Annotated in this window: 51 protein-coding genes and 1 pseudogene (2 of these 52 cut by a window edge); 26 read left to right on the top strand and 26 right to left on the bottom strand. The window is 71.2% G+C overall.

From position 1 onward, the window contains the following. The 11 genes from ACFWNN_RS09160 to ACFWNN_RS09110 form a co-directional block, all read right to left on the bottom strand. On the bottom strand, positions 1–1,067 hold the 5' portion of the coding sequence (locus ACFWNN_RS09160) for an RHS repeat-associated core domain-containing protein (RefSeq protein WP_382439364.1). 3,331 nt of this gene lie to the left of the window's left edge; the window shows 1,067 of its 4,398 coding nt (coding positions 1–1,067); the start codon lies at positions 1,065–1,067; its stop codon lies beyond the left edge, outside the window. Positions 1,068–1,214: 147 nt separating this feature from the next. Next, positions 1,215–1,511: a type VII secretion target gene (locus ACFWNN_RS09155; protein WP_382439363.1), complete on the bottom strand. Its 297-nt coding sequence runs from the start codon at positions 1,509–1,511 to the stop codon at positions 1,215–1,217. Positions 1,512–1,519: 8 nt separating this feature from the next. Beyond that, on the bottom strand, positions 1,520–1,987 hold the full coding sequence (locus tag ACFWNN_RS09150; protein WP_382439362.1) for a YbaB/EbfC family nucleoid-associated protein: 468 nt from the start codon (positions 1,985–1,987) through the stop codon (positions 1,520–1,522). 246 nt (positions 1,988–2,233) lie between these two features. Continuing rightward, positions 2,234–2,896 carry a hypothetical protein gene (locus ACFWNN_RS09145; protein ID WP_382439361.1) on the bottom strand — a complete coding sequence of 221 codons (663 nt, stop codon included), beginning with the start codon at positions 2,894–2,896 and terminating at the stop codon, positions 2,234–2,236. A gap of 153 nt (positions 2,897–3,049) precedes the next feature. Next, positions 3,050–4,036, bottom strand: a complete 987-nt coding sequence (locus ACFWNN_RS09140; protein ID WP_382439360.1) for an NAD(P)-dependent alcohol dehydrogenase — start codon at positions 4,034–4,036, stop codon at positions 3,050–3,052. Beyond that, on the bottom strand, positions 4,033–4,674 hold the full coding sequence (locus ACFWNN_RS09135) for a DUF2306 domain-containing protein (protein WP_382439359.1): 642 nt from the start codon (positions 4,672–4,674) through the stop codon (positions 4,033–4,035). Before ACFWNN_RS09135 ends, ACFWNN_RS09140 begins: the two co-directional genes overlap by 4 nt. Before the next feature lie 54 nt (positions 4,675–4,728). Then, a complete protein-coding gene (locus ACFWNN_RS09130; protein ID WP_382439358.1) occupies positions 4,729–5,427 on the bottom strand; it encodes a response regulator in 699 nt (232 codons plus the stop codon). Next, on the bottom strand, positions 5,424–6,548 hold the full coding sequence (locus tag ACFWNN_RS09125) for a sensor histidine kinase (protein WP_382439357.1): 1,125 nt from the start codon (positions 6,546–6,548) through the stop codon (positions 5,424–5,426). The genes ACFWNN_RS09130 and ACFWNN_RS09125 overlap by 4 nt, the downstream gene beginning before the upstream one ends. Positions 6,549–6,571: 23 nt before the next feature. Then, a complete protein-coding gene (locus tag ACFWNN_RS09120; protein ID WP_382439356.1) occupies positions 6,572–7,438 on the bottom strand; it encodes a hypothetical protein in 867 nt (288 codons plus the stop codon). Positions 7,439–7,487: 49 nt separating this feature from the next. After that, a complete protein-coding gene (locus tag ACFWNN_RS09115) occupies positions 7,488–9,140 on the bottom strand; it encodes a choice-of-anchor B family protein (RefSeq protein ID WP_382439355.1) in 1,653 nt (550 codons plus the stop codon). Positions 9,141–9,277: 137 nt separating this feature from the next. Continuing rightward, complete coding sequence (locus tag ACFWNN_RS09110; RefSeq protein ID WP_382439354.1) at positions 9,278–10,405, bottom strand: glutamate--cysteine ligase; 1,128 nt, start codon at positions 10,403–10,405, stop codon at positions 9,278–9,280. A gap of 159 nt (positions 10,406–10,564) precedes the next feature. On the opposite strand from ACFWNN_RS09110, the gene ACFWNN_RS09105 reads away from it, so the two are divergent. Beyond that, a complete protein-coding gene (locus ACFWNN_RS09105; protein ID WP_382439353.1) occupies positions 10,565–10,945 on the top strand; it encodes an NAD-binding protein in 381 nt (126 codons plus the stop codon). Positions 10,946–10,998: 53 nt separating this feature from the next. Beyond that, on the top strand, positions 10,999–11,553 hold the full coding sequence (locus ACFWNN_RS09100) for an EF-hand domain-containing protein (protein WP_382439352.1): 555 nt from the start codon (positions 10,999–11,001) through the stop codon (positions 11,551–11,553). Positions 11,554–11,602: 49 nt separating this feature from the next. Here ACFWNN_RS09100 and ACFWNN_RS09095 read toward each other — a convergent pair whose 3' ends face one another. Both ACFWNN_RS09095 and ACFWNN_RS09090 read right to left on the bottom strand, forming a co-directional pair. Further along, a complete protein-coding gene (locus tag ACFWNN_RS09095) occupies positions 11,603–12,232 on the bottom strand; it encodes a maleylpyruvate isomerase family mycothiol-dependent enzyme (protein ID WP_382439351.1) in 630 nt (209 codons plus the stop codon). 22 nt (positions 12,233–12,254) lie between these two features. Continuing rightward, entirely contained in the window at positions 12,255–12,890 is a 636-nt protein-coding gene (locus ACFWNN_RS09090; protein WP_382439350.1) for a TetR/AcrR family transcriptional regulator, read from the bottom strand. Positions 12,891–13,013: 123 nt separating this feature from the next. Between ACFWNN_RS09090 and ACFWNN_RS09085 the strand changes: the two genes are divergently transcribed. The 5 genes from ACFWNN_RS09085 to ACFWNN_RS09065 are packed head-to-tail and all read left to right on the top strand — an operon-like array spanning position 13,014 to position 19,108. After that, the gene (locus ACFWNN_RS09085) at positions 13,014–14,132 is read left to right on the top strand and encodes a VOC family protein (RefSeq protein WP_382439349.1); all 1,119 of its coding nucleotides are present in this window, start codon (positions 13,014–13,016) and stop codon (positions 14,130–14,132) included. Continuing rightward, positions 14,129–15,064, top strand: a complete 936-nt coding sequence (locus ACFWNN_RS09080; protein WP_382439348.1) for a fumarylacetoacetate hydrolase family protein — start codon at positions 14,129–14,131, stop codon at positions 15,062–15,064. Before ACFWNN_RS09085 ends, ACFWNN_RS09080 begins: the two co-directional genes overlap by 4 nt. Further along, positions 15,061–16,494, top strand: coding sequence for a bifunctional 3-(3-hydroxy-phenyl)propionate/3-hydroxycinnamic acid hydroxylase (locus ACFWNN_RS09075; RefSeq protein WP_382439347.1), 1,434 nt, complete (start codon positions 15,061–15,063; stop codon positions 16,492–16,494). Before ACFWNN_RS09080 ends, ACFWNN_RS09075 begins: the two co-directional genes overlap by 4 nt. After that, a complete protein-coding gene (locus ACFWNN_RS09070) occupies positions 16,485–17,846 on the top strand; it encodes a sulfatase (protein WP_382439346.1) in 1,362 nt (453 codons plus the stop codon). Before ACFWNN_RS09075 ends, ACFWNN_RS09070 begins: the two co-directional genes overlap by 10 nt. Continuing rightward, a complete protein-coding gene (locus ACFWNN_RS09065; protein ID WP_382439345.1) occupies positions 17,843–19,108 on the top strand; it encodes a DUF1254 domain-containing protein in 1,266 nt (421 codons plus the stop codon). Before ACFWNN_RS09070 ends, ACFWNN_RS09065 begins: the two co-directional genes overlap by 4 nt. Before the next feature lie 2 nt (positions 19,109–19,110). Here ACFWNN_RS09065 and ACFWNN_RS09060 read toward each other — a convergent pair whose 3' ends face one another. The 5 genes from ACFWNN_RS09060 to ACFWNN_RS09040 are packed head-to-tail and all read right to left on the bottom strand — an operon-like array spanning position 19,111 to position 23,865. Beyond that, complete coding sequence (locus ACFWNN_RS09060) at positions 19,111–20,613, bottom strand: multicopper oxidase family protein (RefSeq protein ID WP_382439344.1); 1,503 nt, start codon at positions 20,611–20,613, stop codon at positions 19,111–19,113. After that, positions 20,610–21,188, bottom strand: coding sequence for an ABC transporter permease (locus ACFWNN_RS09055; RefSeq protein WP_382439343.1), 579 nt, complete (start codon positions 21,186–21,188; stop codon positions 20,610–20,612). Before ACFWNN_RS09055 ends, ACFWNN_RS09060 begins: the two co-directional genes overlap by 4 nt. Then, positions 21,185–22,231: a medium chain dehydrogenase/reductase family protein gene (locus ACFWNN_RS09050; protein WP_382439342.1), complete on the bottom strand. Its 1,047-nt coding sequence runs from the start codon at positions 22,229–22,231 to the stop codon at positions 21,185–21,187. The genes ACFWNN_RS09055 and ACFWNN_RS09050 overlap by 4 nt, the downstream gene beginning before the upstream one ends. Before the next feature lie 33 nt (positions 22,232–22,264). After that, positions 22,265–22,678 (bottom strand): Dabb family protein, encoded by a 414-nt coding sequence (locus ACFWNN_RS09045; RefSeq protein WP_382439341.1) that lies wholly within the window; start codon positions 22,676–22,678, stop codon positions 22,265–22,267. Further along, a complete protein-coding gene (locus tag ACFWNN_RS09040; protein ID WP_382439340.1) occupies positions 22,675–23,865 on the bottom strand; it encodes an MFS transporter in 1,191 nt (396 codons plus the stop codon). Before ACFWNN_RS09040 ends, ACFWNN_RS09045 begins: the two co-directional genes overlap by 4 nt. A gap of 236 nt (positions 23,866–24,101) precedes the next feature. Here ACFWNN_RS09040 and ACFWNN_RS09035 point away from each other — a divergent pair, with 236 nt between their 5' ends. From ACFWNN_RS09035 to ACFWNN_RS09010, 6 genes are all read left to right on the top strand, one after another. Beyond that, on the top strand, positions 24,102–25,211 hold the full coding sequence (locus ACFWNN_RS09035) for a sensor histidine kinase (RefSeq protein ID WP_382439339.1): 1,110 nt from the start codon (positions 24,102–24,104) through the stop codon (positions 25,209–25,211). Further along, on the top strand, positions 25,208–25,861 hold the full coding sequence (locus tag ACFWNN_RS09030) for a response regulator (protein ID WP_382439338.1): 654 nt from the start codon (positions 25,208–25,210) through the stop codon (positions 25,859–25,861). Before ACFWNN_RS09035 ends, ACFWNN_RS09030 begins: the two co-directional genes overlap by 4 nt. Positions 25,862–26,023: 162 nt before the next feature. Further along, complete coding sequence (locus ACFWNN_RS09025) at positions 26,024–26,962, top strand: hypothetical protein (protein ID WP_382439337.1); 939 nt, start codon at positions 26,024–26,026, stop codon at positions 26,960–26,962. After that, a complete protein-coding gene (locus tag ACFWNN_RS09020; RefSeq protein WP_382439336.1) occupies positions 26,959–28,035 on the top strand; it encodes a hypothetical protein in 1,077 nt (358 codons plus the stop codon). Before ACFWNN_RS09025 ends, ACFWNN_RS09020 begins: the two co-directional genes overlap by 4 nt. Positions 28,036–28,039: 4 nt before the next feature. Then, complete coding sequence (locus ACFWNN_RS09015) at positions 28,040–28,393, top strand: hypothetical protein (protein WP_382439335.1); 354 nt, start codon at positions 28,040–28,042, stop codon at positions 28,391–28,393. Next, the gene (locus ACFWNN_RS09010) at positions 28,394–29,050 is read left to right on the top strand and encodes a caspase domain-containing protein (protein ID WP_382439334.1); all 657 of its coding nucleotides are present in this window, start codon (positions 28,394–28,396) and stop codon (positions 29,048–29,050) included. 5 nt (positions 29,051–29,055) lie between these two features. Here the strand turns inward: ACFWNN_RS09010 and ACFWNN_RS09005 are convergent, their stop codons facing one another. Both ACFWNN_RS09005 and ACFWNN_RS09000 read right to left on the bottom strand, forming a co-directional pair. Beyond that, the gene (locus tag ACFWNN_RS09005) at positions 29,056–29,739 is read right to left on the bottom strand and encodes an SAM-dependent methyltransferase (protein ID WP_382439333.1); all 684 of its coding nucleotides are present in this window, start codon (positions 29,737–29,739) and stop codon (positions 29,056–29,058) included. A gap of 107 nt (positions 29,740–29,846) precedes the next feature. Beyond that, positions 29,847–31,448, bottom strand: a complete 1,602-nt coding sequence (locus ACFWNN_RS09000; RefSeq protein ID WP_382439332.1) for an FAD-dependent monooxygenase — start codon at positions 31,446–31,448, stop codon at positions 29,847–29,849. A gap of 202 nt (positions 31,449–31,650) precedes the next feature. Here ACFWNN_RS09000 and ACFWNN_RS08995 point away from each other — a divergent pair, with 202 nt between their 5' ends. From ACFWNN_RS08995 to ACFWNN_RS08965, 7 genes are read left to right on the top strand one after another with little or no spacing between them, the layout of a single operon-like run. After that, positions 31,651–32,346, top strand: coding sequence for a class I SAM-dependent methyltransferase (locus ACFWNN_RS08995; protein ID WP_382439331.1), 696 nt, complete (start codon positions 31,651–31,653; stop codon positions 32,344–32,346). Next, positions 32,343–35,390, top strand: coding sequence for a ferritin-like domain-containing protein (locus ACFWNN_RS08990; RefSeq protein ID WP_382439330.1), 3,048 nt, complete (start codon positions 32,343–32,345; stop codon positions 35,388–35,390). The genes ACFWNN_RS08995 and ACFWNN_RS08990 overlap by 4 nt, the downstream gene beginning before the upstream one ends. Beyond that, the gene (locus ACFWNN_RS08985) at positions 35,390–36,631 is read left to right on the top strand and encodes an FAD-dependent oxidoreductase (RefSeq protein WP_382439329.1); all 1,242 of its coding nucleotides are present in this window, start codon (positions 35,390–35,392) and stop codon (positions 36,629–36,631) included. Before ACFWNN_RS08990 ends, ACFWNN_RS08985 begins: the two co-directional genes overlap by 1 nt. Next, a complete protein-coding gene (locus ACFWNN_RS08980; RefSeq protein ID WP_382439328.1) occupies positions 36,628–37,638 on the top strand; it encodes a methyltransferase in 1,011 nt (336 codons plus the stop codon). Before ACFWNN_RS08985 ends, ACFWNN_RS08980 begins: the two co-directional genes overlap by 4 nt. A 25-nt stretch (positions 37,639–37,663) precedes the next feature. Then, positions 37,664–39,211 carry a tryptophan halogenase family protein gene (locus ACFWNN_RS08975; RefSeq protein ID WP_382439327.1) on the top strand — a complete coding sequence of 516 codons (1,548 nt, stop codon included), beginning with the start codon at positions 37,664–37,666 and terminating at the stop codon, positions 39,209–39,211. Then, positions 39,208–40,446 (top strand): cation:proton antiporter, encoded by a 1,239-nt coding sequence (locus ACFWNN_RS08970; protein ID WP_382439326.1) that lies wholly within the window; start codon positions 39,208–39,210, stop codon positions 40,444–40,446. Before ACFWNN_RS08975 ends, ACFWNN_RS08970 begins: the two co-directional genes overlap by 4 nt. Beyond that, a complete protein-coding gene (locus ACFWNN_RS08965; RefSeq protein WP_382439325.1) occupies positions 40,446–40,925 on the top strand; it encodes a flavin reductase family protein in 480 nt (159 codons plus the stop codon). The genes ACFWNN_RS08970 and ACFWNN_RS08965 overlap by 1 nt, the downstream gene beginning before the upstream one ends. A 126-nt stretch (positions 40,926–41,051) precedes the next feature. Here the strand turns inward: ACFWNN_RS08965 and ACFWNN_RS08960 are convergent, their stop codons facing one another. Further along, complete coding sequence (locus tag ACFWNN_RS08960; protein ID WP_382439324.1) at positions 41,052–41,840, bottom strand: alpha/beta hydrolase; 789 nt, start codon at positions 41,838–41,840, stop codon at positions 41,052–41,054. A 191-nt stretch (positions 41,841–42,031) separates the two neighbouring features. Here ACFWNN_RS08960 and ACFWNN_RS08955 point away from each other — a divergent pair, with 191 nt between their 5' ends. Genes ACFWNN_RS08955 through ACFWNN_RS08945 form a run of 3 tightly spaced genes read left to right on the top strand, consistent with a single transcriptional unit; the run spans position 42,032 to position 46,304 of the window. Continuing rightward, entirely contained in the window at positions 42,032–43,537 is a 1,506-nt protein-coding gene (locus tag ACFWNN_RS08955) for a flavin monoamine oxidase family protein (RefSeq protein WP_382439323.1), read from the top strand. A 17-nt stretch (positions 43,538–43,554) separates the two neighbouring features. Beyond that, a complete protein-coding gene (locus ACFWNN_RS08950) occupies positions 43,555–45,132 on the top strand; it encodes an FAD-dependent monooxygenase (RefSeq protein ID WP_382439322.1) in 1,578 nt (525 codons plus the stop codon). Further along, positions 45,129–46,304 carry a cytochrome P450 gene (locus ACFWNN_RS08945; RefSeq protein ID WP_382439321.1) on the top strand — a complete coding sequence of 392 codons (1,176 nt, stop codon included), beginning with the start codon at positions 45,129–45,131 and terminating at the stop codon, positions 46,302–46,304. The genes ACFWNN_RS08950 and ACFWNN_RS08945 overlap by 4 nt, the downstream gene beginning before the upstream one ends. Here the strand turns inward: ACFWNN_RS08945 and ACFWNN_RS08940 are convergent. Beyond that, a complete protein-coding gene (locus ACFWNN_RS08940) occupies positions 46,301–49,063 on the bottom strand; it encodes a LuxR C-terminal-related transcriptional regulator (RefSeq protein ID WP_382439320.1) in 2,763 nt (920 codons plus the stop codon). The genes ACFWNN_RS08945 and ACFWNN_RS08940 overlap by 4 nt on opposite strands. Before the next feature lie 568 nt (positions 49,064–49,631). On the opposite strand from ACFWNN_RS08940, the gene ACFWNN_RS08935 reads away from it, so the two are divergent. Together ACFWNN_RS08935 and ACFWNN_RS08930 are read left to right on the top strand one after the other, a co-directional pair. Continuing rightward, positions 49,632–50,468, top strand: a complete 837-nt coding sequence (locus tag ACFWNN_RS08935) for an SDR family oxidoreductase (RefSeq protein WP_382439319.1) — start codon at positions 49,632–49,634, stop codon at positions 50,466–50,468. A 22-nt stretch (positions 50,469–50,490) separates the two neighbouring features. After that, positions 50,491–51,393 carry a helix-turn-helix transcriptional regulator gene (locus tag ACFWNN_RS08930; RefSeq protein ID WP_382439318.1) on the top strand — a complete coding sequence of 301 codons (903 nt, stop codon included), beginning with the start codon at positions 50,491–50,493 and terminating at the stop codon, positions 51,391–51,393. A gap of 11 nt (positions 51,394–51,404) precedes the next feature. On the opposite strand, the pseudogene ACFWNN_RS08925 reads toward ACFWNN_RS08930, so the two are convergent. From ACFWNN_RS08925 to ACFWNN_RS08910, 4 genes and pseudogenes are all read right to left on the bottom strand, one after another. Beyond that, a pseudogene (locus tag ACFWNN_RS08925) lies at positions 51,405–52,121 on the bottom strand (alpha/beta hydrolase); the annotation flags it as partial. A gap of 10 nt (positions 52,122–52,131) precedes the next feature. Then, on the bottom strand, positions 52,132–53,370 hold the full coding sequence (locus ACFWNN_RS08920) for a DUF1501 domain-containing protein (RefSeq protein ID WP_382439317.1): 1,239 nt from the start codon (positions 53,368–53,370) through the stop codon (positions 52,132–52,134). A gap of 4 nt (positions 53,371–53,374) precedes the next feature. Then, complete coding sequence (locus ACFWNN_RS08915) at positions 53,375–54,649, bottom strand: DUF1800 family protein (RefSeq protein WP_382439316.1); 1,275 nt, start codon at positions 54,647–54,649, stop codon at positions 53,375–53,377. A 64-nt stretch (positions 54,650–54,713) separates the two neighbouring features. Then, positions 54,714–55,745 (bottom strand): AraC family transcriptional regulator, encoded by a 1,032-nt coding sequence (locus ACFWNN_RS08910; RefSeq protein ID WP_382439315.1) that lies wholly within the window; start codon positions 55,743–55,745, stop codon positions 54,714–54,716. 71 nt (positions 55,746–55,816) lie between these two features. On the opposite strand from ACFWNN_RS08910, the gene ACFWNN_RS08905 reads away from it, so the two are divergent. After that, positions 55,817–56,996 carry the 5' portion of a flavin-containing monooxygenase gene (locus tag ACFWNN_RS08905; RefSeq protein WP_382439314.1) on the top strand. It continues 260 nt past the right edge of the window, so the window shows 1,180 of its 1,440 coding nt (coding positions 1–1,180); it begins with the start codon at positions 55,817–55,819; the stop codon falls past the right edge of the window.

Below are 56,996 nucleotides of genomic sequence, written 5' to 3'. Positions count from 1 at the left end.
CGTTTGAGGATCAGCGGCAGCATGCCGGGCAGTTCCAGGTCGAACTGCGTCATGAACATCTGGCCGGTGGCGAGGTCGACCGGTTCGCCGGATCCCGGTGGGCAACCAGGTTCGCGGGAGTCGGTCTTGCGGTCGCCGACGCTGTCCCTGACGCCGTCGTCACCTCGTGCCGGAGGCTTCGAGTCCGGCGGACTGGACGTGCTCGACGGCGATGTCGTACTGGACGGTGATGTGGTGCTGCTGGGCGATGTGGTGCCGCTCGGTGACGTGGTGCTGCTCGGCGACGTCGTGTCCGGCGCGCTGGCAGGACTGGTGGTACCGGACGGACTCGTTGTGCCGGAAGGACTTGTCGTGCTCGAAGGACTCGTCGCGCTGGACGGGCTGGTCACGTCGGCGCCGGCCGGGCTCACACCGTCCGGCGCGTTCGGGCCGCCACCGCCGCCCCGGCCGCCCCTGCGCAGTGCGGCCAGGCCTTTCTTGATCGCCGCCCAGATCTCGTCGAGCTTCTTCAGCAACGGCTGGAGCTTGCCGATCGAGCGGACGAGCTTCTGGATGAACTCGCTGATCCGGCGCACCCACTTGGCGATCAGCGCGATCGCCTCGGGGATCACCGCCGCCGTGCCGATGCCGAGCGTGCCCGCGATCTCGGCGATCCAGCGCGGAATGCGGGAGATCAGGCTCGCGATGCACTCGGCGATCAGGTCGCGCACGATCTCCCGGACCGCGCCGACCAGCATGCCGACCACCTGCACGACGGTGCTGATCGTGTCCGCCGCACCGGCCGCGCCGGCGAGGTGTTCGGCCTCCGCCTTGGTGTTCGCGCGGTAGGCGTCCGCCGCGGGACCGGTCCACCCGGACGTGCCCGCCGCGACCTCCTTGCTGAAGTCCTGCTGCGCGGTGCCGATCGCCGCCGACACGTTCTTCCACGTGGCCGCGTAGGAGGCGATCGTGTCCGGGTCACCCGCGAGCCAGTCCAGCGCGTCCGACAACGGCTTGACGTGCTCCATCAACCACGACACGGCGTACGACAGCAGCGTGCCGACCGGGTCGGTGATCAGGCCGAGCATCTCCAGGCCCGCCCCGGCCGCCCCCGAGCCCGCCCTCGAGCCACGACCCGGAGTCGATGCCGGACCTGACGTCGTTGACGGACTCCAGGATCCCGATGCCGCTGACCGCCGTCGTGGAGTCCTGGCGTTGTGCCACAAGGGGATTGCTCATGAGCGGAACGCCTGCCGGTTGGAGTCGTCGACCGCCTCGTAGGCCTTGGCGGTCTCCCGCACCTCCGCCGCCGTGGCCTCGACCGCCGTCGCCGCCTCGGCGATGGCGTCCATGCCCATCTGCTCGATCGGGTCGACCATCGGCGGGAAGAACTGGCAGATCACCCCGTACGCCCCGGTCGGCAGACTCACCGTGCGGGCCGCGTCGACCGCGGAGGACAGCCGTTCCCTGATGCCGTCGAGCCGGGAAGCGTGCGCCCGCAACTCCTCCGGAACCAACTCAAAGCCAGACATCGCGACTCCTAGCGCAGAACCGAACCGCCGCCGTCCCAGTCGTCGTCCTCGATCTCGCCGATGCGCTTGTACTTCGGCGGCGCGGACTGCTGGTGCTGCTGCACAGGTTCGGGAAAGCGCTGTTCGTAGCCGCTCACCACGGTCTCGATGGTGGACTGCTCGTCGCCGATGGTCGCCTGCATGGCCGCCGCGACCTGAGCCGCGAGCTTGCTCTGCGCCCGTTGCGCACAAGCCATGATCTGACCGGCGACGTCCGCACCGCTGTGGTTGCGGATCTGGTCGCTGAGCTCCAGAGCCGAGATCGCGCCGGAACTGTTGACGGTCACCCTGATCATGCCGTCCGAAGTGGAATCGGTAGCGCTCACCGCGGACACGGCGGCGCCCATCTGCTGGTAGCGCTCGGCTTTCTGCTCAGCCTGCCGCGCCCACTCCTCCAGCTGCCGCTCGACCTGCTCCGGACTTCCCCCACCTACCACCGGGCACCTCCCCTGTGCCCGGCCCATCGTGGCCCGCCCGGCGTGCTCCCACGGGCGTTCGGATCAAGACCCCACGAACGGACCAGTCCGCGCCTCGATCAGCTCCTGCTGAGGCAGAACCGGCCCGTGCGGGCGAGGTACTCGGCCGTTCACGCAGGAGACCGCGTTCCTGAGTCAGAACGCGGTCTCCGCGGGTAACCGTGCGCTTCGTCCGTGGCCCCGCGCGCTGCCGCTGCTGCGGCGTGCTCAGCAGGTGACGTTGACGGTCGCGCTCGGCTGGAACGACACGTGCACGTGGTCCATGTGGTTGGCCGTGGGGCTGCCGCGGTCCTCCATCGGCGTGAACCCGCTGCCGTCGTTGTAGCGCTGGCGCCAGATCACGTAGGTGACGCCGAACGCCTTGCGGTTGGCCAGCACGTAGTCGGCCAGCTGGTTGCCGGTGGCGGTGTCGACCATGAAGTCGAGGGCCAGGCCGATCGGGTGTTCGCCGCCGCCTGCGCGGCCCGTGGCTCCGCCGATGTCGTCGACGCCGAACTTGCCCGCGATGTGGTGGCCCACCTGCGCCACGTGCGGCTTGGTGCCCTCCAGCGTGGTCGGGCAGGGCGGCGGGGGTGGTGGCGGCGGGGGCGGGGGTGGCGTGGTGGTCGTCGTGACCGGAGGCGGGGTGGTGGTCTCCGGGGCCGAGGACGAGGACGGCGGCGCGGAGCTCGAGGCCGCCAGGGAGGGCACTTCCTGGCTCACTGAGGTGGTCGGGGCGCCCAGTTGGGCGGCCGCACCGGTCGGGTCGACCGGCTGGTCGGAGCTGCGGACCACCCAGAAGGTCGCGACCAGGCCCACGGTGAGGGTGGCGGCGACCGCGATGGGCAGCTTCCGGTTGGGTGTGTCTGGCGTTCTATGTCGGCCCGGCATTCGGGAAACACCTTGCGTCGGGGACAGGGCATGCTTGCACGGCCCGCCACGTTACGAAATGAACACGAGAACGTCACAGCCGAGTGTTCTTCCTCACATCCCTGCTGGTGAGCGGCCTGCTACAGAAGGTGACCGTCCTCACGTCCGTCCAGGTCAGACGGTGATGACGACCTTCGCTCGGGCGTGGTCGGTTTCGACATGTTTGAGGGCTTCGCGTGCCTCGGCGAGCGGATAGGTGCGTTCGACGACGGGCGTGAGACCTCCTGACTCGGCCATCTGGCTCAACGCTGTGAGGAACTGGCGATCGGCGGCCGTGGTGAGCACCGAGAGGGTGTCCCGGACGAACGGCGCGCGCAGCTTCGCGCTCAGCATCAGGCGCATCGGGCCGAGGAGGCTGCCTCCGTCGAACACTCCCCCGCCGGACAGCACGATCGTGCCGCCAGGTGTGAGCGCGCGGCGCAGGGCGGCCAGCGAGTGGTTGCCGACCAGGTCGAAGATCAGGTCGTGGCGGTGGCCCGCGGTGGTGAAGTCGGTCGTGGTGTAGTCGACGACATGATCCGCGCCGAGCGACTGCACCAGGTCGACGTTCCGCGTGCTGCACACGGCCGTGACGGTGGCGCCCAACGACTTGGCGATCTGCACGGCGAACGTGCCGACGCCGCCGGACGCGCCGTTGATCAGGACGTGCTGGCCCGGCTGGAGCTTTCCGGTGTCGCGCAGGCCTTTCAGCGCGGTCTGGCCCGCCAGCGGCAGGGCGGCCGCCTGGGCGAAGGTCACAGTGGACGGTTTGGTCTCCACCAGGGACTCCGGCACCGACACGTACTCGGCGAACGCTCCGTCGGCGGTGCCCAGGTCGCCGAACACCTCGTCACCGGGGCGGAAGCGGCGCACGTCCCGGCCGACCGCCTCGACGGTGCCCGCGAAGTCACGGCCGCGGATCGTCGCTTTGGGACGGGTGAGGCCGATGCCGGTGAGCCTCGCCAGGTAGGGGTCGCCGCGCATGACGTGCCAGTCGTAGGCGTTGACGGACGCCGCGTGCACGCGCACCAGCAACTCGGTGCCCGAAGCCGTCGGGGTCTCCACGTCGCGGTACTCCAGCGTGTCCGTTGAGCCGTAACGGTTCTGCACGATCGCCTTCATCGGTGTGCTCCCTGCGGGGTGCGGACGGGCCGGCGGAGGATCCACTCCGCGACGACGAGGTTGATCACCCAGGCGGCGAGCATCAGCACCGCCTTGGCGAACTGGTCGAGCGGGCCGGTGGCGGCGATCCACGCGCTCAGCAGCACCGCCTGGGTGCCGGCGCCGAGGCCGATCGCGAACGCCCTGACCATCCAGGCGCGGTGCGCCGGCACGTCCCGGCGGCGGATCGCCCGCAGGCCCAGCACGAGGAACACCGCCCAGGCCGTGCCGAACACCAGCCGGATGCCGGTGAGCAACGCGCCCACGTCGGCGGGTTTCGGGTAGAAGACGGTCATCCACAAGCCTGACAACGCGCCCACCAGTCCACAGAGGACCAGCAGTCGGCCCGCTCCCCGGTGCCAGGCCGGTCTGCGGCGGCGCAGGCCGGGGGCGAACTGGAAGGCGCCGAGCAGGCTGTAGACGCTCACGGTGACGGCGTGCAGCACCACGGGCACGGGCGAGGCGAAGAACCGCGCGTTGTCCGGCGTGATCTCCGCGCCGCCGCCCAGTTCGGTCAGCCGGAGCACGCCACCGAGCACCGGGATGACGCTGAACAGGATGATCGCGGCCGGGACGAGCTTGTCGGACCTGGGGTTCATGCCATGAAGCGTGGCGGGCGGGGCGGGGTCAGGTCTCCAGCAGAAAGGACACGATCATCCTGGCCGTTGGTCGAGGGCGGTCGTCGTACTTTCGGCTGAGCGACGGACCCGTCTCGTCTCGTAGGCCCAGATGGCGACCTCGACCCGGTTCCGCGCGCCGATCTTCGCCATCAGGCTCGCGAGGTGCGACTTCACCGTGCTGAGCGTGATGTGCAACTCCTGGGCGACCTCGCTGTTGGTGCGGCCGGCCGCGACGGCGGCCAGGACCTGCTCCTCCCGTTCGGTCAGCGGGTCGATCGGCTGCACCACGGGACCGGCCGGACCGTTGTTCGCGAACGCGTCCAGCAGCCGGGCGGTGACGCTGGGCGCGATCAGGGCGTCCCCGACGGCCGCGGCGTGCACCGCCTGGGCGAGCAGCGCGGGCCCCGCGTCCTTGAGCAGGAACCCCTTGGCCCCCGCCCGCAACGCCGCGTAGACGTACTCGTCGAGGTCGAAGGTGGTGATCACGACGACGGCGAGCGGGTCGGTGACACCGGGCCCGGCCAGCAGCCGGGTGGCCTCGATGCCGTCGATCCCGGGCATCCTGATGTCGAACAGGCACACGTCCGGCCGCAGCCTCCGCGCGAGCTCCACGGCCTGCCTGCCGTCCGGCGCCTCGCCGACGACCTCGATGCCCGGCTGGACGTCGAGGATCATCGACAGGCCGGTGCGGACGATCTCCTGGTCGTCGGCGACGATCACGCGGACGCTCATCGCGCGGTTCCCAGTGGCAGCACGGCGGTCACCGTCCAGCCTCTCGCGTCCGGGCCCGCCTCACAGGTGCCTCCGAGCAACGTCGCCCGCTCCTTCATGCCGATGAGCCCGTGTCCTTGCGCGGCACGGGCACTGCTCGTCTCGCCGTCGTCACTGACCCGCAGGTGCACCGAGCTCGCGCCGACGGTGACCCGCACCTCGATGCGGGTGGCGTGCCGGGCGTGCCGGCGGGCGTTGGTGACCGACTCCTGGGTGAGCCGGTAGAGGGCCGTGCCCACGGACTGGGGCAGGTCGCCGACTGTCCCGTCGATCCGCACGTCCACCTCCGGGCCGGGCCTGCCCGCGTTCGCGAGCAGGGCGATGTCCTCGGCCGTCGGGCTGGGCGCGAGGTCCGCGGAGTCGTTGTGCCGCAACGCCCTCACCATCGTGCGCATCTCCACGAGCGCCCGCGACGCCTCCGACTCGATCACCGCGAGCGCCTCGGTGGCCGCCTCCGGCCGGTGCGCCGCCGTCGCCAGTCCTGCCTGGGCGCGGATCGCCATGGCCGACACGTGGTGCGCCACCGTGTCGTGCAGGTCGCGCGCCAGCCGTTCCCGTTCCAGCAGCTTCACCTGCTCGAGCTCGCGCGCCCGAGCCCTCCCCCGGTACCGCACCGCCGCCCCGACCGCGCAGGCCGTCCCCAGCACGGCGCAGCCCGCCACCGCGTCACCGGGCGCGAGGTACCCGAGCGCCGCGGACAGCCCGACCTTGCCGAGCATCACCGGAAGCCCCCACACCCACTCCCGCCCGGACCCCCACCGGAACAGCGAGAACGGGAACAGCAGCATGAACACCAGCGTGGCGAGATCGGACTCGCCGCCGAACACCAGCGACGCCACCGCGGCGATCCCGAACGCGCCCGCGACCGCGAGCAACGGCCGGCTCCTGCGCACCAGCACGAACGGCAGGAGCACCACGACGAGCACGAGCGAGCCCACCCGCCAGCTCATCTCCGGCCACAGCACCGTTTCCAGCACGGCGACCGCGAGCAGGACCGCGACCAGCGCCTGGTCCCACCACGGCCGGGCCGTCGCGCGCGCCGGCCGCGGCTCGTCCCACACCGACCGCAGAAGGGCGAACACCCCGCAATCGTACGAGAGAGCGGTCAGGTCACCGCCACGGTGAGCGCGGCGGTGTGCAGCCGTCCCCCGTGCGAGAACTCCAGGAACAACCGGTACTCGCCGCGTTCGGCGAACACCGAGCGGAACGTGAGCTCGCCGTCGATGAGCGGCGCTCCCGCCGGCTCCACGGGGTGCAGGTGGGTGGCGGAGAGCAGCATCGTGTGGAACCCGGTCATGTGCCCGTTGGCACCGAGGTGTGGTTCGAGCTTCTCCACCGGCTTGCCGTCCGGGGTGCGGATCGCGAGCCTGATCTTCCGTTCGCCCAGCAACGGGAGCGCGGCGGGCTGGTCGACGCGGGTGACGGTGTAGCCGGACTCGGTGACGGTGCTCGCGTCCGGTGCCGGCACGGGAACCAGGTCGGTGTCCCCGGCGAGGCTGAACGGGACGCCGAGCACGACCGGGTGCATCGGGTCCTTGGTGTCCAGGGGGACGAACTCGGCGAACATCCGGTACGCGCCCCCGTCCGGCAGGTCGGTGGCCGTGCGCCAGGTGTCGCCCTCCAGCACCGGGTGGACGTGGCGGAACACGTGCATGTCGTCGCGAACGACGAAGAAGTGCATCTGCTTGGTCTGGTTGTCCAGGAACCGGGTGACGGGCTTGCCGTCGCGGCCGAGGATCCGGAACGCGATCGGCACCGACGTCCCGCGGTCGGCGGGCACGACGACGCGTTCGATCCGGTAGTCACCCTCCACTTCGGACAGTCCGTCGCTGTGCGAGGCGGGGACGACCGCCCCCATGTTCTGGTGTTGCACCGGTGGCGCGCTGGTGCCGAACAACATGAAGCCACCCGCGCCCACGATGACGGCGGCGACGAGGGCGAAGATCCAGTCGGTGACGCTCAGTCTGCGCATGATCGGCTCCTGGGCGGGGTGCCCCGGCGAAGGGGCACCCCGAGGCGGGTCAGAACTGGAGGCTCCACGCGTCGACGTAGCCGGTGTCGGCCCTGGCGACGTCCTGGACCTTCAGCTGCCAGGTGCCGTCGGCGCTCTTCGCCGAGGCGTCGACGGTGTAGGTGGTGATCACGTTGTCGGCCGAGTCGCTGCCCGACGGCTTCAACCGGAACGTCGCGCCGTCCGGCGCGACGAGGTCGATCACGAGGTCACCGCGGTAGGTGTGCTTGATGTCGACGTTCACCTTCAACGCCGACGGCGCCTTGCCCGTGACACCGGAGACCGTGACCGGCGAGGTGACCGCGGCCCCGGCGTCCGGGATCTGCACGTCGGCGGTGTTCTCGAACTTCCTGCCCGCGGGCGGCGGGTCGACGGTGCCGAGGTTCGGCCTGACGACGACCAGGCCCTGCTCGATGCCGTTGACCAGGACGATGCCGCTCGCGAAGTACGGGTAGTTGCTCCACGCGCCGTTGAACTTGGCCTCGTCGGACGCCGGGTAGATGTCGAAGAACCCGGCCTCGGTCAGCTGCGCGGAGGCGACGCCGCTGACGTCGAGGATGCGCAGTCCGGCCTGGTAGTTGGCCTGGTAGGAGTACTTGCCCTTGATGTACTGGTTGTGGTCGATCGCGCTCGCTGGCGAGTTGTAGACGCCCGTGTGGACCGGGTTCGCGAGCGAGGCGAGGTCCCAGATGTAGGTCTTGGTGCGCTTGTCGGTGCCGCGCGACTCGTCGAGCTCGTCGTCGAGCAGGAAGTAGCGCTGGTCCTCGGTCAGCCAGCCCTGGTGCGAGTACTGCGCGCCGGAGTAGCCCTTGCGCGCGATCTGCACCGGGTTGGCCTTGTCGGTCACGTCGACGATGGTCAGCGTGTCCTCGTTGGAGTTGAAGCAGATCTCGCGCCCCTTGTAGGTGGCGTCCGGACCGCGGTAGACCACGCACTGGTTGTCGTGCGTGTAGCCGTCCTGCGACACGCAGCCCGCGTTCTTCGGCTGCTTCGGCGTGCGGATGTCGACCATGTGCGGGCCGCCGCTGCACGTGTTGGAGCCGATCGCGTAGGCGTACCCGGTCTCCTCGTTGATGGCGATGTTGTGCGCCGGGCCGAACTCCTTGTAGAGCGCGTCGGTCGTGAACGTCTGCGGGCTGGTGACGGTCCGCAGCCGGGTCAGGTCGAACACCTGCATGCCGTGGCCGGTGATGAAGTCCGCGACGATGAACGCGTGGTCCTTGTAGACCTTCATGTCACGCCACGAGCTGCTGCCGCCGTTGGACGGCAGGTTGCCCAGGTACTTGGGCGCGGTGGGGGTGCTGACGTCGACGAACGCGGTGCCGTTGGTGCGGCCGACGATCGCGTACTCCTTGCCGGAGGACGGGTCGGTCCAGCCCCAGATGTCGTTGCCGTTGCCGCCGCCGATCTGGGCCAGCGGCAGGACGCTGAGCAGGTCGACGTTCTTGCACGGGTAGATGTCGGCCTTGCCGTTGACGCACGGCACGCCGGCCGCGGTGTTGGTCACGGCGTGCCGTTCGGCGGGCTTGAAGTCCGCCATGAAAGTTCTGGCGGCCGCCTGTCCCTCGGGAGTCTCGGGGTCGTGCGCCGAGGCGCCCGACATCGTGAGGGCGATCGCCGATGCCGTCAGCACCGCGAGCGCCCCCAGGCGCAGGGTTTTCATGAAGTTGGGCTCCTCACGGAAATCCCGGCCGCTCAGGACGCGGTCGGGTGCAGGGTTTCCGATCAGTCACCGACGGTAGGACGGAAGTCCACTCCGCGTGTACCTTCGTTCGTCTGTTCTGCGTTCGGAACCGGAGGTCAGGACGCCGAGGGCTCCTCAGCGCCGGTGTCCTCGGCGTCGATGTCGAGCAGCGCCAGCAACGGCCCGACCTGGCCCGTCCGGAACGCCCGGCGTTGCCGGTCAGCGCCGCTCCCCTCGCGGTCGAGCAGCCGCAGACCTCGCCGCACCACGGGCAGGTCGCCGTTCGCCTCCAGCACCGGGGTGAGTCTTCGCACGAGGTCGTCCAGCTGGTCCCGCACCGGCCGCAGCTCGCCGGTCAGCACGTCGAGGGCGTTGCCCCGCAGGCCTTCGTTCGCCACTCCCCAGCACGCCTGCCGCAGCGTCTCCTGAGGAATCCGCGGCGGTTCGGAGACGTCGCCCGTCACCTGCGCGACTAGGGCTCGCACGAGTGCCGCGAGCAACGCCGCGTCGTCGGCGGTCACGGCGACGTCGGCCACGCGCACCTCGACGGTCGGCAGTTCGGTGGCGGGGCGGACGTCCCAGTAGACCATCGCCCGGTCCAGGGCGGTGCCCGCCTCGATCATCGTGGCGCAGACCTCCTCGTAGTGCTGCCACGACTCGAAGACCGGCGGTGGACCGGACACCGGCCACCGCGACCAGATCGTGGAGCGCCAGCTCGCGAACCCGCTGTCCTCGCCTCCCGAGAACGGGGAGTTCGTCGTCACCGCGGCCAGCACCGGCAGCCACGGGCGCACGTGGTTGCACACCCGCACGGCGGTCTCCCGGTCCGGGACGGCGACGTGCACGTGGCAGCCGCAGATCAGCTGTTGTTCCGCCAGCGCACCGAACTGGCGCGCGATCCGGCGGTACCGCAGGCTGTCGGTGATCTCGCCGGACGCGTCGCCCAGCGGCGGCGCGCCGACGGCGATGGCCCGGCATCCGGCCAGCCGCGCGGCCCGGGCGACCTTCTGCCGTGCCGCCACCAGCTCCTGACGGGCCTGGTCGGCGGAGTGGCACACGGGGGTGTTGATCTCGACCTGGGCGCCGGTCAGCTCGTGCTCCAGCGCCAGGCCGAACCGCTCGCGGGCGACGGTGACGACGTCGTCCGCCCGGTTGACCGGCACGCCCGTCTCCGGGTGCACAAGGAGGAACTCCTCTTCCACGCCGATCGTCGGGCTCCACAGGTCGTTCGAGGACGCCTTCACCACGTGTCACCGTCCTGTTCGACACCATCCGGGGGAACCGGCGAATACCCGTTCGTGGCAACGGGAAACGCGCCGCGGTCACCGCTCGGTGACGTCGGCGCGCGGTGCTCATCCGAATGGACGCCAATCCGCGTCACCTGGCGCATCGAATACCTGGGCGTGGCCGACTACATCCTCGTCATCGGGTACGGCGACGCCGGGCACGAAGCGGTGAACGCGGTGCTGGAGGCGCAACCCGACGCGCGGCTGACCGTGCTCGACACCGACTTCGTCGCGGTCGCCGAGGCCGCGGCCAACGGAGCCGTGGCGGTCGTCGGCGACGGCCGGGACAGGTGCGCGCTCGACGAGGCCTCGGTGGACGCCGCCGACCGCGTGTTCATCACGGTCCCGGACGACCTCGCCTCGTTCCTGGTCATGCGGGCGGTGCGGACGATGAACCCGGACGCCGTGATCGTGGTCGTCATCCGCGACCAGGAGAACCACGGGCTGTTCGACTCCTACGACGTCACGTCCGTGCACATCAAGAGGCCACCGACGTGAACTCGGCGGTCCGCGGTTGCGCGCGGGCCGTCCGGCGGCCAGGGTTCGTGGTCATGACCGAGGTTCTGCTGCACCGAATTGAGGCGACCTTCGCCCACTACGACGTCAACGGCAACGGCGTCATCGAGCTCGCGGACCTCTACGCGCTCGCCGGCAGGCTGATGCGCGGATTCGGCGAGCCCGCCGGTTCGGAGCGCGGCCGGGAGCTGATCGAGACGTCCGACAGGTTCTGGGAGACCCTGATCGAACGCTGCGACGCCGACCGCGACGGCCGGATCACCCTGGACGAGTACCGCACGGCGATGGCGACGGTCCTCGCGGACGTCGACGAGTTCGACGACGTGTTCCTGGAGGTCTCCGAGTCGTTGCTGGCGCTGGCCGACGCGAACGGCGACGGCCGGGTCGAGGCGGCCGAGTTCCAGGTCCTGCTGAAGGCGCGCGGCCTGTCCGACGCCGAGTGCGGCCTGGCGTTCACCCACCTGGACACCGACGGCGACGGCTCGATCAGCCTGCAGGAGTACGTGGACGCGGTGCACGAGTACTACACGGACCCCGCCGAGGACACCCCCGGCAGCTGGCTCTACCCGAGGTCGCTGCAACTGACCTGATACCTCGACGGCAGCTCCCGGGTCTCCACCACGCCTTCGAGGCCAACCGTCAGCACCGGCCGCGCAGCTCGTCCACCCCGTCGCCGCTCAGGTCGTCGCAGCACACCGCACGGCCGGTCATCGCCATGATCAGGGCGAGCGTCGGCCCGCGGACCTCGCTCCCCTCGCCCGTCGTGAACCCGGTGTCGGTGGCGACGAGCCGCAGCCCGCCGATGCGGCCCTTGGCGAGCACCACCACGTCCGACGAGGCGTAGTGCTCGGCGACCGGCACCAGCACCTCCGCCGGCGGCACCCGCCGGATGCCCAGCGGCCTGCGGATGTCCTCGGCGTGCACGACCTGCTCGGCCAACGCGCCCACAGGGGACCCTCGGAAGCCGAGCGGTGTGGTCGAGCGGTTGACCGCGGCCTGGAACTTCGCGAGCGTCTCGGCCGGGGAGTCGCCCAGCTGTTCGCGGAGCCGGTCCACCACCTGCCGGTCGAAGTCGAAGCGAGCCCGCAGGACGCCCAGGAACCAGCGCGGGAACGACAGCACGGCGCCCGCGGTGAGGTGGGCGAGCACCTCGCGGACGGTGAGTTCGGAGCACAGCGAGGTCGTGGCCCACCGGTCGTCGGTCAGGTCGGCGAGATCGGCGGCCAGCGCGGCCCGTTCGGCGTGCACCAGCGGCCAGGTCGAGTTCACGACGGCATTATCGCCGCACGGTTCAGGAGATCTCGGGCAGCGGCCGCGTGACGACCTCGGCCGAGTCCTCCGGGGACAGTCCGAGCATCCGGAGCACCATCTCGGCCATGCCCGCGGCGGCCGTGTCGCAGTCGACGTCCGGGCGGGCGAAGCGCAGTTCGATCAACGCGAGGAGCGTGCCGCCCAGCGCGGTCATGGCCAGCACGACGTCGACCGGCAGGAAGCGGCCGGTGGCGATGCCGTGTTCCAGGTCGCGGCGGGCGCGCGGGGCGAGGCCCGTGTCGGCGTGCAGCAGGCCGATGGAACGGCGGCGCAGCACCTGCATGAGCTCGGGATGGGTGTCGGCCATGCGGGCGGCCAGCCGGAAGCCGCCGGCCAGGAGCTCGGCCGGGTCCTCCACGCCGTCGAGGCCTCGGTCGAAGGCGGCGCCGAACTCCTCCATCGCCTCGGTGACGGCGGCGTCGAAGAGGTCCGCCTTCGACGCGAAGTGGTTGTAGAAGGAGCCGAAACCGACGTCGGCGCGTTCCGCGATCTGCTGGATGCTCGCCGCGCTCTCCTCGCCCTCCGCCAGGAGCTTGCGCGCCGCGGTGACCAGGGACTGCCTGGTCGCGGCACGGCGGCGTTCGTTGCGGGTGCCGGACTGGGCCGTGGTCGCCATGCGCGCGAGCCTAGCAGCGGAACTGACGGTCGTCACAAAACTGAGGATTTCATCAGAAACGTTGCGGGGTCACTCTGGGTGATGGCATGGTCATAACTGATGAAGTCATCAGAAGGAGGGCGGATGCGGACCGCACATCAGGACCTGCACAGCGAGTTCGGCGGGCTGCGGCACGAGCACGCCGGACGGGCGCGGAACCCGGTGATCAAGGTCGCGGACCTCACGTGGCTGGAGTTCGAGAAGCCCGACCTGGACCGGGCGGCGGTGTTCGCGCGGGACTTCGGCTTCGAGGTCGCGGCACGGGAACCGGACGCGCTGTGGTTGCGCGGCACGTTCGAAGGGCCGCCGTGCATGGTGATCCGCAGAGGACGGTCGTCGCGGTTCATCGGGCCCGCGTTCCGCGCCGCCGAGAGCGCGGATCTGCACCGGCTCGCCCGCGCCACCGGACGGGACGTGCGCGCGGCCGACGTTCCCGGCGGTGGAGAGGTGGTGGATCTCCTCGACCCGTCAGGGTTCCCGGTGCGGGTGGTGCACTGCGCGCTGGCGCTGCCGGCGTTGCCCGAGCAGGTGCCGCTGACGCTCAACTTCGGCACCGGGAAGCCGCGCACGAACGCGACCCAGCGGCCGCCGCGCGAGCCGTCGCGGATCCAGCGGCTCGGGCACGTCGTGCTGGAGACGCCGGTGTTCGGCCGCGCGCTCGACTGGTACCTGGAGACGCTCGGCATGATCGTCAGCGACTTCCTGTTCCTCGACGGGCACCGCGACCGCGGCCCGACCATGGCGTTCATCCGCTGCGACCGCGGCACCGAGGCCGCCGACCACCACACGCTCGCGATGCACCTGGGTCCCGGCACCGGGTACGTGCACTCCGCCTACCAGGTCACCGACCTCGACTCGATCGCGGCGGGCGGCGAGTACCTGGCCGAACGCGGGTACCGGCGCAGCTGGGGCATCGGCCGGCACGTGCAGGGCAGCCAGCTCTTCGACTACTGGCGCGACCCCGACCGGTTCATGCTGGAGCACTTCGCCGACGGCGACCTGTTCTCGTGCGACGTCGAACCCGGCTGGGCGCCGATGTCCGCGTCCGGCCTCGCCCAGTGGGGGCCGCCGGTCACCCGCGACTTCCTCGGCACCGACCCCTCCCCCGCGCTCGTCCGCCGGCTCGTGGCGGCGCTGCGCGACGACGACAACGAGATCGACCTCGCCCGCCTCGTGGCCCTGAAGAAAGCGATGTCCTCATGAGCACCAACGTCCTGCGCACCCACGACGGCTGGTGGGTCGCCCGCGGTGATCTCGCCGTGCCCGTCGACACGAGGGCTGAGACGACCGCCGAGCTGATCGCCGACGCCGCAGCCGTGAAAGCCGCCAGGGAGTCCACTGAGGACGGTGTGCCGATCGCGGAGCTGGAGCCGCTGTCGCCGGTCACGACGCCGTGCCGGGTGGTGGCGCAGATGGTGAACTACCGCAGCCACGCCAAGGACTCCGGGTTCACCGGGGACATCCCGCCCGCGTTCTTCCGCAAGGCGTCCGGCTCGGTCAGCGCGCCCGGCGGCGCGATCAGGCGGCCGGCGCACGTGCGGTTCCTCGACTACGAGGTCGAGCTCGGGCTGGTGCTGGGCGCACCGCTGCCGATCGGCGCGACCGTCACCGAGGAGGACCTGCCGAAGTACCTGGCGGGGCTGGTGATCACCAACGACGTGAGCGCCAGGGACGTGCAGCTGACCAAGACGCAGTTCTACGAGAGCAAGTCCTACCCGACGTTCACGCCGACCGGCCCGTTCCTCGCGCTGCTCGACGCCGAGGACTTCCCGCACCTCACGAGCCTGCGGCTGTCGTTGTCCGTCAACGGGGAGCTGCGCCAGGACCGCACGGTCACCGACATGATCGTCCGGCCCGCGCAGGCGCTGACGCTGCTCGCCCGGTTCCAGGCGCTCGACCCCGGCGACCTGCTGCTCACCGGCACGCCCGGCGGCACCGCGCTGAAGGCCCCGCCGAAGATCGCGGAGAAGATCGGCGCGCTGCTGCCCGCCGACGTGAAGTGGAGGATGTTCTTCCGCAGCCAGTCCCGCAACCCGCGCTACCTCGCCGACGGCGACGTCGTGACCGCGACCATCGCCACGCCGGACCGCCGGATCGACCTCGGCCGCCAGCACACGCCCGTGGTGGGCACGTGACGGTCGTGATCGTCGGCGCGGGCCCGGTCGGGGTCACCGCCGCGTTGCTGCTGGCTCGTCAGGGCGTGCCTTCGATCCTGTTGGAGCGGCACGACGACATCTACCCGTTGCCCCGCGCGGTCGCGGTCGACGACGAGGTGCAACGGATCCTGCAGGCCGCCGGGGTCGCCGGGGCGTTCGCGGCGATCTCCCGTCCGTCGCGCGGGTTGCGGCTCGTCGACGCACGGCACCGCGTGATCGCCGAGTTCGCCCGTTCTTCGGTTGGCGTGCACGGGTTTCCGCAGACGAGCATGTTCGACCAGCCCGCGCTGGAACGCGTGCTGCGCGACGAGCTCGCCCGCCGGCCGTTGTGCGAGCTGCGTTCGGGTGTGGAGGTCGTGGCCGTGCGGGAGGGGTCGGTCACGTACCTGAAGGACGGCGTCGCCACGACGATCGAGGCCGACGCGGTGCTGGGCTGCGACGGCGCGAACAGCCTGACGCGCCAGGCGATCGGCGCGTCCTGGCACGACTTCGGGTTCGCGGAGGAGTGGACGGTCGTCGACGTGCGCACAGACGCGGCCGTGCGCTCCTGGGACGGCGTCGACCAGGTCTGCGATCCGCGACAGCCCGCCACGTTCATGCGGATCGGCGAGGACCGCTACCGCTGGGAGTTCCGGCGTTCGGCCGGGATCGACGACTCCCAGCTGCGCGCGCTCGTGGCGCCGTGGGTGCGGCCCGCGCCGGACGAGAAGTTCGAGGTGGTCAGGAAGGCCCGCTACACGTTCCGGGCGCGGGTCGCGGACCGGTGGCGGCGCGGCCGGGTCTTCCTGCTCGGCGACGCGGCGCACCAGACGCCGCCGTTCGTCGGGCAGGGCCTGTGCGCGGGCCTGCGGGACGCGGCGAACCTCAGCTGGAAGCTCGCGCTGGTGGTGCGCGGCGCCGACGAACGCCTGCTGGACACCTACGAGGCCGAACGCTCACCGCACGTGCGCCGCGTCATCCGGATCGCGGTGGCGGCGGGCTGGGCGATGACCGGCGGGCAGGACCGCGCGGCGTCGTTGCGGCACAAGGCCACCGCCGCGCTGTGCCGAATGCCTGGCGTGCCAGGACTGCTGAACCGCGAGCGAGGGGTGGCGCGGGGTCCGTTGAGCCGGGGCACGACCTGCCCGCAACCGCGCGTGGGCGGCCGGCCTCTGGACGACCTGCTCGGCGTCTCCTTCGCCGTGGTGGCAAGGGAACCTACGCCGGGCGTGCGGGCGATCGCGGCGGCGCTGGGAGCTCCGATCGTGCAAGCGGACGAACTCGACGAGTGGCTGAGGAGAGAACGAGTGGACGCGGTGCTGATCCGTCCGGACAGGACGGTCGTGGACGTGGTGCCGGCCGGGGCGAGCGAGTTCACCGGGGTGGCCGGCTGGGCCAGGCTGGTGACCGGGAGGACGGCATGTCCCTGACCCGTCGCGCCTTCGGAGGACTGCTGGGCACCGCGGCCGCGGGCCTGTCCGTCCCGGCGGCCCAGGCCGGGCCCGCCCGCCGCCCGAACGTCCTGATCATCCTCGCCGACGACCTCGGCTGGGCCGACCTGTCCTGCTACGGCTCACCGCACGTCAAGACGCCGAACCTGGACCGCCTGGCAGCGCGGGGAGTCCGGTTCACCGACGGCTACTCGGGGTCGTCGACCTGCTCCCCCACCCGGCTGAGCCTCTACACCGGCCGCTACCCGGGACGCATCCCGGCCGGGCTCGAGGAACCGATCGAGGGGCCCGGCGCCGGACTCGACCCGAACCACCCGACGCTGGCGTCGATGCTGCGGTCCGCGGGCTACACGACCGCGATGATCGGCAAGTGGCACTGCGGTTCGCTGCCGTCGCACAGTCCGACGCGGTCCGGCTGGGACGAGTTCTTCGGCAACTTCGGCGGCTCGATGGAGTACTACTCGAAGCTCGACACGGAAGGCCGTTACGACCTGTACGAGGGCGAGACGCCGTACCAGGACCTGCGGTACTACACGCGCATCCTCACCGAACGGGCCACCGAGTTCGTCCGGCGCGAGCACGACAGGCCGTGGCTGCTCAACCTCAACTTCACCACCCCGCACTGGCCGTGGATCGCCGAGGGTGACGTGCAGGAGGCGCGCCGGCTCGAGAACCTGATCCGCACCCTGCCACCGGAGCAGAAGACGCTCGCCATGGCCCACCTCGACGGCGGGTCGGTGGCCAAGTACACGCAGATGGTCGAGGACCTCGACCGTTCGATCGGCGAGGTGCTCGACCGCCTCGGCCCCGACACGCTGGTGATCTTCTCCAGCGACAACGGCGGCGAACGCTTCTCCTACACCTGGCCGTTCGCGGGCATCAAGGGCGTGCTGCAGGAGGGCGGCATCCGCGTCCCGACCATCGTCGGCTGGCCTGCCCGCCTGCGCGGCGGCCAGGTCAGCTCCACCCCGGTGTTCACCCCGGACTGGACCGCGACCGTGCTCGAACTCGCCGGCGCACAACCCGTTCTGCCCCTCGACGGCGTGAGCCTCGCCGGACACCTGCTACGTGGCGAGGCAGCACCGCAGCGAAACCTGTTCTGGCGCACCGAAACCCAGCGCGCGCTCCGCCGAGGCAGGTGGAAGTACTACCGCGCGGAGGACACCGACCTGCCGTTCTACCGGGGCAAGGACCTGCTGTTCGACCTGGAGGCGGACCCGCGCGAACAGGCCAACCGCGCCCTGCACGAGCCGGCCCTGGTCGCCGAGCTCCGTGCCGCCTGGGAAGCCGTCGACGCGGATCTGCTGCCCTACCCGGAGGAAACCCGATGATCATCGCACTCGCCGTGGCCACCGTCGCCGGCCTGCTCGCGCCGTCCACCGCCGTCTCCGCCGAGCAGGCCGCCCTGAACGCCTACCTCTACACCTATCCGCTGGTGTCGGTGGAGGTCACCAAGCGCGGTTCAGGGTTGCCCGCCAACCAACTCGCACACATGCCGGTGGTGCCGGACGCGTCGTTCACCGACGTGGTCCGCCCGAACGTCGACACCCTCTACACCTCGATGTTCTTCGACACCTCGGCCGGACCGGTGGTCGTCACCGTGCCGGACATGCACGACCGCTACCACCTCTTCCAGCTCATGGACGCGTGGACGAACGTCGAGGGCTCCCCCGGCACCCGCACGATCGACGCCGCCGGTTACCGGTTCGCGATCGTCGGCCCGCACTGGCGCGGCACGCTCCCGCCCGACGTGCACGTCCAGCGGATGTCGACCGACACCGGCTGGATGCTCGGCCGGATCCAGCTCAACGGCCAGGAGGACCTCCCGGCCGTACGGGCGTTGCAGCAGCAGATCACCGTCGAGGCCGCCGCAACGCCACAGCCGCGCGCCACCGTGCCCGAGATCATCCACAGCCTGACCGCGCAGCAGTACTGGGACCTCTACTACTCCAGCGGATCGCATGACCAGCCACGGCCGGAGGACAAGAAGTTCCTGCGCGAGATGAAGCGCCACGGCTGGAGTCCCGGCGAGCCGGTCGACCTGGCGAAGATGCCCGACGTGTGGGAGTCGGCGTGGCCCCAGGCGTTGGCGGAGCTGGACACCGGTCTCGGCGGCACGCCGGTCAACGGCTGGACCACCCTGCTCGACGGCATCGGCGAGTACGGCACCGACTACCGGGCGCGGGCCATCGTCGCCCGCCACCTGCTGGCCGCGAACCTGCCGGAGGACGCGGTCTACCCGAGCACGAACGTCGACGCCGACGGGCAGCAGCTGGCCGGTGGGCACAGCTACGTGCTGCACCTCCCGGCCGACCGGCTGCCGCCCGTCCACGCCTTCTGGTCCCTGACCGCCTACAACGCCCAGGGCTACCTGATCGACAACCCGGATGACCGCTACGCCGTGCGCGGCGAACAGCTCGTGCCGAACGCGGACGGCTCCGTCGACATCCATCTCGGCCCGAGCGGGCACCAGAACTGGTTGCCCACGCCCGCGAGCGGTGAGTTCAGCCTCGTGCTGCGGTTGTACTGGCCGGGGCAGCAGGTGCTCGACGGGCAGTGGCACCCGCCGGCCGTCCAGCGCGTGGACGGCTGACCTCAGGGATGCCGGTGGCCCGGAGCCGTGATCCGGCCCGGTGACTGTCCCTCACCCAGCACGACGAACTGGCTCATCATGCCCTCGTCCTCGTGCAGGGTGAGGTGGCAGTGGAGCATGTAGGGCGTGTCCGGGTCGGCGTAGTCGCTGAACCTCATCGCCAGCCGGTAGCGCCGGTCGGTGCCGAGCTGGATCGTGTCCTTCCAGCCCGCCAGGTGCGGTGGTGGCCGTTGGCCGTCGATGTCGAGCACCTGGAACTGGACGTCGTGCACGTGCAGGTTGTGCATGTAGCCGTTGGTGTTGGTGACTTCCCAGACCTCGGTGCTGTCCAGGCGGACGGCGAAGTCGATCCTGGCCATGTCCATCTTGGCGCCGTTGATGGTGCGCCCGGACAGTGCGAACGACCTGGTCTCGGCGACCGGCTGGGTGTGCAGGTCCGGGGCGGTGCCCAGCTTCTCGGGCAGCCGGCCCGCGTCGGCGAGGGTGCCGGCGGCGCGGAACTGGACGAGGTCCAGCCTGTCGTCGGCGCCGTTGAGGCGGGCGCCGAGGGCGTCGTAGCCGAAGGTGGTCGGGTAGGACCGCAGTTCGGTCGTCTCGCCCGGCTGGAACTCGACGACGATCTCGGCGCGTTCGCCCGGCGACAGTTGCAGCCGCGAGGTCTGCCACGGCTCGGGGAGCAGGCCGCCGTCGGTGGCGATCAGGTGGAACGGGCGGTCGTCGGCGAAGCCGAAGTTGTAGAGGCGGGAGTTCGAGGCGTTGAGCAGGCGCAGGCGGACCTGGCGGGTGGTGATCTCGGTGCGGGGACCTCGGGTGCCGTTGACGAGGATCTCGTCGCCGAGGACGCCGCCGGTGCTCATGAACGGGGCGGAGTGGTCGAACTGGTTGTCACCGTCGAACTTCCTGTCCTGCACGATCAACGGCAGGTCGTCCACGCCGTAGTCGTCGGGCAGGCCCAGGCCGGCGGAGTTGTCGTCGTCGAGGAGGAACATCCCGGCGATGCCCCGGTAGAGGTGGTCGGCGGTCCGGCCGTGCAGGTGCGGGTGGTACCAGAGGGTCGCGGCCTGCTGGCTGATCGTCCACTGCGGACGCCAGGTGGCGCCGGGCTCGACCAGCTGGTGCGGGCCGCCGTCCATGTCCGCGGGCAGGTGCATGCCGTGCCAGTGCAGGGACGTCGCCTCGGCCAGGCCGTTGCGGACGGAGAACGCCACCTTCTCCCCTCGCTTCGCGCGCAGCGTCGGGCCGAGGAAGGTGCCGTTGACACCCCAGGTCTTCGTCGCCTGGCCATCCAGGAACCGGGTGTCGCCGGAGCGGATGTCCAGGTCGAACGTGCGGACCCCGGAAGAGTCCACAGTGGAGGGAGCCGGCGGCGGGATCACGAGTTCCTGGGCGAAGTCCACCTTTCCCGCGGTGTCGAGCCTGGCCTGGAGGTAGAACACTCCGAACGCGGCGCCGCTCACCAGCAACAGCGCCACGACGGACAGGGCGGTCCAGCGCAGGATCTTCACGCGGCGACCGCCAGGCCGAGCCGGTGCGCACCCAGGCGACGGCGTTCGAGGACGGCGGCGACCAGGTAGCCGAGACCGCCCGCGAGGGCGATCGTGGCGTAGACACCCGCGACGTCGAAGAACAGGGACGCCGCGCCGGCCAGGGCGAGGAACGAGCCGAGCTGGTAGTGCAGGGTGATGGCGCGGGCCACGCCCTCGGCGATGGTGATCAGGCCCACGAGGAGGACCGAGCCCGCCGGCCAGAGCACGTCCTGCAGATCGGGGTCACCGAGGGACACGCCGGTGATCGCGATCGCCAGCGCCGCGAAGCCCGTGCACCACGCGATGCCCAGCAGTTTCTCGGCCTGGCGACGGGACTCGCTCGCGCCCCGTTGCGCCCTCATCCCGGCCCGCACGGCCAGGCCCAGGGCCGGGATCAGGCCCGCGGCCAGCAGGGTGAGCGGGAGCCAGGCCGGCAACCCGAACACCGGGTCGGGGCCCTTGGACAGGGCGGCGGTGCCGTGGCCGACCAGGTAGGCGGCGGCGAAGGTGAGGTAGGCGGCGCGGCTGTCGACCTCGCCCGGTGGGAGGGTCACCGGTCCTCCTGCCCGACGATGACGACCTTGCCGAGGACGGTGCGCGACTCGGCCAGTGCCAGTGCCTCACCGGCCTGGGCGAGCGGGAAGCGGCCGCCGATCTGCGGTGCCAGCACGCCGTCCGCGACGAGCCGCAGCAGCTTCGTCAGGTCCTCGTGCTGACGGGCCCGGAACGCCGCCAGGTTCCGCTTTCCGGCCCACAGGTTGTAGAAGGTCGCGCCGCGCCCGTTGGGCAGGAGGTTCCAGGCGTACAGCCGCCCGAACAGCGCGATCATCGAGCCCAGCCCGTTCTCCCCCTTCTGGGACGCCGAGCCGTAGTTCACCAGCGTGCCGCCGCGCCGCAGCAACGCCCAGGACTGCTTCAGCCCTGGGCCGCCGACGTGGTCGAACACCGCGTCGACGCCGTTCGGTGCCAAGGCGCGGATTCGGTCGTACAGCGCGGGATCGCGGTAGTCGACCGGGGTCGCGCCCAGCTTCAGCACCGCGTCGTGGTGGCGGGCCGACGCGGTGCCGATGACCTTGATGCCCGCGTGCCGAGCGAGCTGCACGAGCGTCGACCCGACGCCGCCGTTGGCGCCCAGCACGACGACGGTGCCGCCCTTGGCCACCTTCGCGGTGCGGTGCAGCATCTGCCACGCCGTGACGCCGTTGACGAGCACGGTCTCCGCGGCCGCCGGGTCGACGCCCGGCGGTACCGCCACCAGGTCGGCCGCGTCGAGCACCAGGTGGCTCGCCCAGCCGCCGACCTTGGTCACCGCCGCGTACCGGCCGCCCCGCAGCGCGGAGTCCACGCCGGGACCGGTCGCGACGACCGTGCCCACGACGTCGTAGCCGGGGACGAACGGGAACGGCGGCTGGTCGTAGTACTTGCCGAGCCGCATCTGCTGCTCGGCGAACGACACCCCGGTCGCTTCCATCCGCAGCACGAGCTGGCCCCGCGCCGGGGCGGGCAGGTCGCGGACCCGCACCTGCAGGCCGTCGGGAGCGACCGCGCCGGGCAGCACGATCTCGGTCGCACGGGTGGTGGCGGCAACGCCGGTCATCACGAACCTTTCTGCGTCAGGGGAAGGAGAAGGTCAGGCCTGCGTGCCGGGGGCGCCGCTGCCGCTGTACTCGCCGAGGTCGGCCACCAGATCGGCGACGTCCGGGTTGCCCGCGTACCGGCGGCGGTGGACGTCGGCGATCTTGGCGCCCAGGTCCGGGTCGGCGTCGTCGGTGATGTCGAACGAGACGAACTTGTCGATCAGCGGCAACCCGAGGCGGTCGACCTCCAGGTGCGCCGGGTGGTTCATCATCTGCTCGTAGTCGTCGAGGGTCTCGAGGACCGACACCGCGCCGAAGTCGTACTCACCGCCGAAGTCGCGGCCGATCACGTACGACCGGACCGTCGTCATCTGGGCGGACGCGGCCCGCATGGCCGCGAGGCCCGCCGCCACCTCCTCGTCCGTCACGCCGGGCTTGAGGGAGAAGCGAATGCCGTGGTAGATCACCGAAAGGTCCTTTCAGAAGTGGTGCGGAGGGACACGCCGGCGACGAGTCCGCCGGCGAGCATGGCCACGCCCGACCAGGTGAAGGCGGTGCCGACACCGGTGAACGCGATCAGGGGCTGCACGAGCAGCGGGGAGAGGAACTGCCCCAGGAAGATCCCGGAGACGAGTCCACTGAGGACACGGCCGCGCCACGCGGGCGGCGCGGCGTCGGACAGCCGCAGCGTGAGGTTCGGGATCGCGAGGCCGACCCCGAGCCCGCCGACGAAGAGCCCGGTGGAGGTGCCCGCGACCGAGCCGGTGATGCCGATCAGCGACCAGCCGAGTCCGAGCAACGCGACGCAGAGCACGGTGACGGCGCTGGACGACAACTTCGCTCGCACCGCGGGGAAAGCGAAGCCGCCGATCGTGCTGGCCAGCGTGCTGCACGCGACCACGACACCGACGAGCACCGGCCCGTTGCCCTGCGCGGCCAACAGGAACGGCACCTGCGTCGGGGCCATGTAGAACGCCATCGTGGCGACCAGGGCCAGTGCGTAGATGCCCAGCACTCCCCCGGTGAACACCGGCCCGCGGGCCGTGGCGGACGGAGCGGCGGGCGACCGGTCCCGGACGCTGAACACCGCGGCCAGAGCGACGAGCGCCGCCGTCGTGTAGAGCCAGAACGGCACCCGCCACCCGACGGTGGCCAGCAGGCCCGCGAGCGGCAGCAGCACGACCCCGCTGAGGCTCGCGAACACCTGCTGCAACCCGAGGAACGCCGTGCGGGCGGGTCCGTCGAACCAGTCGGCGATGATCGCGTTGACCGCCGTCATCACGCCCGCCACGGCGACGCCGAGCACCGCCCTGCTCACCAGCAGCAGGACGAGGTCACCGAGGAAGTAGCCGATCGTGCCGCTGACCGCGTAGAGCACCAGGCTCGCCAGCAGCAACGAACGGCGGCCGAGCCGGTCCGCCGCCAGCCCCGCGAACGGAGCGGTGAGCGCGACCGTCAGCGACGTGATCGTCAGCGCGAGCCGGACGAGCAGCGAGGCTCCCCGCTGGCCGGCGAAGACCTGCTCCATCATCGGCAGGCTCGGCGCGATGATCGCCGGCGCCATGATGGTGAGCGTGGCGGCGGCGAGCACCGTGCCGCGACTCAGCGCACCGGGTGTCCGCCACACCGGCGCGCCAGTTGTTCCGGGCTGCACAAGAAACTCCGTGGATACCGAGGGATTCGCCGGCGGGAAATCGCCGATCTCGATCACCACAAAAGCTATTCACCCGGACGTGTCGCGTCTTCGGACGACGGTGCCGTTCCGCAGTCCGTTCCGGGGAGGAATCAGCGCCCGTCTCCTACCACGGGAGGAGACGGGCATCATGCTTTCGGCCCTCATCGCCGCGGGACGCACGACGAGGACGCCTCGCCGCCCTACCATCCGTGGTCATGCGCTTTCTGCCGCGCGGCCACGACGCGTTCATCACGAGGACCGCGCTTCTCGGCAGCGCTTTCGGCGCCCTCAACCTCTTCTACACCGAGGAGTGGGGCTGGATCCTCGCCCTGGCGATGCTGCCCGCGTTGCTCGTGCGGCTCGCCTGGCGGCGCATGCCCGGCTGGCTGCTGCTGACGTGGCTCGTGATCCCCACGCTCATCGGCGACATCGCGGTCGTCACGCACACCTCGACCATGGTGCTGATCATCGGGATGGTCGTGGTCGCGGCGGGCAGCACCCGGCGCGTCGACACGATCGCGCTCACGGTGTGCCTGTTCTCCCCGTTCGTCGTCTGGGCCCTGGACACCAACAGCTGGCACCGCGGCATCGGCGCCTGGCTGTGGTCGGGAGGCCTGCTGCTCGGCTGGGTGCTCGGGCGGCTGGCCGGTGAGCAACAGACCCTGATCGCAGAGCTCGAACGCACCAGGAGCGAGCTCGCCGACGCCGCCGTCATCGCCGACCGGCAGCGGATCGCCCGCGACCTGCACGACATGGTCGGCCACAGCTTCAGCGTCGTCCTGCTGCACCTCGCGGGCGCGCGGATGAACCTCGCCGCCAACCCGGACGAGGCGGTGAAAGCCTTGCAGCAGGCGGAGACCGTCGGCCGCGAGGGCATGGACGAGCTGCGCCAGGCCCTGGTGCTGATGCACCGCGGCACCCCGGCACCGACCGTCTCCGGGCTCGGTGATCTGGAGGACCTGATCGCCACCTACCGGGACGCCGGCCTGCACGTCGACCTCACCGTCGCCGACGGCGTCGACCAGATCGAGGCCGCGCCGCGCATCGTCCTGCACGACGTGGTCCGCGAGGCGCTCACCAACGCGGCCAAGCACGCGCTGCGGCCGGAGGCGTCGGTCCACATCGGACTCGACGACGACGCCATCGCGGTCCGGATCACCAGTCCGCACGCGCCGGGCGTCCCTCGCGGAGGAGCAGGCATGGGGCTGACCGGCCTGGAACACCGCGTCTGCGCGATCGACGGAACCTTCACGGCCTCGCCCGAACGCGGCGGATGGACGGTCCAGGCGTCGTTCCCGCGCCGGCTGGTCGAGGTGCGGGCGTGATCAGGGTGCTGCTGGTCGACGACCAGCCGATGATCCGCGCCGGGCTCTCGCTGGTGCTGCGCAGCCAGCCCGACATGCAGGTCGTCGGCGAACGGGACGACGGCACCGACATCGTCCGCGTCGTCGCCGAGTGCACGCCGGACGTCGTGTGCATGGACGTCCGCATGCCCGGGATCGACGGCGTCGAGGCCACCCGGCACCTGCGCGCGGCGAACGGCCCGCCGGTGTGCGTCCTGACCACGTTCGACGACGAGGACGTGCTGTGGTCCGCGGTCGAGGCGGGCGCGGCGGGGTTCGAGCTCAAGTCCGCCACGGCCGAGAACCTCGTCGAGGCGGTCCGCACGGTCGCGGGCGGCGGCGCGTGGATCGACGGCAGGCTGCTGCGCCCGATCCTCACCACCTACCGCCGGATCGCCCGTGCCGTGCCCCGCACGCCCGACCTGCCGTCGACCGTCACCGAACGCGAGCGCGACGTGCTGCGGCTGATCGCCCGCGGCCTGTCCAACCGGGAGATCGCCGAGCACCTCAGCCTCGCCGAGACCACCGTGAAGACCCACGTCGGCTCGTTGTTCGCGAAGCTCGGGGCCCGCGACCGCGCCGCCGCCATCGTGTTCGCCTACGACTGCGGCCTCGTTCTCCCGAACCGCTGAATCGCGCCGGCCGGAAATGCCGAAGAAGCTCATTAGTTCCGATTCCATTTCACGAGTCCACGATTAACTCGAAAGAGTGAACGTCCGCAATTCCGATAACAGCGCACTTCGCGATCGCTACTAACCCGGTGGTTGTACGCCGTTTCCCCGGAGGGACCCACCGTGTTCGAGCACCAAGCCCAGCCCTTGCCGGGCTGGCGAGGGGGCGACGGCAACGCCGCCTACCTCGACAAGAACCTGCGCCACCAGCCGATGGAGATGTACCTGGACGACACCGTCAGCTGGCGGTTCGTCCTCCAGCTCTGGCTGCGCGGCGCCATCGTGTCGTTCGTCGTCGGAGTGCTGTTCTGGTCGATCGGCTTCATCCTCATCGCCCTCGCGGTCGGCGGAAGCAGCAGTAGCAGCACCAGGTACGGCAGCAGCAGTAGCGCGGACACCGGCACCGCCGGAGCGGCGGCCTTCTTCATGGGAGCCGGGTCCCTGCTGGCCGTCGTGGTCTTCCTGGTGGTCGTGCTGCTCAGCAGGCTGCCGGAGCCGATCGCCGAGTGGCGGATCGTGCTGGCCGACCGCGCCGACTACGCGGAGTCGGCCTACCACCAGATCTCCGGCACGATGTTCCGCCGCCAGCTGCCGGTCAGGGGCGGGCCGCGGCGCATCCGCACGGGCAGCGCGCCGACGGACCTCGACCACCGGCTCTACATCACCGAGGGCGACTACCAGATCTACGTCTCGGTCTTCCGCTACGGCACGAGCCTCTACCTGGGCTGGCAGATGTGGCGGTCCCGCCGCGGCGCCACGCTGATCTGGCAGTTCCTCGTCGGCATCTTCCGCAGCATGGTCGGGCACAACGACCCGGAGATCGCCATGATGCGCGCCGACCGGGCGCGGGCCATGCGCGAGGCCGTCCACGCCGCGTGCCGCGAGGGCCTGATGGTGGCCGTCGACGAGATCCAGGTGCCCGAGCACTTCGGCTTCCCCAACGGCCTGCCGCCCGTCGAGGAAGGCCGGTTCGCCGCCGCGCCGGTGCCGGGTGGGTTCGTGGCGCCCGCGCAGGTCCAGGAGACCGGTCGGCACGGGATGCCGGAGCCGCAGACGCCGTGACGGTTCCCGGAGTTCTGCTCGAGAGCACGCCCGGCACGAGCTGGGCGTGGATCGGTGTGCGCGTGCGTCCCGCCCAGAAGATGAGCGAGACGTCGGCGTACCCGGACGTGGACGAGTCGCAGCGGCTCACCCGGACCATCACCCGCGAGCAGGCCTGGCTCACGAGCCTGTGGACGACCGACGCGCACGCCCGCTGGGAGCTCCGGTACCGCAGCGATCCCGCGACGAAGCTGCTGTCGTGCACCATTCTCGGGCGGGTGGAGGACGACGATCCACGACTGGCCGTGGAGGCGGCGGTGCGGTTGCGCGACCGGCTCACCGACTCGCCCGCTCACGTGCGCACGGACCCGCTGCTCGACGTGGGCGAGGTCAAGGGACACCTCGTGCCCGGCGCGCGCGACGGCCGCAGCACGGTCGAGGTGCGCAAGCGGCTGACCTCCTCGGCCTGCACCCGGCCGGAGACGCGGCGGCGGTTCTGCTTCGCCGTGTCGCCGTTGCGGCCACCGGAGGACCGGTCGTGGGAACCGTTGTGGCGCGAGCTGACGCTCATGCCGGAGCCGACCGTGCTCAGCGTGTACCTGGAGCCGTACCGGCCTTCGCCCGTGCTGGTGGACGACCTGCGCCGGCTCGCGGCGGAGTACGCCTACCTGGCGCGGCCCGGCGCGCCCAGTCCGGTGTGGAGCCAGCAGGTGGAACCCGACGGCCTGGCCGTGCACGCGGCCCCGCTCTACGCCCGCGCCGCCGCCGCGTATGCCTCGGGGCCGTGCTTCCGCACGCGGATCTCCGTCGCGTCCCAGGGACCTCTGGGCCACGGGTTCGCGGAGCTCGCCGCCGCCGTCACCGGCGGCGGGGTGGCCTGTCCGCCTCCTCCCTGGGAGCAGGACGCCTTCTGGCGCAACTTCGGCGGTCTCAACCGGGACTGGCTGGAGCACACCTACGGCCAGGGCGGCCCGGTCGCCGCCATGCGCGACACCGAGCGCATCCTCTGCGACCTGTCCGATGTGGACGAAGCCGCGCTGACGTTCCGCCTGCCGTACCAGGTGACGAGCCACCTGCCGTTGTTCGAGAGGTGATCCGGTGAAGGACGAGTTCCTCTTCGAGTTCGAGGGCGACGAGCCCGAGAACGACCGCAACGCCCGTGACCTCCTCGACTGGATGGACGAGGACCTGCGCGGCAGCGGCAGGCTTCGCATCAACGGTCCCGGTGAGGGCGAACTGGGCGGTGCCGCCGACGCGGTGATCGTGCCGTCCGGTTCCGTGCCGCTGGGCCGGCCGTTCCTCGACTGGCTGACCGAGCGGACCAAGTCGAGGCGGATCACCCTGCGGGTCTCCGCCACGCACAAGGGAGAACTGCTCCGGATCGACGTCGGGGACCCGGTGGCCGCGCAGGAGCTGCGGAGCACGATCGCGCGGCTGCTGGACGAGGCCTGAGTGCTCCGGGCGCGCGCCGTGCTGGTCGGCACCAGCACCTACACCAGGGGCCTGTCCCAGCTCGACTGGTCCGAGTCCAACGTGAACGACCTGCACGACGCGCTCGTCGAGGACTTCGACCCCGGCGGCGTGCACGTGCTCGTCGACCCGCCGGACGCGCAGCTCGTGCTCAACCGGCTCGAGATGTGCGTGGCGTCCAGCGCGGACCTGGTGTTGTTCTACTACACGGGACACGGCCTGCGGGACGAGGCCGACCGGCTGTGTCTCGCACTGCCGGGGTCGGTGGACAAGCCGCAGCACGCCCGGAACACGTCGCTCCCGGTGGACTCGGTGTTCGAGATCCTCCAGCGCCCCTCGCACCAGCGGCGGGTGGTGATCCTCGACTGCTGCTACTCCGGTCTGGCGATGGACGCGCCCGCCGCCGCGGACCTGCACCTGCTGACGGCCACGAGCCGCAAGCGCAAGGCCGCGTACCGGAAGGAGGACCGCCACACCGAGTTCACCGGTGAGCTGCTGCGGTTGCTGGGCGACACTCCCGGGCCTCTCGACCTCGGCACCGCCTACCGCCACCTGGACAAAGCACTGGGCGGCCGGGGTCTGCCCCGGCCGCAGCAGCGATGTGTCAACCACAGCGCGGACTTCGTGCTGCGGCCGTAGGGACTTCAGAGGCGGCGGACGCGGCCGAGCCACGCCGCGAGCTGGACCTCGCCGTGGGCGGGCAGGCCTCGCTGCACGGCCACCTCGGAGATCTGCTCGGTGATGAAACCCTCGTAGTGGGCGGGTTCGACGCTCTCGACCTCCCAGCCGTCGGTGAAGGCCTTCGGGATCACGTCGGCGCCGATGCTGGAGCTCAGGCCGGGCGCCGCGTCGGAGTGGGCGAGGATGTGCACCAGGGCGCCGGGGTTCGTCAGCGAGTGCAGCACGGCGGCGTAGTCCTTGGCCGCGTTGGAGTCGCCGTACGCGCCAAAACCGTGGAACAGTGCCACGTCGACGATCGTGTCGAAGCCGCCGGACAGGAACGGGTGCCGTTCGGGGTGCAGCATGTTGGCCACCTCGAAGCGGGCGGCCGGCACGCCTCGTTCGGTGGCGGTGCGGCGGGCGTAGGCGATCGCGCTCGGCGAGAGGTCGACGCCCAGGGCCTCGTAGCCGAGCTCGGTGAACAGGATGGTGTGCTCACCGGAGCCGCAGCCGGGTTCGAGCACCCGGCCGCGGATCAGGCCGGCGGCCTCCAGCGCGGCGATCGCGGGTTGCGGGCCGCCGATGAGCCACGGCGCGGTGCCCTCGTCGTACATGAAGTTCCAGTACTCCGGATCTTCGAAGCCGCGGGACTCGTCGGTCTGTGTCATGGCTTCAGTGTGGGGACCGGTCACGTACGTGAACACTGCTCGAAAACGAACCCACTGGGTTGTGCGGTATGGAATACAGGTCCGCGGGCCGAGGACGCTGGATGGGCTCAGGCGGTCGGCTGCACGCGGGTCAGCACGGTGTCCAGGAAGTCCGTGACGCTCGAAGACTCCGGTTCCGCCACCGCCGCGATGTGGCCGTCCGGGCGGACCAGCACCAGCAACGGGCCGTTCACCTGGTACGCGCGGTAGGCCGCTTCCTCCTCCGGCGGGATCACGTGGGTGGTGATCGCGACGGCGTAGCGGTCGTCGAGGCTCGCGGCCAGCCGGTCGGTGTCGAGCGCCTGCGCCGCGAAGAGCAGGACGTGGTAGCCCGTGCCGTGGGTCAGGTCGAGCACGCTGCTCGCGCCGTCCCGGGTGGGCCTGATCTCCGCGTACGGCGCCCTGTCCCCCGCCCGCAACGCTCCGGCGCCGGGGCCGACGGCCGCCGACCTGGGGTACCTGATCCACAGCTGCGAGAACATGTGGAAGAACATCCGGCGGATCGGGGCGAGCCGGGACACCACGCCGACCACGCGGGTCGCCACGTGCGTGCGCATCCACACCGCCACGGCGCTGTTGCCGGTCTCCAGCTTGAAGCCGAGGTCGGTGCGCTTGAGCACGGTGCGGGCGATCGGGCGGCGTTCCGACTCGTAGGTGTCGAGCAGCCACTCGGGTGCCTCGCCGTTCACGACCTGCGCGAGCTTCCAGGCGAGGTTGACCGCGTCGCCGACGCCGAGGTTGAGGCCCTGGCCGCCCGCCGGGTTGTGGATGTGCGCGGCGTCGCCGGCGAGGAAGACGTTGCCCACGCGGAACTTCGACGCGATCCGGCTGTGGAAGCGGAACATCGACGCCCAGACGATCTCCTTCAGCCGGGCGTCCACTTTGAAGTAGCTGTCGAACCACTGCTGCAGGTCGGCGGGCGCGAGCGGCGCGTAGGCCCCGTGCGAGGGGTTCTGCTGGTCCGGCGCCTGCTCCAGTTCCCGTGGCACCACACCGAAGAGCCGGCAGCGGCCCGACGCCAGCGGCAGGATTCCGACGAACCCGCCGCGGGTCAGGTTGAGCCGCATGCCCCGCACGCCGAGGTCGACGTCGAGCGTCACGTCGGCGAGCATGCCCGCCTGGTCGTAGGTCTCGCCGTCGAACGACTGGCCGACGAACCCGCGCACGACGCTGCTCGCCCCGTCGGCGCCGACGACCCGGCGCGCGGTGATCGACGCGCCTTCGGCGGTGGTCACGACGACGAGATCACCGGTGTCGGTCAGGCCGGTCACGGCGGTGTTCCACTCGACGTCGACGTGGTGTTCCTTCAACGCCTCCACGAGCACGCGCTCGGTCTCGAACTGCTCCAGCGCGAGCGCGTAGGGGAACCGCGTGCGGTCGCCCGTGCCCTCGCCCGCGAGCGGCATGTCGCCCACGTGCCGCCCGGCCTCGTGGATGGCGACGTCGGTGATCGGCAGGCCGCGCGCGACCGCCGCCTCCGCGACGCCGAGCCGGTCGAAGAGCTCCAGCGTGCGGGCGTGCACGATCGCGGCGCGCGCCTGTTCGACGGGACCGGGCTTGGCGTCCACGATCCGCACGCGCACCCCGTGCTGGGTGAGCATCAGGGCGGTGCACAGGCCGGTCGGGCCCGCGCCCACCACCAGGACGTCACAGTCGCGTTCGTCGCGCATCGGCTTCCTCATTCACGTCGGCGAGGGTGCGAACGCAGTATCGCGACGTGCGGCGATGCTCCACATCGCCCGTTCTGGAGCGTGACCGGCCGATCACCCTGCGCGAGCGCGCAGGTTCTCCGCGCCGTCCTTTCTCCGCGCTGTCCGGACGCCCGATGGTGGAGCGATCAGATGGTGGACTGCCGGAAGCCGAGGGACCTCGATGAGCACCGCACCGGAAGCGTTTTTCGACGACCTGGCCGAGCTGTACGAGCGCTTCACGGTCATCCGCGACGCCGCCACGAGCCCGGTGCGGTCGTGGCTCGTGGAGCAGTTGCCGTCCGGTTCCCGCGCGCTGGACGTCGGCTGCGGTGGCGGCAACAACTGCGGCATGCTCGCCGAGCGCTACGACGAGGTCGTCGGCGTCGACGTGTCGCAGAAGATGCTCGACATCGCTGCCACGAAACCCACCCGCGTGCCGGTGCGGTACCAGTGCCGGGACGCCGCCTCGATGACGCCTGAACGTGACGGGCAGTTCGACCTCGTGATGTCGGTGAACGCGGTGTTCCACATGGGACCCGCCGACGAGGTGCTGCCCGTGCTGCGGTCCCTGGTGGCGCCCGGCGGCCGGCTGGTGATCGTCGACGTGACCCAGCCCGACGACGCGGCGGCCCCCGCCGAGCAGAGCGCCTACGCGTTCCAGACCGGCAAGATCATCTACGACGTCTCCGGTGACGTCGAGGCCGCGTGCGACTCGGTGCGGATGATGCTGCACCCGCGCTGGCTGGCGATGAGCGCCGCCGCGATGCCGCTCACCGACACGGAGTTCCAGCTCCAGTACGAGAAGGCGCTGCCCGGCGTGCGGATCACCAAGGACCTCATCCCCACGATGAGCGCGGCCGTCTGGGAGAACGCGTGAGCATCTTCCACCTGCCCCGGCTGCACTTCGCGGGCGCCGCGATCACCCGCCTGCCCACCGGTCCGCGCGCGGGCTGGCTCGACCTGGAGACCAACCAGGCCATCGACGACGGTGGCGTGTTCGACACCGACCGTCCGGTGCAGGAGTACTACGACTTCCTGGCGGACTCGAAGGGCCACAACTTCGAGGGCAACGGCCACTTCTGGGTCGACGCGAAGGTCGTGTCCACCGAGCTCACGCCCGGCGAGGTCGCCACCGAGGACCTCGTCGTGGGACGGAACCTCGACTTCTGGGGCCACTTCTGCGACTACACCGCGGGCACGGCCAACCGGTCCCGCGTGTTCGACGTCGACCCCGCTTCGAACTGGACCACGACGTTGATGGTCGGCCAGCTCGCGCTCGGCCGGTCGGGCCGCTCGCACGACGTGCCGTACCTGGTGACCGGGGACGTGAACGGCATGTGCCCGCCGCGCTGGAACCAGTTCCACACGGTGCTGCACCAGTTCGCCGTCGACAAGGTTGAGGGTCTGCACTGGCTCGACGGCGTCGCGGACTCCCCCGTGCTCACCCGGCTGCGCGAGGTCGTCGAGACCGAGGCGGACGGCCTGGTCGTGCAGTTCGGGCTCACCGGCCAGAAGCACACCGGCGAGGGCCAGCCGGACATCTGGCAGCTGCGCGGGTCGATCGGCGCCTGGTACCGGTCCGAGCTGCGCAGCTACCCGGCCGGGCGGCTGATCACCCCGCGCACCACGAGGTCCGCGCTGCCCAACGTCTCCGTGCACGTCACCGACGAGCACGTGACCGCGAACCTCGTCACCACGACGCCCGAGGTCGACCTGGAGGTGCGCACGGCGTCCGGCACGCTGCTCGCGACCCTGCCGTCCACAACGGACTCCCGCACGTCCGGCGTGGTCGTGGCGGCACGGGTGGACGGCGCGACCGGCAACCCGGCCGAGGCGCTGGTGATCACCGACCCCGACGGGACCGTGCTGTCCCGCGAGGAGGAGACGGTCGTCGAGTCCGACGAGGCCGCGTTGTTCCTGGAGCACGAGAACACCAGGACCGGCGAGGACCACGCCGTCGAGATCCCCGTCCGCTCCTACCTTCGCGGAGTTCCCGCCCGGGTCGACCGCGTGCACGTCCGGCAGCACGTGAACCCGGCCGCGTTGCCGCTCGCTGACGACCGCGACACCGCTCAGCTCGTGGCGTTCCTGCCGACCGGACAGGCCGAGTACCAGGCGGAGCAGGTGCTCTCCACCGACGAGCACGGCCGCGGCACCATCACGCTGAAGGGCGTGCGGGGCGGCGCGACGCGGGTCGTCCTGCGCCCCGAAGGCACCCCGGAACCCACCGGCGGCACGGCCGCCGAGCGGTACGACAACGACGACGCCCAGGGCTACTGGTCGGCGGTCGGCTCGGTCGCGGTGCGGGTGCTGCCGAACCACTGGCACCTCGACGACCTGCCGGACGAGGACGTCACGTTCCGCACGCTGTACCGCGAGGCGCTCGCCTACTACGAGCTGCAGTACTCGTTCATGCGGTCGGAGGTGCTGAGCCTCGCCGACGAGTTCAAGGTCGAGCCGTACGCGCGGCTGATCTGGCACGTCTCCGCGCCCGAGCACAAGGGCAAGACGTTCTACATGCCGCCGACGCGGGACATGAGCGCGCCGCAGATCCGGATGTTGCTGCGCTACCTGCTCGCCGACGACGCGCAACGGCAGACGCCGCCGACTTTCGTGCCGCAGCAACGCAAACTCGGCACGATCACGACCAAGGACCAGCTGCTGCACGCGCTCTACCAGGCGGCGGCGATCGAGCTGGCCACCATGGTCCAGTACCTGTACGCGGCCTACAGCGTGCCGACCCACGGCGCCGGCAAGAAGCTAGTCGAACGCGGTGAGTGGACGCCTGAGCAGTTGCTCACGGCGTCCGGTGAGGGCACCGAGACGTGGAGCAACGGCATCCGCGGCAGCCTGATGTCCGTCGCCCGCGAGGAGATGATGCACTTCCTCGCCATCAACAACATCCTGATGGCGATGGGCCGGCCGTTCCACCTGCCCAAGCTCGACTTCGGGACGTTCAACAGCGACATCTGCGTGCCGCTGGAGTTCTCCCTCGAAGCCCTGAACCTCGCGAGCGTGCAACGGTTCGTGGCGCTGGAGCAGCCGCACGACCTGATCGAGGAGATCGAGGGCAACGACTCCACGGTCCTGCGCGCGGACGGCGAGCCGTACCAGTACGGGTCGCTGAGCGAGCTGTACGCGGCGATCCGCGAGGGCGTCCAGGCCGTGCCGGGCGTGTTCCTGGTGAAGAAGGGCCGCGGCGGTGGCGCCCACCACCTGTTCATGCGCGAGTCCGTCAACGCCGTGCACCCCGACTACCAGCTGGAAGTCGACGACGTGGCGAGCGCGGTGTTCGCGATCGACTTCGTCACCGAGCACGGCGAGGGCGGCCAGATCCCCTCGACGCTTCCAGAGGAAGAGTCGCACTTCGACACGTTCCTGCGGATCTCGGAGATGCTGATCGCGGAACGGGCGAAGGGCCCCAACGACCGCAGGATCCCGTGGAACCCTGCCTACCCGGTGATGCGCAACCCCACGCTGAAGCCCGGCAACCCGGCGATGGACCACGTGACGCACGAACCGGCGCGGATCGCGATGAAGGCGTTCAACCGGTCGTACTTCATGGCCATGCAGCTGATGGTGCAGCACTTCGGGTACAGCCCGGACAAGTCGTTGCGGCGCAGCCGGTTGATGAACTGGTCGCTGGACATCATGACCGGCGTGCTGCGGCCGTTGGGCGAGCTGATCGTGACGCTGCCCTCGGGACGGCCTGGGCGCACCGCGGGGCCGTCGTTCGAGCTCGACTCGACGCCCGAGTACATCTCGCGGCCCGACATCGCGGTCGAGTGGATGGCCCGCGAGTTCCACGAGGTGGCGGACCTCGCCCGCAAGTGCGTCGGCTTCGGCCTCACCCCGACCGTGGGCGACCTGCTCGCCTTCATCGGGGACTCGTTGCGCACCATGGACCTGAAAGACCTGTGATGGCCGAGAAGACGACAGTGTGCATCGCCGGCGGCGGTCCGGCCGGTGCCGTGCTGGGGCTGCTGCTCGCGCGGTCCGGGGTGGACGTCGTGGTGCTGGAGAAGCACGCCGACTTCCACCGCGACTTCCGCGGCGACACCGTGCACCCCGCGACGTTGCAGATCCTCGACGAGCTCGGGCTGATCGACCGGTTCCACGCGCTGCCCCACCAGAAGGTCAGCACGATCGGCGTCGTGCAGGACGGCAAACGCATCGACATCGCCGACTTCCGGCGGTTGAAGGTCCGCTACCCCTACATGGCGTTCGTGCCGCAGTGGGACTTCCTCGACCTCGTCACGGCGGAGGCGAAGAGGTACCCGGGGTTCCGGTTGCTGATGGAGACCGAGGCGCTGGGCGTCGTGCGGGACGAGGACGGCCGGGTCGCCGGTGTGCGCGTGCGCGGGCCCGAGGGCGAACGGCAGATCCGCTCGACGCTCTTGGTCGCCGCCGACGGACGGCACTCGGCGATCCGGAAGGACGCGGGGTTCGTGCCCACGCTGATCGGCCGGTCGCTCGACGTCATCTTCTTCACGATCTCGCGCCGGGACACCGATCCGGACGAGGGCATCTGCGTGCGGATCGGCAACGGCAAGATCTTCGGCGCGACCGACCGCCGCACCTACTGGCAGATGTCGTACGAGACGTCGACCGGTGGCATGGAGAGGGTGCGGCGTGAGGGGCTCGCCAAGTTCCGCGCGGACCTGGCCGAGCTCGTGCCGTTCCTCGCCGACCGCGCGCACGAGGTGTCCTCTGTGGACCAGCTCAGCCCGCTGGAGGCGCGGATCGACCGCCTGGAGCGGTGGCACGAGCCCGGTCTGCTGTTCATCGGCGACGCCGCGCACGCGATGTCCCCGGTCGCGGGGTTCGGGGTGAACCTCGCGGTCCAGGACGCCGTCGCCACCTCGAACCTCCTCACCGACGCGCTGTTGAAGGCTCAGGAGGGCCGGATCTTCGATGACGACCTGCTGGCACGCGTGCGGAAACGCCGCAAACGCGCGGTGGCGTTGTCGCAGGGCCTGCAACGGGCGACGCAGAAGTTCGGCATCGACGAGGCACTCGGCGGCTCCGGGCAGCCGCCCGCGCCGAAGATCTTCGAGAAGCTCGGCGTCGCCCAGTGGCTGATGAGCCGCGTCATCGGGCTCGGCTTCCGGCCCGAACACGTTCGCACCCAGGAGAGAGCGCCGGAGGGAACCGTCCGATGACCGCACCCGGAATGCCGCCGCAGGCACGGATGATGCAGATGATCACGGGATACTGGGTCACCCAGGTCGTGCACGCCGTCGCCGACCTCAAGATCGCCGACCACCTCGCCGAGTCCGCGCTGACGCTGGAGGAGATCGCGGCGCTGACGGAGGTCGACGCCGACACGATGCTGCGGCTGCTGCGCGCCTGCGCCTCGCAGGGGCTCGTGGCCTACGACAACGGCCGGTTCGTCAGCACGCCGTTGCTGGAGACCCTGCGCGAGGGCGTGCCGGGGTCGTTCCGCGACATCGCGATCGTGCACGGCTCGCCGGGGCACTGGCTGTCCTGGGGCAGGTTCCCGGACGCCGTGCGCGCCGGTGAGCCGCAGACGAAGGCCGCGCTGGGCAGCGACATCTGGACGTACTTCCAGTCGCAGCCGCAGGAGTGGGAGCGGTTCTCGAACTCCATGACCGAGCTGACCGACGGCCTGTCCCGCGAGATCGGCTCGTTGCTCGACACCACGGGCCTCGCCACGGCGGTGGACGTCGGCGGCGCGAACGGCGCGCTGCTGCACTCGGTGCTGAAGGCCAACCCCGCACTGCTGGGTGTCGTGTTCGACCTGCCGACCGTCGAGGCGACCGCGGTGGCCGAGGCCGAGAAGGCGGGGCTTGCCGACCGGTGCACGTTCATCGGTGGCTCGTTCTTCGACGCCGTGCCCGAGGGCGACCTGTTCCTGCTCAAGGCCGTCATGCACAACTGGGACGACAAGTCGTGCGTGGAGATCCTCACGCAGTGCCGCAGGGCGATGCGGCCCGGCGGACGGGTGGTCGTCGTCGAGATGCCGCTCGGCCCGGTGGGAGCACCGGGCTTCGCTCCCCTGCTCGACCTGGGGATGCTCGCCGTGAACGCCGGCCGGGAGCGCGACCTCGACCAGTACGACGCCCTGTTCCGGGCGGCCGGCCTGCGCCTCGACGGCGTCACGCCGACCTCGTCCCCGCAGAGCCTGATCCACGCCGTTGCCGCGTAACCACGAACCGGAGGTATGACCGAAGATGTTGAAGAACGTAGTGGTGGTCGGCGGCGGCACGGCCGGCTGGATGACCGCCTCCTACCTGACGGCCGCGTTCGGGGACCGGATCGACGTCACGCTCGTGGAGTCGAAGCGCGTCGGCGCGATCGGCGTCGGCGAGGCGACCTTCAGCACGGTCCGGCACTTCTTCGAGTACCTCGGTCTCGAGGAGAAGGAGTGGATGCCCGCCTGCAACGCCACCTACAAGCTCGCCATCCGGTTCGAGAACTGGCGTGAGCCGGGGCACCACTTCTACCACCCGTTCGAACGCCAGCGGGTCGTCGACGGGTTCCCGCTGACGGACTGGTGGCTGCGCGACCCGAAGTCGGACCGCTTCGACAAGGACTGCTTCCTGGTCGGCACCCTGTGCGACGACCTGAAGTCCCCGCGCCAGATGAACGGCGAGCTGTTCGAGGGCGGCCTGGGCCAGCGCAGCACGTACCGGACGACGCTGTCCGAGCAGACCACGCAGTTCCCCTACGCCTACCACTTCGACGCCACGCTGGTCGCGAACTACCTGCGCGACTACGCGGTCGCACGGGGCGTGAAGCACGTCCTCGACGACGTGCAGGACGTCGCGCTGGACGACCGCGGCTGGATCAGCCACGTCGTCACCAAGGACAACGGGAACCTCACCGGTGACCTGTTCATCGACTGCACCGGCTTCCGCAGCCTGCTGCTGGGCAAGGCGCTCGCCGAGCCGTTCCAGTCCTATCAGGACAGTCTGCCCAACGACAGCGCGGTGGCGTTGCGGGTGCCGCAGGACATGGAGAACCGCGGCCTGCGCCCGTGCACGACGGCGACCGCGCAGGACGCGGGCTGGATCTGGACGATCCCGCTGTTCGACCGCATCGGCACCGGCTACGTCTACGCCGGCGACTACATCTCGCCCGAGGAGGCCGAACGCACGCTGCGCGCGTTCGTCGGCCCGGCCGCCGAGCACGCCGACGCCAACCACATCAAGATGCGCATCGGCCGCAGCGAACGGCACTGGGTCAACAACTGCGTGGCCGTGGGGTTGTCCAGCGGGTTCGTCGAGCCGCTGGAGTCGACCGGCATCTTCTTCATCCAGCACGCCATCGAGCAGCTGGTGAAGCACTTCCCGGACGAGCGCTGGGACGACGGGCTGCGCAAGTCCTACAACAAGCTCGTCAACAACGTGATGGACGGCGTGCGCGAGTTCCTCGTCGTGCACTACTACGCCGCCAAGCGCCAGGACAACCAGTACTGGAAGGACACCAAGACCCGGCCGTTGCCCGACGGCCTGGCCGAGCGGCTGGACCGCTGGCAGACCCGGCTGCCCGACGGCGAGTCGGTCTTCCCGCACTACCACGGGTTCGAGGCCTACTCCTACGTCTGCATGCTGCTCGGTCTCGGCGGTCTCGACCTGAAGGCGTCGCCCGCGCTGGGCCTGATGGACACCACGTCGGCACAGCACGAGTTCAAGCTCGTCGGTGAGCAGGCCGCCGAACTCGCCCGGACGTTGCCCACGCAGTACGAGTACTTCGCCCAACTCCACCGGGCGCGGTGAGCACGGTGCTGAGCGCCCTGCACCTCGGCGCGTTGCTCGCCGCGTTCTTCGCGGTCGCGGCACTGGGCCGGGTGCTCGCGCGGGCGGTGCGGATGCCCACCGTGATCGGGGAGATCGCGGTGAGCGTCCTGCTCGGGCCGGTGCTGCTGGCCGCGTTCGGCAAGGGCGTGTTCACCGCGATCCTGCCGGCGGACCTCACCGGGGTGCTGAAGCAGATCGGCGAGGCCGGACTGGTGCTGTTCCTGATCGGCGTGGTGCACCACCTCGACCGCGGCGGCACGGGCGGGTGGCGTGGCAAGGCGTTGGGCCGGATCACCGTTGGCGCCTTCGTGCTGCCGTTGCTGACCGGTCTCGTGTTCGCCGGGTGGGTGCTGTGGTTCGCGCCCCCGGACGTCCGGGGCACGGCTCCCCCGGTCGCGCTGGTGCTGATGCTCGCGGTGGCCATGTCGGTCACCGCGGTGCCGGTGCTCGCGCGCATCCTGGAGGAGCGGTCCGACCTGGGCCGTGCCTCCGGGTTGTCGATGATGGCGTCGGTGCTGATCGACACGCCGGCCTGGCTCCTGCTGACCGTCGCATTGGGACTCGCGGCGGGTGGCCTCGGCGGTGTGTGGCTGGCGTTCGCGACGATCGGTGCGGGCGCGGTGATCGCGTGGTTCGGCCATCGGGCGCTCGGTTCCGCGTCGGAGTTCGCGTCCGGACGGCCGCGCACGACCGCCCTCGTCCTCGCCGCGGTGGCACTCGGCGCGGGCGCGGCGGTGCACTCGCTCGGGCTCACCGCGATCTTCGGGGCGTTCCTGGTCGGCGTGATGGTGCCGCGCGGCGAGGCGTGGTCCCGGGTCGTCGCGCTGGTCAGCGGGGTGGGCAGGGCGTTCGTGCCGGTGTTCTTCGTGGTCGCCGGGGCGACGCTGTCGACCAGCGGGGTGTCCGCGTTCCCGTGGATCGGCGTGGTGCTGGCGCTCGTGCTGGGCGTGGCGGGCAAGGTCGGCGGCGGGTACGCCGGCGCGCGCTGGGGTGGCGAGGACCAGGTCACGTCGCTGCGGGTCGGCGTGCTCGTGAACACGCGTGGGCTCACCGAGATCGTGGTGCTGCAGATCGGGTTCACCGCCGGGTTGCTCACCCCCGGGCTGTTCGTGGCGTTGCTGGTGATGGCACTCGTGACGACCGCGCTCACCGGCCCGTTGCTGGACGTGCTCACCCGGCGGGTCGGTGCGGCACGGGAGGAGGTGTCGTTGTGATGGACCAGTTCCGCGGCCTGATGGCGGCCTTCCCGACCGGCGTCGCGGTGGTGACGACGTTCGGGCAGGACGCCGAGCCGTGGGGGATGACGGTGTCGTCGTTGTCGAGCGTGTCAATGGACCCGCCGACGCTCCTGGTGTGCCTGCGGGACGCCAGCCCGACGCTGGACGCGTTGGTGCGCAACGGTTCTTTTACGGTCAACCTGCTGCACCACGAGGCGCGGCCGGCCGCCGAACTGTTCTCCTCCGGCGATCCCGCGCGGTTCGAGCGGGTCGCGTGGGAGAAGCCGGAGTCGGTCGGCGGGCCGCACCTGGTGGACGACGCGCACGCGGCGGCGGACTGCGAGGTCGACCACATGCACCGCACCGGCACGCACGTGGTGGTGTTCGGCAGGGTGCGGCGGGTCGTGCACCGGTCGGCCGCGCAACCGCTGCTCTACGGCCTGCGCCAGTACGCGTCGTGGCCGCGAAGTGCCTGAGGCGCAACGAAGAAGGCCCCCACCGAGGTCGGTGGGGGCCTTCTTTCTGTGAGGGCGGGAACTCCGGGGCAGCGACGGCGGCCGAACCCAGCGAGGAGCGGGGCCCCGGAGCCGCTCTCCTCGTCTCTACTGCTCGCCGAGCAGCCACTCCGTCGTCACCCGGATCGCCGGTGCCTGCCAGTGCGCCTCCACCGGCGGCCCGATCTCCACCAGCCGGCTCGGGCACGTGAGCGCCTCCACCAGGCTGCGCGACGACTCCACCGGCGCGCCGGGCGGGCCCACGCGGTGCACGACGAGGGTCGGCGCGGTGATCACCGGCAGCACCCCGCGCGGCTGCAACCAGAACACCTCGTTCAGCATCGCCCGCCCCACCACGAAGGTGTCCGAGACGCGCAGGTGCCCGTCCGCGAGCAGCGCCCGGCCGGCCTCGGCGCCGAGGAATCCCCCTGACCAGGCGGGGTTCGCGTCGGCGAAGTGCTCCTGGTAGTCGATCAACGGGTTGTACAGGACCACCTTCGCCACCTCCTCTCCCCTGCGCGCGGCATAGCCCGCCGCCACGCCGCCGGTGAGGCCGGTCGCGACCAGCACCGCGGGACCGGGCGCCACGGTCTCGCGCAGGTGGGTCAGGGCGGCGCTGATGACGTTGAGCAGGCCGGACAGGCTCAGTTCCGCCTGCGTGCCTTCGCTGTCACCGTGTCCCGGCAGGTCAACGCGCAGGCTGGCGATGCCGTGCCCGGCGAGTTCCGCGGCCAGGCGGACGTGGAACCCGCCCTGGTCGCGGTCGGCGCCCTCGCCGTGCAGCAGCAGGGCGGTGCCGCGGGGTTCGCCTGCGGGCAGGACCTCGGTCGCGGCGAGCTTCAGGCCGTCGTGTCCCCGCACTGAGGTCGTTCGCTGGACGACGGTGGGCGCTGTCATGACAGGCCTCCTCACGAGAGTTTCGCGTCAGTGTCGTGGGTGGACGGACCCGCGCACCCCGCACGAGTGAGAAACCGTTGTGTCGCGCGGTGTGGACTGCTCCGGTGAGCGGGTTGGGCACGCCGAACCGCGTGCGCGGCGGGCCGTCCGCGTGATGTGGAGCGGGGTGGCGCGGCGGGACGATTCTGCCCATGAGTCCGGTGCACACGAACGTCTTGTCGGGCGGACAACACTGGCCGCAGCGGCCGAAGCGCGTCACCGTGCTCGGCGCGGGCGTGGCGGGCCTGGTCGCGGCGCACGAGCTGGAACGCCTGGGCCACAGCGTGCAGGTGCTGGAGGCGCGGCTGGAGGTCGGCGGCCGGGTGCGCACCCACTCGTTCGTCCCCAGGGGCCCGCTCGCCGAGGTCGGCGCCATGCGGATTCCCGCCTCGCACCACCGGACCATGCAGTGGATCGACCTGCTGGGGCTGAGCGACCGGGTGCGGCAGTTCCGCACGTTGTTCTCCGACGACGCCAGCTTCCTGGAGACCCACACCGGGCACCTGCGGGTGCGCGAGGCGACCTCGGTGCTGGTCGAGGAGTTCCGCCGCGGTCTGCCGCCCGGCGAGTACCGCGAGGAGTCCGTGCTCGCGGCGACGTGGCTGACCGCGAGCGTCAACGCCGTGGCGCCCGGCGCGTTCCGGACGAACCTGCACAGCGACCTGAACCTGGAGTTGCTGGACCTGCTCGACGGCATCGACGTGCGGCCGTACTTCGTGAGCACCGGCGGGGTCGAACGGCTCGACGTCAACCGGTTCTTCGCGGGCAACCCGAAGTTCGCCGCGCGCAGCCGGCTCGCGCACTTCTTCGACGACATCACCGTCGAGACTTCGTCGGCGTTGTTCCGGCTCGAAGGCGGGATGGACCAGATCACCGTCCGGCTGGCCAAGAGCCTGCGCGGGCCGGTGCACCGCGGCCGCCAGGTCGTCGGGCTGCACGTGCGCCCGGACGGCGTGGTGGTGGAGACGCGGCGCGGGCTGGACGTCGTCGCGAGCCACTGCGACTACGTGCTGTGCACGGTGCCGTTCTCGGTGGTGCGGCGGATGAAGCTGAGCGGGCTGGCCGACGACAAGCTCGCGACCGTGCACGACATGCAGTACTGGCCCGCCACCAAGATGGCGGTGCACTGCCGGGAACCGTTCTGGGAGTCCGACGGCATCAGCGGCGGTGGCTCGTTCACCGGTGGTCTGGTGCGCCAGACCTACTACCCGCCGGTCGAGAGCGATCCCCGGCTCGGCGCGGCGCTGATGGCGAGCTACACGATCGGCCCGGACTCCGACGCGCTCACCCAGTTCCCGCCGGAGAAACGGGAACGCGTCGTGCTCGACGAGCTGAGCCGCATCCACCCCGAGCTGAAGCGGCCGGGCATGGTGCTGGGTGTGGTGACCCAGGCCTGGGGCGAGGACTTCTCCAGCATGGGCGCCGCGTCCGTGCGGTGGAGCAAGGACGTCGCCACGGCGGAGGAGGAACGGGCGCTGGCGGCCAAGCCGCAGGGAACGTTGTTCTTCGCCGGCGAGCACTGCTCGTCCTATCCGGCGTGGATCGAGGGGGCGATCGAGTCCGGTCTCGCCGCCGCCCAGGACATCCACTCCGCCACGTCCGTCGAACGCCCGGTCGTGGCGTCCGGCTACCGCCGCATGCGGGGCGGCGCGGCATGAATCCCTTGGAGAGTCAGGTGCTCGACACCGAAGTGATCATCGTCGGCGGCGGGCCGACCGGCATGGCGACCGCGCTGGAGCTGCGGTCGCGTGGCGTGGACTTCGTGCTCGTCGAGGCCGGTGACGGCACGGTCGGTCACCCCAAGGTGTCCAGCATCGGGCCGCGGTCGATGGAGTTCTTCCGCCGCTGGGGCATCGCCGACGCGATCCGCCACTCGGGCTGGCCTTCGGACCACCCGCTGGACTGCGTGTGGACGACCCGGATCGGCGGGCACGAGCTGTTCCGCCTCCCCCGGCACACGATGGGCAGCCGGCCCGAGTTCCGGCACACCCCGGAACCGGACGCGATCTGCCCTCAGCACTGGCTGGGCCCGTTGCTGCGCAAGGCCGTCGGCGTGCACCCGGACGGGCCGGTGCGGATGGGCACGCGGCTGGAGTCGTTCGCGCAGGACTCCGAGGGCGTGTCCGCGGTGCTGAGCGACGGCACCGAGGTGCGCGCGCGGTACCTGATCGCCTGTGACGGCGCGAGCTCGCCGATCCGCAAGCTGCTGGGCATCGCGGCTCCGGCCGTGCACGACACGCTGGTCTTCCGCAACGTCCTGTTCCGCGCGCCAGAACTGCGGGCGCAACTCGGGGACAGGATCGCCAACTTCTTCTACCTGATGATCTCGTCGGCGTTGCGGTTCCCTGTGCGCGCGCTGGACGGTTCCGGGCTGTACCGGATGACGGTCGGGCTGCAGGGGTCGCCCGAGTCGTTGCAGGACGCGGAGACTTTGGTGCGCAAGGCGATCGCGTTCGAGACGCCGATCGAGGTGCTCTCCGACAACGAGTGGCACCTCGTGCACCGGGTCGCCGAGAACTTCCGTTCCGGCCGGGTCTTCCTGGTCGGCGACTCGGCGCACACGCTGTCGCCGTCCGGCGGGTTCGGCATGAACACCGGCATCTGCGGCGCCGCCGACCTGGGCTGGAAGCTCGCCGCCGACCTGCGCGGGTGGGCCGGGCCCGGTCTGCTCGACAGCTACACGACCGAACGGCAGCCCGTCGCGTTCGAGGGCCTGGAAGAGGCGAACCGCAACCTGGAACGGGCGATGCGGCGCGAGGTGCCGCCGTTCCTGAACGAGGACTCTCCGCGAGGTGCGGAGATGCGGGCGAAGATCAGCGAGGGGCTCCAGCGCGGCGGGGTCGCCCGCGAGTTCGACGCACCGGAGATCCACCTCGGCTTCACCTACGCCGGGTCTCCGCTGATCATCGACGACCCGACGGCGGAGAACCTGGAGGACCGCCGTCCGAACACCCGGCCGGGGTCCCGCGCCCCGCACGCGTGGGTCAAGGACGGCGTGTCCACATTGGACCTCTTCGGCGACGGGTTCGTGCTGGCGCACTTCGAGGACTCGCCTCTGCTCGGCGCGTTCGCGGACGCGTTCGGGACGCGCGGCATCCCGTTCCGCGCGGAGAAGCTCTCCGAGGAGATCGCGGCAGCCTACGAACGGCCGTTCGTGCTGGTGCGACCGGACGGGCACGTGGCGTGGCGCGGTACCGAACTGCCTTCGGACGCCTCGACCATCGCCGACACCGTGCGCGGAGGTGCGCGATGAAGCCGTTCTCCCTGAAGGGCTGGTCGGACGAGAACCTGCGCGACCCGTTCCCGGTGTTCGCCCGCCACCTCGCCGCCGGACCCGTGCAGTTCGCGGACGGCACCTGCTACGTGTTCGGCCACGACGCCGCGGTCGAGACGCTGACCAGTGCCGCGTTCGGCCGCCGCTCGCCTTCCGGCGGCGGCAGCCCGGTGTCAGTGACGTCGGCGTTGCGCACCCTGGTGGAGAACTGGCTGGTGTTCCTCGACCCGCCTCGGCACACCGAGCTGCGGTCGGTGCTGAACAAGGAGTTCTCGCCGGCGGTCGTGACGAACCTGCGGCCGCGGATCACCGAGATCGCCCAGACGCTGCTGACCGACCTGCCGGTGACGTTCGACCTGGTGGAGAGGTTCTCCGCGCCCCTGCCGATCCTGGTCATCTCCGACCTGCTCGGCGTGCCGCGCGAGGACTCCGGCTGGTTGCGGGACCGCGCGGTCGACCTGCAGGAGGCGAGCAGCGTCCGTGCGGCGGCGAACCCCGACGCGCACGCGATCGCCGACCGGGCCGCCCGCGAACTCCGCGACTACTTCCTGGCGCTGATGGAACGACAGCGGACCTCACCCGGCGAGGACCTGGTGTCGTTGATGGTGTCCGCCCAGACGCGCGGCGAGCCGTTGTCGTCGGACGAGATCGTCGGCACCTGCGTGCACCTGATGACCGCAGGGCACGAGACGACGACCAACGTGCTCAGCAAGTCGGTGCTGGCACTGGCGTCCCGGCCGGAGGCGCTCGCCGAACTGCGGAACGGGGTCACCCCGGCCGCCGTCGAGGAACTGGTCAGGTTCGACCCGCCCGTGCAGGCCGTCGGGCGGTGGGCGCACCAGGACGCCGTGATCGCCGGGGTGCCGATCCCGGCCGGCACCAGGGTGATGGTGATGCTCGGTGCGGCGAACCGGGACCCCGCCCGGTTCACCGCACCCGACACGCTCGACCTGCGGCGCGCGGGCGGCCGCAACACCGGGTTCGGCCTCGGCATCCACTACTGCCTCGGCGCCACCCTCGCCCGTGCCGAGCTGGAGATCGGCCTCGGCCTGCTGCTGGACGTACTCGGCCCGTACACAGTGGACAGTGTGAAGTTCCCGCACGACATCGTGTTCCACGGCCCGCACAGCGTGGTGGTGACCCGGCACTAGGGTGCGATGCGGGCCAGGTCCACTCGGGAACGGATGTCGAGCTTGCGGTAGACCTGCCGGAGGTGGAACCCGACGGTGTGCGGGGAGACGAACAGCTCGGTGGCCACCTGCCGGTTGGTCAGGCCGTGCGCGACGAGGGCCGCGACCTTCGCCTCCGCGGTGGTGAGGCTGCCCCAGCCGGAGTCGGGGCGGGCCTCGTGGTTCCAGTGCCGGCGCCGCACGCCGAGCCGGCGGAGCTTGCGCCGCACCCGTGCCGCGTCCCACGCCGCACCGAACTCGTCGTAGCGCTCCATCGCGCGGTTGAGCGCCGGTACCGCCCGGTCGCGGTCGTCGTCGCGCAGCAGTGAACCGAGGTCCTCGACCAGCGACGCCACCGCCCACACGTCCTCGCCGTACAGGTCCTCCAGGCCTTCGAGCGCCGCCACGTCCTGCTCCAGCAACGCCCGGCCGTGCCGTGCCGCCGCGACGAACGCGCGGTGCTCCGGGTTCGCCGCGGCGAGCTCCTCCGCGGTGACCACGATCAGCTTGGCGTGGTCGGTCTCCCCCGCGCTCAACGCCGTGCGCACCGCCCAGGACGTCGACGACGGGTCCTCCAGCACCAGCCTCCGGCGTGCTGCGGGGTCCTCGATCACCTCGCGCAGCTCCTCCAGCGCCTCCCCCGCCCCCCGCCCGGCCGAGGTGAGCAACGCCGACAGCAGACAGCGCAACAACACCGGCGGCCCACCGGGCACCCGGCTCTCCAGACACCGCAGGTGCCGGGTCGCGGCCGCCAGATCGCCCCGCCGCAGCGCCGCCATCACCAGCACCGCGCGCAGCTGTGGTTCGTAGACAGGCGTGCCGGCACGTTCGGACGCCAGCAGACCCGCCGTCGCGTCGGCCTCCGCCCCGGCCAGATCTCCCTTGACCAGCAGGATCTCCGCCCGCAACGCCAGCGGGAGCGCGCTGAGCACCCCCATGTTCTGGTCGTCGATCGTGCGCCGCGCCTGCTCGGTCGCCGCCAGCGCCTCGTCCAGCCTGCGCACCCTCGTGAGCATCCAGGCCCGCATCCACAACGGGTCCGCCTGGCTGATCTCGGGCAGGCCCGGTCGCAGCGCGATGGCCTCGTCGGTGGCCGTCAGCGCGTCGTCCAGCTCGCCCTCGCGCCAGCGCACCCGCGCCCGGACCGTGAGCGCGGCCGCCCGGACGGCGTCACCGTGCGCGCCGGGTTCCGCGAGCACCCGTTCCGCGACGGCGACGACCTCGTGCCGTTCCTCGCCGGAGAAGGTGTTGAGCAGCAACAGGTCCGGCCACGGCTCGTCCCGCCCGGCGACCACGTCCTTCGCCGCCGCCTCGTCGCCGCGCAACATCAACGCCGTCGCGAGCCAGTTGCGCAGCTCGCCCGACGCCTCCCCGGCGCACGAGCCGAGCTGCTCGGTCGCGAGATCGACGGCGGCGCCCAGATCCCCCAGCCGCACCAGCGCGGCCACCGCGCTGGTGGCGAGCACGACCCGGTCCTCGCCGTCCGCGATCTCCAGCCCGCGCGTCGCCAGTGCCGCCGCGGTCCTCGGCGCCGCCGGCAGCAACCCGGCCACGGCGTCCCGGATGATCCGCACGGCGTCCTCGTCGCCGGGCTTCGCGCAGTGCACCAGGTGCACGGCGGCGGCCTCGACGCGGTTCCGCTCGATCAGCATCGTCGCCGCCTGCTGGTGCAGCATCGACCGCAGCAACGCGGGCACCGTGCCGAGCACCACCAGCCACACCGGCTCGCGGTGGAACGCGAACTCGTCGCCGTCGCTGTCGATCACCCCGGCCCGGATGGCCTCCTGCAACGGCCCGAGCAGCTGCGACGTCCGTTCGCCGAGCATCTCGGCCAGGTCCTGCGGCGGGAACCTGTCGCCCAGCACCGCCGCGACCTGCAGCACCTCCCGCGACCGCAACGACAACCGCCCGAGCCGCGCCCGCACCGCCCTCACGAACGCCTCGGGCAGCCGCGCACCGGGCTCGGCCTCGACCGCCGACGGCGCCCCGCCGGCCAGCGACACGACGCCGCTCCCGACGACGAGGCACCGCTCCTGCTGGAGCGCCATCACCAGGTCCACCACGGACTGCGGCTCGCCGCCGACGCTCTCGCACAACGCGATCACGTCCGGATCGGGCGCGGCCTTGACCAGTCCCTGGACCAGGCTCACCACCGCGGCGCCCGACAACGGCTCCAGCGGCCCCAGCCTCTTCACCCGCTGCTGCCGGACCAGCGAGTGCAGCAGCTGACCGTTCGGTGCCTCCGCGTGCGCCGAGTCCAGCGCGAACAGCCACAACACCGGGGCGTTCGCGAACTTGGCCATCACGATGCCGAACGCGTGCACCAACGCGGGCTCGACCCGCTGCACGTCGTCCACGACGACCAGCACCGGCGCACCGCGCAGATGCCCGGCGACCTGCGCCTCGCACCCGGCCGCCAGCACGGAGATGCGGTCGTCCTCACCGCGCGGGGCGCGCCCGCCGACCAGCGAGACGTGCCTGGTGGACCCCGGCGACACGCCGTCCACGACGGCGAACCCCCGCCGTGCCGCCAGGGCCGCGACCCGCTCCAGCACCCAGGTCTTCCCGGAACCCGACTCGGACTGCACCACGACGACGTGTGCCTGCGCACCCGCCTCGATCGTGGAGATCACGTCCTCGACCGCGCTCAGCTCGGCCTCGCGACCGTGCGGTGGCGCCAGCACCGCGACGCTGGGCACGAACGAGGGATCGAAGCCCTTTTCCAGATTCCCTTGAGACACGCCAAACTCTCCCATGCGTGTTGTCCGGCCCGGGCAACGTCACCTGTCATCGTTGTCGCGAAAGTCGCGAAAACATCGCCGAACCTCAAGCTCGCGGCGCCCGAACGCAATGTTATTGCGGGACTCGCCGCTTTTATCTCAATTGGCCGACGCTCTCACCAGGCGAGATGTGAAACAACCTTTCACATTGATCTTCTATCGTGTTTCCCATGATGGCCGAGCTGACAGAACGATGTCAACGAGGTGACACCGGTCCGCGAATCTTTAGGAATAACCCCAAAGCGTCTCCTGCGCAGCTCAACTCAATCTGATGATTGACGGACGCTCACATACCGCCAGGAGGCACCTGTCGGACGTTGACGGCAAAAACGTGAAAAGGTATTCAACAGCGCAGGCGGCTCAGCGAACCTTCACACCGGTCCTGGTGCGGTGTAGTGCGTGACCTCGCCGCCAGCCTGGTCCTCGTTCTCCCAGGAAGATCTCGGCTCTCCCTCGTTCCCGCACACGCCGCGAACCTGGACGCAGCGCCGCCGAACCAGCGGTGGCGTCCAGTTCGAGGAGTTTCGCGATGGCAGCGCGCACGTGGTTCATCACCGGCATCAACAGCGGCTTCGGCCGTCACCTCACCGAGCAGCTGCTCGCCAGGGGCGAGGTGGTGGCGGGGACCGTCCGGAAGGCGGGTTCGGTCGACGACCTCAAGGCGTCCTACCCGGACGCGTTGTGGGTCGGTCTGCTCGACGTCACGGACACCGCGGCGATCCGGCGGGTGGTCGACCAGGCCGTCACGGACCTGGGCCGCGTGGACGTGGTCGTGAACAACGCCGGCTACGGGCTGTTCGGCGCGGCCGAGGAGCTGACCGACGAGCAGATCACGCACATCGTGGACACCAACCTGATCGGCTCGATCCAGGTCGTCCGCGCGGCGTTGCCGCACCTGCGCACCCAAGGCGGCGGCCGGATCATCCAGATCTCCACCTACGGCGGTCAGGCGACCAACCCCGGCGCGTCGCTCTACAACGCGACCAAGTTCGGCGTCGAGGGCTTCGTCGACGCGCTCGGCAAGGAGGTCGCCCCGTTCGGCATCGAGACGACCATCGTCGAACCGGGCGGCGCGCGCACCGAGTTCCGCTTCGGCAGCCTTCAGACGGCGACCCCGATGCCCGAGTACGACGACACCCCGGCGGCGATGACCCGCGGCGCCGGCGACCGCAGCCGCCCGTCCCTCGGCGACCCGGCGAAGATGGCCGCGCGCATCATCGCCTCCGCCGACCAGTCCCCCGCGCCGAAGCGACTCGTGCTGGGCAGCGACGCGCACCGGTTCATCCAGGCCGCCCTGGCCGAACGGCTCGCGGACGTCGAGGCGCAGCGCGCGACCGCGGGCCTCACGGACTGGGCGGAGAGCTGACCAGGTGTCGTACGTTGGGGAGATGGACGACCAGAACGCCCTCGGAGCGTTCCTCCGCGCGCGCCGCGAGCAGGTGCGCCCCGAGCAGGTCGGCCTCACCGGCGGCAGTCGCCGCCGCACCCCGGGCCTGCGCCGCGAGGAGGTCGCGACCCTGGCCGGGATCAGCTCCGACTACTACCTGCGGCTGGAGCAGGGCCGCGACCGGACCCCGTCACCGCAGATCCTCGACGCGCTCGCCAGGGTCCTCCTGCTGGACGAGGCCGCGACCGGTTACCTGTTCGGGCTGGTCCGCCCACGACCCAGACAGGCTCGCGACACGTCCGCGCAGGTGCCGGATGGCACGCTGCTGCTCCTGCGCAGCCTGACCCTGCCCGCCTTCGTCCAGGACCGGTATCTGGACGTCCTGGCCTCGAATCCGCTCGCCGTCGCGTTGTCCCCGAACCTGCGGCCCGGCGTGAACCGGCTGCTGGCCGCGTTCCTCGACCCCGCCGAACAGCGGCTGCACGCCGACTGGGACCGGGCCACCGCGAGCGCCGTCGGGCAGCTGCGGGCCGGTCTGGGCCACGAGACCGAAGACCCGCGCGCGGTCGCCCTCGTCGGGGAGCTGTCGATGAGGAGCGACCGGTTCCGGCAGCTCTGGGCTCGGCAGTCCGTCGTCGCCCCGGCCGGCGGCCCGGCCACGCTGCACCACCCCGACGTCGGCGAACTGCGGTTGCACCGCGAGAAGTACGGGATCGCCGGGACGGACGGCCAGGTCCTGGTGATCTATCACCCGGAACCGGGCACGCCCTCCGCGGAGTCGCTGGCGCTGCTCGGCAGCCTGGCCGCGAGCGCCGACAACGCCGCGACGGTCCGGTCGACGATCTCGCCCTGGGCCTCGGCCCGGGACACCGATGGCACGCCGTCGCCCGGCTGGTCGCCGTAGTCACCGAAGAAGGCGTGCACCGCGCCCGGGATCTCCTCGAACCGGGTGTCCGCGGGCAGCCGCGCCCGTGACTCGGCGATGTCCTGGGCGGTGGTGAAGCCGTCCCGTTCGCCGTGGATCGACCACGCGACGAGGCCGGCGCGTCCGGACAGGTCGTCGGTCGGGTAGGAGCCCCACAGCACCAGGCCGCGCACGGACGGGTCCGCGAGCACGTCCTTCGACGCCGCCACGCCACCCAGCGAGTGGCCGCCGACCGCCCATGCCTTCACCTCGGGGTGAGCGGCGCGCAGCCTCGCCGTGTCGCCGCTCAGCAGGGCGATGTTCAGCGGTTCCTTCACCACGACCACGAGGAACCCCTGCGCGGCCACGCGCCGGAGCAGCGGCACGTAGGCGCGGTGGTCCACGCGGGCTCCGGGGTGGAACACCAGGCCCGCGCGGACCGGGCCGTCCGGCCGCAGCACCGTCGCGTCGTCGGCGGGCTCGGTGGCGGCGAACGGCTGGAGGTACACCGCCGGCACCAGCAGCACGACCGCCAGCACCGCCGCCAGCCACGGCGGGGCCCACCACGCCAGCCCGACGCCGGCCAGCGCCACCACGCCGAGCAGGACCAGCTGTGCCGGGTGGCCGTTCGTCAGCGGTCTCCACGCGAGCGCGAGCAGCACCAGCGGCACCACGACGCTCAGGACCGCTGCCCCGTACCTCAGCACATTGTTCAGCACGCTGAGCATTCTGTCAGGCTCAGGTGGCGAACACTCCGTCCAGCTGCCCGGTGTGGTCCTTCAGCACCTTCGCCGGTTCCGTGCCGAGGACGCGGTCCAGGACGGTCGCGTAGACGTCGCGGAAGTCCGTGGTCTGCTTCAGGTCGCCGTCGTCGAGGTCGGTCAGGCTCGGCTGCGCGCCGTAGAAGCCGCCCTGGACGCCCGCCCCCAGCAGGAAGACCGGGCCCGCGGTGCCGTGGTCGGTGCCGTCGCTCGCGTTGGCCCGCACCCGCCGGCCGAACTCGGAGTAGACCAGCACGACCGCGCGCTTGCCGACCCTGCGGACGAACGGCGCGACGGCCGCGTCCAGTTCGGACAGCAGGCGTTGCTGGGTCGCGCGTTCGTCGGAGTGGGTGTCGAAGCCGCCCAGCGACGCCGAGTAGACGCGGCAGGGCGCTCCCGCCTCGATCAGCCGGGCCACCACGTCGAGCTGGGCACCCAGCGCACCGCCGCCGCCCGCCGAGGCGCCCTTGTCGCGTTGCTCGTCCGGGTCGTCGTCCGGCAGCTTGCCGCCCTCGGGCGAGCCGGTGAGGGTGGTGGCGGTGCGGCGCAGGTCGGCGATGGACCGGGACACCCGCGCCTGCCAGGGTTCCTCGCCGTTCGCGGGCTGGCCCAGTGCGGCGAACGCGTCGCCCAGCGGACCGGACGGCAGCTTGAGGCCGTTCAGCGGGAACGAGGCCGCGGCCGTGCGTTCGCCGGCGAGCATCGGGGGCAGCAGGGGTTCGACGGACAGGGCGCGCAACGGGTCGTCGCCCGCGGTCTCGTCGAGCCAGCGGCCCAGCCAGCCGGACGGCACGGACGTGCGCGGCGAGGCCGTCTGCCAGATCGCCATGGACCGGAAGTGGCTGTGGTCGGGCTGGGCGTAGCCGACGCCGCGCACGACGGCCAGGCCGCGTTCGTCCCAGAGCTGTTTGAGGCCCTTGAGGCCGGGGTTGAGGCCCAGGCCCTCGCCCAGGCCGAGCACCTCGCCCGGTTCGTAGGCGAGGTCCGGGCGGGCGTCCTGGTAGGCGCGGTCCTCGGCGGGCACGACGGTGTTGAGGCCGTCGTTGCCGCCGTAGAGCGTCACGACGACGAGCACGCCCTGGCTCGCGTCCAGCGGGTTGTCGGAGGCCGCCTTCATGAGGTCGTCCCAGTTCACCTGGGTGGCGCCGATCGCGAGGGCACCGGCCGCGGTGACCCCGGACAGCGTGAGGAAACGGCGTCGGGTCAGGGTGTCCATCAGTTCACCTGCTCACTACGTATTCGGGGGAGTTCGCCGCCACGACGACGAGCTGTGCCGGGTTGCCGGAGACCTTGCCGAGCGCGTCCTTGGTGCGGTCGGACCACGAGTCCACGCCGAGCAGCCGCCGCACCCCCTCGATCCGGTCGGCGGTGCCCAAGTCCGGCTTGGCGCGCTCGGCCACGAGCTTCGCCAGGTCGAGCCGCGACGGCCAGGTGGCGGTCGTCAGCCACGCGCCACCGGCGGGCCAGCCGCCGACGCTCGGCGGGCGGAACGGGGTCTGTCCCAGTCCGCGCAACGACTTCAGCAGCGCGTCCGCCTGCTTGCGGGTCAGGTCGCGCGGCCGCACGTTCAGCGCGCGCATCAGCCCCACCGCCCACTCGACGGGTTGCTTCACCAGCGTGTTCGCCGCGTCGCGGAACGCGGGCTCGGAAGCCATGGCGCGCACCAGAGAACGCGTGTCGCGGCGGAACGCGGGCACCAGCCGGGCGACGACGTCGGCGGCGGGCGGTTGCGCGGACACCAGCCGGAACCACGCCCTGCCCACCACGAACTCGGGGCTCTCCTTGCGGGACAACAGCAGCTCCACCAACGACTTCGCGGTGAACTGCGCCGACTGCCCGAAGACCATCTTCTTGCTGTCGTCGTGGCGTTTCGCGACCAGTTCGGCCTTGCCCGTGTCCGCGCGCACCGTCCAGCCGGTCAGCGCCCGTGCGGCCTCCCGCACGTCCGGTTCGCCGTAGTGGCCGACGCCCAGCGTGAACAGCTCCATGAACTCGCGGGCGAGGTTCTCGTTGGGGGCGCCCGAGCGGTTGTCGTTGCCGTCGAGCCAGATCAGCATCGCCGGGTCGATCACCAGCGCCTGGGCCAGGTCCGCGAACGGTCCCATGCCGAGCCCGCGGAACGTCTCGTTCTGCGCCAGCATCGACCGCGGCGAGCGCACCTTCTGCTCGCTCGTCGCGAAGTGCCCGTGCCAGAACCACGTCATCCGCTCGACGGCGGGTCTGCCGGTCGTGACCATGCGGTCGAGCCACCACGTCGCCAGCGCGTGCTCGTCCTCCCCGCGCTGGTGGGCGGCGTCCTGCTTGGCCGCGCGGTCGCCCTTGGCCGGGCGGGGCGGGCTGGCCGGCTGTGGCGGGAGCACGTCGCCGGCGGGGTCCTCCGCGAGCAGCGCGTCGAGGGCCGCGTCGAACGTCCTGTCCAGATCCCCTGGCCGCGGGCCCGTGCCCAGCCGGTCGTGCAGCCTCCGTACCGCGGCGCGATCGTCCAGTTGCACCATGGCGGACAGTGTTCGTCGGACATCCGGGCGTGACCAGGGAGCGGGCTGATCCTTCAGAGTCGCTTCAGGCGTCGCGCGACCGGGCGAAACCGGCCGGCGTGGTGCCGTACCAGCGGCGGAAGGCGTGGATGAAGCTCGCGGACTCGGCGAACCCGAGCGCGTCCGCCGCGCGTTCGACCGACAGTCCCCGGTCCGCGAGGAGCACGACGGCGCGCGCGGCCCTCACCTCGTCCAGCAGTGCCTGATAGCCGGTGCCGGACTCGGTGAGCCTGCGCCGCAACGTGCGCGGACTGAGGCCCAGTGCCCTGGCCACGTCCGGCATCGTCTCCTCGAACCGCGCGGACCTCTCCAGCAGCCGCCGGACCTCGTCCTGGACGCCCGGCTTGCGACGGCGACGTGCGGCGATGTCCTCGCACTGCTGCTCGCACAACGCCGTCGCCTCCGGGCTCGCGAGTGGGAGCGCTCTCGCCAGCAGTGCGGCGTCCACAACGGACTGGTCGCGGGGCGCGGAGAACGTCGGGCCGACGCCGAAGACCTCTTCGTGGACCCGGAGGTCGGGCGGCGCGGGGTGACGGAGTTCCACCGACACGACGGGCACCTCGCCGCCGACGAGCTCGCCGATCACCGTGTGGATGGCGGCCAGGTCGCGTTCGACCAGGAACGGCGCCACGTCGGCGGGCAACGCGCCGGGGTCGAGCGAGAGCACGAGCCGGTCGCCGTTCAGCGCGGCGGTGGGCGCGGTGAACGCGAAGCTGAGGTCCAGGAAGCGCAACGCCAGGTCGACCGCGTCCTGCACGGTCGCGGCGCTGAGGAACGCGTGGCCGAGCACGCCGAACGTCGTGGCGTGGTAGCGACGGCCCGCGTCCACGCCCGCGTCCGGGAGACGCGCGGCCAGGTTGCGCACCACCGCGAGCTCCTGGTGGGCGGTGATCTCGGCCGCCGGGTCGGCGAGCTGCCCGTCAGTGAGGTCGCTGCCCGCCAACAGGTCGTGCCGCGGCAACCCCCGTTCGACGCCGTAGCGCAGCAGGAGTGCGACGCTCGCGATGCCGCGGGGGAAGTCCCAGTGCCGGGTCGCCGGGTCGGCCAACGTCCTCATGGCCGCGATTGTCAATTCCCCGGCCGCCGTTGTCCTGGTGCGAACGGGTGGTTGTTCCTAGTTTCGAATTCGTGCCTGCTATCCCGGAAGTGGTCGTCATCGGTGCCGGGTTCGGTGGTCTCGGTGTGGCGTTGTCCCTGCGCAGAGCCGGTTTCGACAGCTTCACCGTGCTGGAGCGCGCCGAGGACGTCGGCGGGGTCTGGCGGGAGAACACCTACCCCGGCGCTGCGTGCGACGTGCCGTCCTCGCTCTACTCGTACTCCTTCGCTCCCCACCTCGACCGGCGGCGCCGGTACGCCACGCAGCCGGACGTGCTCGCCTACCTCCGGCGGACAGCGGAGCCGGTGCGGGACCGGATCAGGTTCGGCGCGGAGGCCGTCTCCGCGTCCTTCGACGGCGGCCGATGGCGCGTCACACTGGCCGGCGGCGGTGTCGTGGAAGCGGACGTGCTCGTGTCGGCGGTCGGTCAGCTGACCAGGCCGTCGGTTCCCGCCCTGCCCGGCGTGGACCGCTTCCACGGCCCGGTCTTCCACAGCGCGCGGTGGCGGCACGACGTCGATCTCACCGGCCGGCGGGTCGCGGTGGTGGGAACGGGTGCCAGCGCGGTGCAGTTCGTGCCGCGCATCCGTGCGCTGGCCGACCATCTCACCGTGTTCCAGCGCTCGGCACCGCACGTGCTGCCCAAGCCCGACGCGGAAACCCGTTCCCCGGCACGCCCTTGGGCCGCACGGGCCGCTCGCGCGGGGGTCTGGCTCGTCGGCGAGACGCTGACCGGTCTGCTCAACTCGGGACGGTTCTCGCGGAGTCTCGTCGCCGGGCTCGCCTCCGCGCACCGCCACGTCCGGGTGCGCGACCCCCGGTTGCGCGCGCTGCTGCGGCCACGCGAGCAGGCGGGCTGCAAACGGGTGCTGTTCAGCAACGACTGGTACCCGGCGCTGACCTCGCCGGACGTCGACGTGGTCACCGAACCGATCACCGAGGTCACCTCCGACGGCGTGCGCACCCGCGACGGGCGGGTGCACCCGGCGGACGTGCTGATCTGGGGCACGGGGTTCGAGGTGGCGGACTTCCGGTTGCCCATGCGGGTGATCGGTGCGCACGGCCGTGAGCTCGCCGACGTGTGGGCGGGCAGGCCGCGGGCGCACCTCGGCCTGTCCGTGCCCGGCTTCCCGAGCTTCTTCCTCGTGTACGGCCCGAACACCAACCTCGGGGGCAACTCGGTGATCACGATGATCGAGGCGCAGAGCCGCT

The organism is Lentzea sp. NPDC058450, assembly GCF_042721395.1.
Classification (GTDB): Bacteria; Actinomycetota; Actinomycetes; order Mycobacteriales; family Pseudonocardiaceae; genus Lentzea.
This window is presented reverse-complemented; position numbering and strand designations above follow the sequence as displayed.

What these genes read in the sequence shown, in the direction of transcription:
- ACFWNN_RS09135 (WP_382439359.1), bottom strand. Translation starts at nt 4,674, where the DNA reads ATGAACCCCAGGTCCGACAAGCTCGTCCCGGCCGCGATCATCCTGTTC.
- ACFWNN_RS08995 (WP_382439331.1), top strand. Translation starts at nt 31,651, where the DNA reads ATGAGCACCGCACCGGAAGCGTTTTTCGACGACCTGGCCGAGCTGTAC.
- ACFWNN_RS09065 (WP_382439345.1), top strand. Translation starts at nt 17,843, where the DNA reads ATGATCATCGCACTCGCCGTGGCCACCGTCGCCGGCCTGCTCGCGCCG.
- ACFWNN_RS09090 (WP_382439350.1), bottom strand. Translation starts at nt 12,890, where the DNA reads ATGGCGACCACGGCCCAGTCCGGCACCCGCAACGAACGCCGCCGTGCC.
- ACFWNN_RS08980 (WP_382439328.1), top strand. Translation starts at nt 36,628, where the DNA reads ATGACCGCACCCGGAATGCCGCCGCAGGCACGGATGATGCAGATGATC.
- ACFWNN_RS09130 (WP_382439358.1), bottom strand. Translation starts at nt 5,427, where the DNA reads ATGAGCGTCCGCGTGATCGTCGCCGACGACCAGGAGATCGTCCGCACC.
- ACFWNN_RS08965 (WP_382439325.1), top strand. Translation starts at nt 40,446, where the DNA reads ATGGACCAGTTCCGCGGCCTGATGGCGGCCTTCCCGACCGGCGTCGCG.
- ACFWNN_RS08915 (WP_382439316.1), bottom strand. Translation starts at nt 54,649, where the DNA reads ATGGTGCAACTGGACGATCGCGCCGCGGTACGGAGGCTGCACGACCGG.
- ACFWNN_RS09145 (WP_382439361.1), bottom strand. Translation starts at nt 2,896, where the DNA reads ATGCCGGGCCGACATAGAACGCCAGACACACCCAACCGGAAGCTGCCC.
- ACFWNN_RS09085 (WP_382439349.1), top strand. Translation starts at nt 13,014, where the DNA reads ATGCGGACCGCACATCAGGACCTGCACAGCGAGTTCGGCGGGCTGCGG.
- ACFWNN_RS09000 (WP_382439332.1), bottom strand. Translation starts at nt 31,448, where the DNA reads ATGCGCGACGAACGCGACTGTGACGTCCTGGTGGTGGGCGCGGGCCCG.
- ACFWNN_RS09100 (WP_382439352.1), top strand. Translation starts at nt 10,999, where the DNA reads ATGACCGAGGTTCTGCTGCACCGAATTGAGGCGACCTTCGCCCACTAC.
- ACFWNN_RS09120 (WP_382439356.1), bottom strand. Translation starts at nt 7,438, where the DNA reads ATGCGCAGACTGAGCGTCACCGACTGGATCTTCGCCCTCGTCGCCGCC.
- ACFWNN_RS08960 (WP_382439324.1), bottom strand. Translation starts at nt 41,840, where the DNA reads ATGACAGCGCCCACCGTCGTCCAGCGAACGACCTCAGTGCGGGGACAC.
- ACFWNN_RS08975 (WP_382439327.1), top strand. Translation starts at nt 37,664, where the DNA reads ATGTTGAAGAACGTAGTGGTGGTCGGCGGCGGCACGGCCGGCTGGATG.
- ACFWNN_RS08945 (WP_382439321.1), top strand. Translation starts at nt 45,129, where the DNA reads ATGAAGCCGTTCTCCCTGAAGGGCTGGTCGGACGAGAACCTGCGCGAC.
- ACFWNN_RS09140 (WP_382439360.1), bottom strand. Translation starts at nt 4,036, where the DNA reads ATGAAGGCGATCGTGCAGAACCGTTACGGCTCAACGGACACGCTGGAG.
- ACFWNN_RS09070 (WP_382439346.1), top strand. Translation starts at nt 16,485, where the DNA reads ATGTCCCTGACCCGTCGCGCCTTCGGAGGACTGCTGGGCACCGCGGCC.
- ACFWNN_RS08930 (WP_382439318.1), top strand. Translation starts at nt 50,491, where the DNA reads ATGGACGACCAGAACGCCCTCGGAGCGTTCCTCCGCGCGCGCCGCGAG.
- ACFWNN_RS08935 (WP_382439319.1), top strand. Translation starts at nt 49,632, where the DNA reads ATGGCAGCGCGCACGTGGTTCATCACCGGCATCAACAGCGGCTTCGGC.
- ACFWNN_RS09080 (WP_382439348.1), top strand. Translation starts at nt 14,129, where the DNA reads ATGAGCACCAACGTCCTGCGCACCCACGACGGCTGGTGGGTCGCCCGC.
- ACFWNN_RS09035 (WP_382439339.1), top strand. Translation starts at nt 24,102, where the DNA reads ATGCGCTTTCTGCCGCGCGGCCACGACGCGTTCATCACGAGGACCGCG.
- ACFWNN_RS09155 (WP_382439363.1), bottom strand. Translation starts at nt 1,511, where the DNA reads ATGTCTGGCTTTGAGTTGGTTCCGGAGGAGTTGCGGGCGCACGCTTCC.
- ACFWNN_RS09005 (WP_382439333.1), bottom strand. Translation starts at nt 29,739, where the DNA reads ATGACACAGACCGACGAGTCCCGCGGCTTCGAAGATCCGGAGTACTGG.
- ACFWNN_RS08985 (WP_382439329.1), top strand. Translation starts at nt 35,390, where the DNA reads ATGGCCGAGAAGACGACAGTGTGCATCGCCGGCGGCGGTCCGGCCGGT.
- ACFWNN_RS09050 (WP_382439342.1), bottom strand. Translation starts at nt 22,231, where the DNA reads ATGACCGGCGTTGCCGCCACCACCCGTGCGACCGAGATCGTGCTGCCC.
- ACFWNN_RS09115 (WP_382439355.1), bottom strand. Translation starts at nt 9,140, where the DNA reads ATGAAAACCCTGCGCCTGGGGGCGCTCGCGGTGCTGACGGCATCGGCG.
- ACFWNN_RS08910 (WP_382439315.1), bottom strand. Translation starts at nt 55,745, where the DNA reads ATGAGGACGTTGGCCGACCCGGCGACCCGGCACTGGGACTTCCCCCGC.
- ACFWNN_RS08920 (WP_382439317.1), bottom strand. Translation starts at nt 53,370, where the DNA reads ATGGACACCCTGACCCGACGCCGTTTCCTCACGCTGTCCGGGGTCACC.
- ACFWNN_RS08955 (WP_382439323.1), top strand. Translation starts at nt 42,032, where the DNA reads ATGAGTCCGGTGCACACGAACGTCTTGTCGGGCGGACAACACTGGCCG.